The following is a 57,671-nucleotide window of genomic DNA, read 5'->3' as shown; positions in this document are numbered from 1 at the left end:
GGAAAATGGCTGCCGTCAGATTCAGTTTATCTTCCAGAAGATCCCATTTAGTTCCCAGTTCCATGGTGCGGACTTTTTCAGCTTTTAGATTTTCAATAGCTGCGCTAATACTTTCAGAGCCATCACCACCATCGATACCGACCGGATTCGAGGAAGTGGCATAGCTGATATAAATACTGCCATTTTCTCTTGGCTTAAAGACCAGACCCGCCTGATAATTAAAAAAGTCTTCTTCATTTTCGAGGGTCAGCTGATCACCTGGAACGGCGGTAATCGGTGTATTGTTTGCACCTGTCACCGCATTATTGAATCGTCCATAGGTCAAGGTTTGCTGAGTTTTGTAATCATCCCAACGTATACCCAGATCCAGAATCCATTGCGGATGCAATTCGATACTGTCCAGTAAGTAGATCGATTTTGATTTGGTCTCGATATCATAACGGTCCGCACCATCTGTATTAAGTGTCCCCGTCCACGCACCCCGGTCTGGATTGTCTACAGAAGTACACCAGCCTAAGGCCACATTGGCAGGAGTACCACAGGCCGCAAAAGAGCTTCCAGTAGCATTCAGACCATTAATAATATATTGGGTACGTTCGGTATCCTGATCTGAATATTCTGCACCCAGGTTAAAGCTGTGTTGAATAGCACCAGTATCAAATTTGCCTGTTAAAGCCAGTAGGTCAGTAAAGGTATCGGTATTTGCGATACGTGAATTGGCCCGTGCCCAGACATTGCCATTCAAAATGAAGTTCCCGCGTGAATCATCGGGGTTGGTCCAGAGGTAGTCATTTTTAGAGCGGTTAAAGACCGCCGTATTACTCAGGGTTAGATTGTCATTCAAATCATGTTCTAATTTTAAAGTACCAATCTGGTTTTCCTGTTTCTGGAAATCACGATCTTTCCAGCCATAGTATTGACCAGCTTTGACATCAATTGGTTTCCCATTACCATTTAAAGCGACATTGGCATTGGTGGCTCCAAATGGATTATTATAGGGAACGCCGGAGTCTGGAATATCATCAGTTTTCAAATAGTAATAACTTAAAGTTCCACGCGTTGCGCTGTCCAGGCCAAAACTGAAGCTGGGTGCAATACCAGCACGTTTATATTCAGGACCGTCATGTTGACCGGCTTTTTCATTCTGGTGGCCCATGACCGCGATACGAGCCGCCATGCCATTGCCGAAGTCCTTGTTAGCATCCAGAGTGATACGTGCATACATATCTGTACCACCCGCAACAGAGCCTTCCAGCGCATCTCCCTTTTTCGCCACTTTGGAGATCATATTAATACTGCCACCCGTAGTGCCCGCACCGCCCATGGCAGAAGCAGAACCTTTGGTAACTTCGACGTGCTCAATGGCAAACATTTCCCGGTTTTGTGAAGTCGAATTTCGCACGCCATCGACGTACATCGAACTTTCCGAGTTATAGCCTCGAATAAAAGGCCGGTCCCCATTCGGATTGCCGCCTTCACCTGCGCCTAAAGTAATACCTGGTACGGTACGCAAAGCATCAGCCAGCGTAGTGACCTGCGTATCTTCAATCAGTTGTTGGGGAATCACGACCACAGATTTTGGCGTGTCCAGGAGTGGCGCAACAAACTTGCTATTGGCTGACTGATCGACTTTTAGACCCGGCACGGGTTCAGCTTGTACTTCCTGATGAATGGTCTCAAGCTGCACCACATTTTCCTGTGCAATCGTGTGTGCAGATGCAAAAGAAAGGGAAGAAACGATGGCTGAAGAAACTATTTTTTTACGAGATTTTATATAGCTCATAATCATTCTTTTTTATTTTTAAGTTTGGATTCGCAAATAATAATTATTATTGTTATCGTTGCTATCCTTCTTGCATTGATATTGGCAATGAACAAAATTTAATCAATTTAAAAAATAGATAGACTAGAGTGCGAACTGAGAATTAAAACCATGTTTTTAATATAGATTGATTAAATATGGATCTTATTTGGTTTTTATTGATAATAGCTATTGATAGATAAAGCTATGTTGAATTGCCTTTAAAGACGCTTCAAGGAGTTAAGGGTAAGATATTTAACTAATTTATTTTTCATTTTTATTTTCAATTAAATCCTAATTAATCAATTCCCCTAAATAGACAGCTCGGTTGAATATCTGCCACGGTCGCTGTTCCCATTAAGGCCATGGTAATCTCAAATTCTTCTTTCAGGATTTTGATCACATGCGCTACGCCCAAAGCTCCGGCAGTCGCCAGACCATAAATATAAGGACGGCCAATCAGGACAGCAGAAGCACCTAGGGCAATTGCCTTGAATACATCCGATCCACGACGGATGCCGCCATCATAGAGCAGAGGAAAATCTGCTGGCACCACCTTTTTAATCAGCTGCAAGGCAATGAGAGGAGAAATGCAGGTATCCAGCACGCGACCGCCATGATTGGAAATGATCAGGCCTTTTACCCCATGCTGAATCGCCAGCTGGGCATCCTGAGGATGCACAATGCCTTTCAGAATCACAGGTAAGTGAGTCTGCTGTACCATCCAGGCAATATCTTCCCAAGTTGGGGCAATTTTCATTAGTCCGTTAAAGACAGGATGATCACCTTCCTTTAATTCTGGTAAGGGAATATGCGTAGGCGTATGCGGATGTTGCATGCCTTCCGGTAAATGAAAAAACGCACGACGTTCACGATCGCGGATGCCAGTATGTGGTGAATCTACCGTAATCACTAGCGCCGTATAATGGTGTGCCTCAGCCATTTTGACCAAAGCTAGAGATTTTTCCCGATTCCCTTGCCAGTAAAGCTGAAACCATTTGCGTGGATTGTCCTGTTTCAATGCGCGCATGTCAGTATTCGTAAAAGTACTGAGAATCATATTACTACCCATCACTTCTGCGGCGAGGGCAGAAGCGGCTTCGGCTTCAGGATGAAACTGCTGCTGATGTCCAATCGGTGCCAAAAAAATTGGATACGGAAATTTTTGTCCGAATATTTCGATTTCAGTGTTGCCTTGGGTCAGATCTTTCAGCATACGCGGCAGAAGCTGAATATCCTGAAACTGCTGTAAATTATCCCGGACACTGACTTCATTCATGGAACCGCCTTGCAGATAATCCCACACCATGCTGGAGAGATGTTTCTCGGCTTCGACCTCATAATCGGCGATGGTTTGTAGGTAGGCTGGGATTTGGGTCAGTGGCGCCATTGGTTCACGTGACATTACAAATCACCCCATTGACGAATCAGGTTGTGATAATGGTGGGTCAGTTGTAGGACTTCTTCGGTATCGCCAATTTGCTGGCGCAGCTTGATAATGGTCATGTCTAGATCAAACAGCATACTGCGTTTGGCATCTTCCCGAACCATACTTTGAATCCAGGTCACAGCCGCAATACGCCTGCCTTGGGTCACTGGTTCAACACGATGCAGGCTGGTCGATGGATAAACAATCACATCACCAGCGTCCAGTTTCACTTCATGGCAACCATACTGGTCTTCAACGACCAGCTCACCACCTTCATATTCATCGATTTCAGATAAGAATAAAGTCAGTGACACATCGGTACGAATGGCCTGTCCGAGTAGAGGAGAGTAATGAATGGCATTATCCACATGATTGCCATAGGTGCCTGAATCCTGATAGCAGTTAAACAGGGGCGGCAGGATATGTTTCGGCAGGGCAGCAGAGGTAATTAAATGATGACTTTTCAGTGCCTGTAAAATGATAGGGCTAATCTGCTGATACAGAACAGAAGAAGAATCCAGCTGCAGGTTCTTTTTGATTTTCTGTGCCTGACTCCCCGCACTGAGTTGCCCATTCATCCAGTGTTCTGAGCGATCCAATTGCTGTCTCAGTTCGGCAACTTGTGCTTTACTTAATACTGCCGGGATATGTAACATCATTTTAAAAGCATTCCTGCAATTGAAAATATCGTGCATTCAAGAGAATACACGATATTGATAGATAGAGATAAAAGCTGAATTAAAATTTATAGTTCAGGGTTAAAGCTGCTGAACGTGGTTGGCCCAAGATCACACGGCCACCTCCATTATTCAACGTGCTGATGTACTCTTTATCTGCCAGATTATAAACATTCAGGTTTAAAGAAGTCTGGTCATTAAAGGTATAACCGGCCATGGCATCAAATACCACATAGCTTGGAATGCTTGGCATATTCGCTGCTGCAGTACTGTCTGTAATCACACGTTTTTGCTCATCCACATAACGTGCGCCCAAGCCCAGTTTTAAACCAGCAATGTTATAGGTCGTCCATAAAGAAGCGGTCCATTCAGGTGACCAACGTACACTATTGGTCTGGGTCACTACACCCGTGTTGGAGTTGACACTGAACTGGTCTTTTTGCTCGGTTTTCATATGGGCAACACCTGCTGAAATATTCCAGGCATCAGTAATTTTACCGACAGCACCCAATTCGATTCCTTTAACTGTAGTTTTACCTTCCTGAACAGACTCGCGGGTAATTGGATCTTGGGTAAACTGGTTTTCATTTTCGGTGTAGTATGCCGCAGCATTTAAAGCCAGATCACCATCCAGCAGGTCCCATTTGGTGCCAATTTCATAATGATGAGTCTCTTGAGGGTCTGCTGCCGAGCTGTTTATTCCTGTAGTTGAAAGGCTAAAGTTGCTGCTACCCGGCGGTGTCAGGGATTTGGCATAAGATGTATACACACTGCTGTAGGCGGTTGGCTTATATACACCACCGAGCTTCCAGCTGAATAAAGTGTCATGGGCTTTTAAATCTGTTTTGGTTTCAGTCACTGCTAGTGTCGTACTATCGGTTGAGTAACCTAGTGCATCGTAATTGGTATCGTAATAATCGACACGGACGCCACCATTAAGTTGAAAACGTTCGCCAAACTTGAGCGTATCGAAAAGATAAGCAGCCGCCGTCTGGGTTTCACCATCCGAATAAGCGCCCGTATACACAGGATCAGGCAGATTCTGGTGACGGTCAGGATGGTATAGATTCGCGGGTGGTGTACTGTTAGTAGGCTGCCCTGGCATTTGTGTAGCCAGTGTTCTGGAATGTTGCTGCTCTTTTAATAGCTCTACGCCAGCGACCAGATCATGCTCTACTGAACCGGTTTTGACATTCCAGTTCACCGTGCTCTGATTGGCCAGAATTTTATTTTCCTGATCAACACCCTGGCGTGAACGGCTTACTGTCCAGTCTTGAGGATTGGTAGAGTCATTTCTTGAAAGGCTATTAATCCCCGTCAAAGTACGCTGCATCTGGGTATTGCCCAGACGGGTAATATTGGTAAATTTCAGATTTTCAGCCCAGTCACTTTCGATTTTGGCTGTATACATATCAGCATCAACATCTTCATGGTCATCTACATGGCCATAATAATTTTCACGGTCTACTTTAGGTGCGCTGGCGATTAGCGGATCTGCATTCCAGAATCCTTTCATGCCAATCGTTGGAATACCGCCATCCGGAATGTTACGTTGGCGGATATGCTGGGAATAAAGATACAGTCGAGTATCACTATCCAGACCAAAGGCGATAGAAGGGGCAACAGCCCAGCCTTGATTCTCGATATAGTCGCGGCCTTCTACACCGCCATCTTGACCCATTGCATTTAAACGGACAGCAACGCTGTCATTGATCGCCTGATTAATGTCAGTGGCAAGACGCGTATGTTCAGCCGTATTGTAGGTGGCAGAGACTTCACGACTGTTTTCCAAATGAGGCAATTTGCTGACCAGATTCACATAACCAGACGCCGTACCACGTCCACCTTCGGCACCCGCAGGGCCTTTTACGACTTCCACCTGTTCCAGGTTAAATACATCACGACTCACAGCGCCGAGGTCACGAATACCATCCAGATAGGTGGAGCTTTGAGTTGAAAAGCCGCGCATCTGGAAGGCATCGCCAGCACTGGTATTCCCATTCTCACCGAGTTGCAGGGTAATTCCTGGCGTATTACGTAAGGCTTCAACCAGGGTGGTTGCACCTTGTTCTTTTAATAAGTTCTTGTTGATAATCGAAACGGTTTGAGGCGTATCTACTAAAGCTTGGCTAGATTTAGCAGAACTCAATTGATCTACTTTATATTCATTTGCAGTTTTATTCTTAACTGTAATTTCTGGAAGCTGAATAACGCCTTCATTGGTGATGTTATCTGCATGAGTGATCAGTGGCAAAGTTGCAGCAAGTGCGACCAATGAAGTCTTGTAATGATGTTTTCGGCTTTTGATATGCGCCATGTGACAGAATTCCTGAATTGAATAATATTTCCCTTACCACCTTGATATGCTCGAGTTCATCAAATAGCAGCAATTATGGAGTTATTGTTATGGCCTTTAACAATTTTGCGAATTGTAGTGATAATAATTATCATTAACAATATTTAATTAAATCATTCTTATGAATTTATGGATGAAATTACTGTTTAATATTCAAACTTTAATCTGGGATTTCTATGAAGAAAAATTTCAAAATAAACTTATTTTTCAGTTTTTTACCTAAGATTAAAAAATGTAATTATTTTCTATTTAAAGCTTTTTATCAAAAGGTGTGTAAATAGAACTAAATCTAGATTTAAAGTTTTATATCTTTCAGAAAATAAAAATAGCCTCACGAATGAGGCTATTTTTTGAGGAGGGAAGAAGCTAAAACTTAGTATTTAAAGTTCAGAGAAAGAACTGCGTTACGGCCTTCTGCTTCAGTTGCATAGTGAGATGCATAAGCTTTAGTGAAATAACGTTCATCCGATAGGTTATTTACATTTAACTGCAGGTCAACATTTTGATTTACGTTATAACGTGCCATGGCATCATAGCGTACATAACCTGGAACATATTTAGTATTCGCTAGGTCACCATACACTTTGTCCATCGCAACTGCACCAGCACCGATTGTTAACGCAGGGGTTAGATCATAAGTCGTCCAAAGTGTGGCTGAGTTTTTCGCAACGTTAGGCATTTTATTTCCATTGTATGGACTATCTTCATTTGTACATACAGTTGGTCGACCGCTACATTTTTTTCCATTATCAACAGCTTCACTGTCTAGGTATGTATAGCCCGCAGAGACTGCCCATTTATCAGTAAGATTACCGTTTAAACCAAGCTCAAAGCCATCTACCTTACTTTCACCAACGTTAGCATAAGTAGTCGGTGTTAACTGAACTCGAGCATTCTGTTTTTCAGTACGGAAAATTGCAGCAGTCAAATTCAATTTGTCATTAAATAGATCCCATTTCGTACCAATTTCAAATGTGCGGCTTTCTTCAGGATCGAGATTGCTATAATTTTCTGCAATACCTTCTGAACCATCACCTGAGTCAACACCTACAGGGTTGGCTGAAGTAGCGAAGCTTGTGTAAATAGATCCATTTTCACGCGGTTTAAAAGTAAGACCTGCCTGGTAAGTGAAGAAATCAGCGTCACTTGAAATGGTTTCACCTGAAGCATTGGTTTTTTGCTTGGTATCAAAGTCATCCCAACGCAATCCTAAGTCCAATAACCATTGCGGATTGAGTTCAATGTTATCCAGTAAATAAATAGAAGCTGTTTCTGTGGTAGTGGTCGTGGTAGCTCTGTTGGCTGTACGAGCACCTAACCATTGATCACGTGAGTTTGGATTGGTTAAAGAAGTACACCATGCATCATTATTTGCACAATCACTGTTAAATCCACCTGTCGTGCTATCAGGGTAGCCAGGGTAGGTGGTTGAATAGTTACCTTTATCAGATTCTTGTTTAGAGTATTCAACACCTGTATTAAAGCTATGCTTTAGAGCACCGGTATTAAACTTACCTGCTAAAGAAAGTTGATCGCTAAAGGTTTCTGTATCTGTAATCCGTGAGTTAATACGACGCCATACTTTATCATTGAGTACGTTACCTTTTGAGTCATCAGGCTGCGTCCATAGATAATCATTTTTTGACTTGCTATAAATAGCAGTATTACTCAAAGTCAAATCATCAGTCAGATCATGTTCTAATTTAAGTGTACCAATCTGATTTTCTTGTTTCTGGAAATCACGATTTAATAAACCATAGTAGATGCCTTGTTTAACATCGATAGGTTTACCGACAGTCGCTTTTTTATCTTTGTCATAATTATATGGAACACCAGCATCAGGCGTATCATCAGATTTTAAGTAGTAATAGCTTAAAGTCCCACGAGTAGGAGTATCCAGGCCAAAACTGATACTTGGTGCAATACCTACACGTTTATATTCAGCGCCGTCTTTCTGACCTGCTTTTTCATTTTGATGACCCATCATAGCAATACGCGCTGCAATGCCATTACCGAAATCTTTGTTGCCATCTAAAGTGATGCGCTGGTAATTATCGGTACCTTGTGCAATGGAACCTTCTAAAGAATCACCAGCTTTAGCAACCTTAGAGATCATGTTGATGCTACCGCCAGTCGTACCGGCACCGCCCATTGCAGAAGAAGAGCCTTTGGTCACTTCAACCTGTTCGACCGCAAACATTTCACGGTTTTGTGAAGTCGCGCTACGAACTCCATCTACATACATTGAGCTTTCAGAGTTATAACCACGAATAAATGGACGATCGCCATTCGGGTTGCCACCTTCACCCGCACCCAAAGTAATACCAGGTACAGTACGTAAAGCATCAGAAAGTGTAGTGACTTGAGTGTCTTCAATCAGTTGCTTAGAAATGACTGATACAGATTTAGGTGTATCCAGTAAAGGTGCAACAAATTTCTTATTTGCGGAATTATCTACTTTTAAACTTGGTGTCTGTTCAGCTTTAACTTCTTGATGAATAGTTTCGAGCTTGACCACATTTTCATCAGCCACAGCATTTACGGTTACAATCGAGAGGGAAGAGGCAATCGCCGATGAAACGAGTTTTTTACGTGATTTGATAAACGACATGTGGGAACCCGAAAAAAAGCTTAAAATTTATGTATGCGAATAATAATAATTCTTATTTAAATTAAGAATTACTTGCCGATAGGAAATGACGATTTTAAGGATTGTATTAATTGGTTTGATCAATGTGATAGTGTATCAAAATGTTTCTAAGTTAATGTATTTAAAATAGATCTGATTAATAGATTATTATCGTTACTTTTATTGAGATTATTAGAGTTTAAAAATTTTGAAGAAAAGATAAAGAAAAGTTTACTAAAAGTCCTATAAAAATCCATAAATGCCGATGAATGAGATGATCTGTCCAGTTTGAGTAATCAATATATCTACTCTTATTTGAGGGAAGGGATATTTAATCAAAGAAAAATGAATTTGACTGAATAAATTTGATTATTACAGCATCAATAAAGACGATTCAAGTATTGTGTTTTGTATATCTGCAAATGTTGTCATATAATGTGGCACATTTTTATAAACCTGTTATTACCAAATATATAGAGGAAGCCATGCAAGTAACTTCTGAAGCGGTTTCGGGCGTTGCCCGTCGTTTAAATGTTTCTGTACCGACGAGCCGTATTAATGAGCAATTTGAAGCTCGTTTAAAACGCACTGCTAAAACTGCGAAGATCAACGGCTTCCGTCCAGGTAAAGTACCTGTAAACGTAGTTCGTCGTGAATACGGCGCTGGTATCTACCAAGAAGTTGTCAACGACATCATTCGTGACACAGTTTTCGAAGCAATCCAACAAGAAAAAATCAACGCTGTTGGTATGCCAAACATCGAAAAAACTGAAATGAAAGATGATGCTTTAGTTTATGAAGCGACTGTTGAAGTTTATCCAGAAGTTGAAGTGAAATTCGAAGGTCTGGAAGTTGAACGTAAAGCGTCTGAAGTAAATGATAAAGACGTTGAGAAGATGATTGAAAATCTTCAAAAACAACGCGCTTCTTGGGCTGAAACTAAAGGCATGGCTAAAAAAGACATGCAAGTAACTTTCGACTTCGAAGGTACTGTTGATGGCGAAAAATTTGAAGGCGGCGCTGCGCAAGACTTTAAACTTGTTTTAGGTTCTGGCCGTATGATCCCTGGCTTCGAAGATGGCATCATCGGTATGAAGAAAGGCGAAGAGAAAGTGATCGATGTTACTTTCCCTGAAGATTACCAAGCTGAAAACCTTGCTGGTAAACAAGCTCAATTCAAAATCAATGTGAAACTTGTTGAAAAACAAAAACTTCCAGAAATTGATGCTGAATTCCTGAAAATTTTCGGTATTTCTGAAGAAGATGGCGTTGAAAAACTGAAAGCTGACGTTCGTAAAAACATGGAACGTGAAGTGAAAAACGGCCTTCGTAACCAGGTTAAAGGCGCAACTTTCGATGCACTTGTAGCTGCAAACGAAGTTGAACTTCCATCTGCAATGGTTGCTCAGGAAATTGACCGTCAACGTCAACAAATGATCCAGCAGTTCACTCAACAGTTCGGTGCTCAAGGCGCGAAAGCATTTGATTCAAGCATGCTTCCAGATGACCTGTTCAAAGAACAAGCTGAGAAATCAGTTAAACTTGGCGTATTGGTAAGCCGTATTCTTGCTGATGCGAAAATCGAAGTAGATCAAGCGCGCGTTGAAGCTTATATCGAAGACATGGCTTCTTCTTACGAAGATCCAAACGAAGTGATCGAATACTTCAAGAATGACAAGCAACAACGTGCTCAAATCGAAGCAGTTGTACTTGAAGACCAAGTTGTTGATCACATTCTGTCATCTGCTAAAGTGACTGATGCGACTGTAAGCTATGAAGACTTATTGAAAGAGCAACAAGCTCGTCAACAAGGCTAATTCAAGCTTTCCATAAAAAGGCGCTTCGTGCGCCTTTTTTCATATTAGTAATTTCTTGACATATCTGATTTTCACAAAACTAATGCAAAAAATATGATGGAATTATTCGCGATTATTTTGCAATTTCATTGATTATCCCTCATATTGTGATTATGGATTAAGTCACAAAAATTTAGGAATAAATAAACCTATGTATGTTCCAACGATTGAAAACGCTTTAGTGCCAATGGTGGTAGAACAATCCTCTCGTGGTGAGCGTTCTTTTGATATTTATTCACGCCTTTTACGTGAGCGGGTAATTTTTCTGACAGGTGAAGTTGAAGACAATATGGCCAACCTGATCGTTGCGCAAATGTTGTTTTTAGAAGCTGAGAACCCAGATAAAGATATTCATCTATATATCAACTCACCGGGTGGTTCGGTGACTGCTGGCATGGCGATCTACGATACCATGCAGTTTATTAAACCGGATGTTGTGACTTACTGTATGGGTCAGGCAGCATCAATGGGCGCATTCCTGCTCAATGCAGGGACTAAAGGCAAACGTTACTGCCTTGAAAATGCACGTGTCATGATTCACCAGCCTTTGGGTGGTTTCAAAGGCCAGGCATCAGATATTGAAATTCACGCACGTGAAATTCTGTTCATTAAAGAACGTTTAAACCGTTTAATGGCTGAACATAGCGGTCAGGACTATGAAAAAGTGGCACGTGATACAGACCGTGACAACTTCATGACTGCTCAGCAAGCGAAAGAATACGGTCTTGTGGATGAAGTTCTAACGAAACGTCCATAAGTTTTAGAGATTGAGATATTGGAGTAAATATGTCCGAACATCCTCAAGGACAAAAGCATTGTTCATTTTGCGGTAAAACGCAGTCTGAAGTCGGAAAGCTGATTGCAGGCGAGGACGCATACATTTGTAATGAATGTGTGGACGTATGCTTAGATTTGGTTCAAACCAGTCAACAGGTCGAAACCAATGACTGGGCGAACCGTCCTTTACCGAAACCGCATGAAATCCGTGCGGCGCTCGATCAATATGTGATTGGTCAGGACCTAGCGAAAAAGACATTATCTGTGGCCGTATACAACCATTACAAACGTCTGAAAGTACAGACCAATGGTAAGAAAGCAGATGATTCCGTTGAAATTGCCAAAAGTAATATCCTGCTGGTCGGTCCGACAGGTTCAGGTAAAACTTTGCTGGCACAAACCCTTGCCCGTCTTTTGGACGTTCCATTTGCCATGGCAGATGCAACAACCCTGACTGAAGCGGGTTATGTGGGTGAAGATGTTGAAAACATTGTACAAAAGCTTTTGCAAAAAGCTGATTACGATGTCGAAAAAGCGCAAAAGGGCATTATCTATATCGATGAAATCGACAAGATTACCCGTAAATCTGAAAACCCATCCATTACTCGTGATGTATCAGGTGAAGGTGTACAGCAAGCCTTGCTGAAAATGATCGAAGGTACGGTTGCTTCAATTCCACCACAAGGTGGCCGTAAGCATCCGCAGCAGGAATTCATCCAGATTGATACCTCGAATATCCTGTTCATCTGTGGCGGTGCTTTCTCAGGTCTTGAGAAAATCGTACAGCAGCGTCAGGAGAAAGGTGGTATTGGCTTTACTGCAGAAGTCCGTAATAAAGACGAAAGCAAAAAGCTGTCTGAATTGTTCCGTCAGGTCGAAGCGACTGACTTGGTGAAATTTGGTCTGATTCCAGAATTCATTGGTCGTTTACCCGTGATTGCGACTCTGGATGAGCTCGATGAAGAAGCTTTAATGCAGATTCTGACTGAGCCGAAGAATGCATTAACCCGTCAATATAAACATCTGTTTGAGATGGAAAATGTGGACTTGGTCTTTGAAGATTCAGCACTACGTGCGGTTGCGAAAAAAGCACTGGAACGTAATACTGGTGCGCGTGGCCTGCGTTCAATTCTGGAAAATTCATTGCTAGAAACCATGTATGACCTGCCGAGTCGTAGCGATGTAGGCACTGTGGTAGTCAATGAAGCAGTCATTAATGGTGAAGCTGCACCAGAATTTCGTGCTGAACGTCAACCACATGATGAGCCAGAAACAGCGTCGAAAGTTGATTTAAAGGTGGTGAATAGCAAATCTGCTTGATTGCTATTCGTCAGAAACGTGCGAAAACCCCGTGTTTTCGCACGTTTTTTATTTCCAAAAGATAAAAGCAGATGCTAATCTCAACATCTAGGCGTGGACGCCGAAAGCTATAAAAATATATCGCAAAGCACTTGCATACAAGAATAAAGACGCAGTGAGGGATAAGCATGCGTGGAGTCGCAATGGTGCTCATCGGCAGTTTGGCGCTGATGGGTTGTCACGGTAAAAAAGCCGTAGTTGAGCCTACACAGCCACTCAGCACTTTAAAAAATATTGATCTTGAAAAAAAACCGGGCTTTGTCGAACAGCATCGGGTGGGGATGTTTACGATTGGTGGCTGGGTCAACCAGAAACAGGGCAATCATTTTCAGGCAGTTAAACCTCAGCATGAGGACGCTGCAATTGTTTATTTATACCGCCCGGATTCCAAGTGGAACCGTCAGGAAATTGTCGCTGCCAGCCTATTTATCAATCAGCATCGTATTCCGAGTTTATTGCATAATCATCATTACTGGATTGAGCTACCTGCAGGCACTTATCGCTTGAGTACCAGTCGTCCTTTAGGTGCGTTGCATTTCCAGAAACCTAAGTATCTGGACTTTACGGTAGAAGCGGGTCAATCCTATTTTATTAAATATGATGAAGAAAATCTTAGCACCCGTCGTAGTGTTCCGGGACCTCTGATGCTGATGCCGAGCAGTGTGGGCCTTAATGAAATTGCTTTTACCCAGTTAAAATCGGACAGTTTTAACTTTTTTGCACAGGATCAGGAAACTGGGAAAATCCGCAAGAAAGCCCAGAAAATTAAGGCAACTGAATACGATCCATCTACAGATGTACAGTTAACCACACCGTTTAAACTCTGGGATCCAAGAACCTGGTAATTAATTTTAAAACTCCAATAAAAAAGCACCCATCTGGGTGCTTTTTTATCTAGCTTAAATTAGCCTGCAGCAGCGTCAACTACTGGAATCTTGCCAATCTTCGCTTGCCAGATTTTTGGAGCAGTCGCGTGTACAGATGTACCATTTACGTCAACTGCAACAGAAACAGGCATATCTTTCACTACAAACTTGTAGATCGCTTCCATACCCAGATCAGCAAATGCAACTACTTCAGCTTCACGGATTGCTTTAGATACGAGGTATGCAGCACCACCTACAGCCATGAGGTAAGTCGCTTTGTTGTCTTTAATTGCTTCAACAGCAGCAGGACCACGGTCCGCTTTACCAATCATGCCATAAAGACCAGTTGCTTCTAATACTTGGCGAGTGAATTTATCCATACGAGTTGCAGTTGTTGGACCTGCAGGACCTACAACTTCGTCACCTACTGGATCAACAGGACCTACGTAGTAGATAAATTTGCCTTTCAGATCAACAGGAAGTTCTTCACCGTTGTTCAGCATGTCTACCATACGTTTGTGTGCAGCATCACGACCAGTATAGATTGTACCGTTTAGAAGCAGCGTATCACCTGGTTTCCAAGAGTTCATTTCTTCTTGAGTAATGTTATCTAGGTCAACACGTTTAGAAGATGAAGAATCCCAAGTAACTGATGGATAGTCTTCAAGGCTTGGTGCTTGAATATGCGCAACGCCTGAACCATCAAGTGTGAAGTGTGCGTGACGGGTTGCAGCACAGTTCGGGATCATGCCGACTGGTTTACCCGCAGCGTGACAAGGGTAATCTTTGATCTTGATGTCTAGAACAGTGGTTAAACCGCCAAGACCTTGAGCACCAATGCCCAATGCGTTTACTTTCTCGAAGATTTCGATACGAAGTTCTTCAAGTTTGTTTTGTGGGCCACGACGAAGCAATTCGTCCATGTTGATCTCTTCCATCAATGCTTCTTTTGCAAGCATCATGGCTTTTTCAGCAGTACCACCAATACCGATACCCAGCATACCAGGAGGACACCAGCCTGCACCCATAGTTGGAACAGTTTTTAATACCCAGTCCACGATTGAGTCAGACGGGTTCAACATTGCCAGTTTAGATTTGTTTTCTGAACCGCCACCCTTAGCAGCAACAGTGATGTCTACTTTGTTACCTGGAACAAGTTTGTGATAGATCACAGCAGGCGTGTTGTCTTTGGTGTTCTTACGGCCAAAAGCAGGGTCAGCCAGTACAGATGCACGAAGTACGTTAGAGTTTTCAAGATAACCTTGACGTACACCTTCGTTGATCGCATCGTCCAGGCTCATGGTTAAATCAAATTTAACGTCCATGCCCACTTCAACAAATACGTTGACGATACCAGTATCCTGGCAGATAGGGCGGTGGCCTTCTGCACACATGCGTGAGTTAATTAAGATTTGCGCGATCGCATCTTTCGCAGCTTTGTTCTCTTCACGGTCGTACGCACGGCTCATCGCTTGGATGAAGTCTTGTGGATGATAGTAAGAAATGAACTGAAGCGCATCTTTAACCGATGTGATCAAGTCATCTTGCTTGATAATAGTTGTCATACAAATATCTCTTGAGCGGGCTGTTAGCTAGCGGGCTAAATTATAAGACAAATGAATCCGGTTGTGGGCGTTTTGCAGGGACATTGGCCAAAAGTTTATAGTTTAAGCAATAAGGAAAATTACTTTGGCTGAAAGATTGGTTAAAAATGACAGGTTTTTGTCATATTTACTGTCATATTTCAGCTTAAAATTTATTGGAATATAATTAAATATATTCTAAATATATGATTTTTATTAATTAATTAAAATTATGAAAATTTCATCATTGTCATATAACTGTCATAAAACTTTTACATAATGCGCTTATCAAATGAATGATGAGTTTTCTTTATGACCCTGACTAGTGTATTGATGGTAATTGCTTTTAGTCTTTATATCGCTGCTACTTGGTTCTACGGCCAGAAAGAAGATCAAGCTTAAGCTTTATCTTCTTTTTTACATTTTAAGAGCTAAAAAATTAGCCTATCTTCAAATCTTCAAATCTTCAAATCTTCAAATCTTCAAATCTTCAAATCTTCAAATCTTCAAATCTTCAAATCTTCAAATTACCTTAATAAAAAAACAATATTTCAATCATCTTGGCCTTGCCACAACACGCCTGTGACACAGTTATTTTTCTTCATTACATTATTAACCCAGAAAAACCCAAAGCCTGAAAACCCTTACACACAGCCAATTTTTTAGGGCTTAGACTGAGGTCTCTCAACTTCTATAAATAGGGCAATTGGAATGAGTAACTTTAATACAAATGACATCAAAGAACATGCTTCAGTAATTGCTTCAGATGGTACTCAAGTTGGTAAAGTGGATCATTTAGAAGGTCAGGACAAGATTAAATTGACAAGAAGTGATGACGAGAATAATGAGCATCATCTGATTCCGGTCAGCTGGGTAAGCGAAGTGAAAGATGACAGCGTGATCTTGAATAAAACAGCAGAAGATGTGCACAAAGAATGGACCACGGTATAAGCATGATCGTTGCCTGACTTGTTCTGGTTTGGCTTAAATAGTCAAACTGGATGCAAGCTTAAATAGGCACTCTGATCTGTTAAAGTGGTAAATGCCAGCCTGTTCGGCTGGCATTTATTTTGTATCATCAATCTTTTTATTTTAGTTTTATTTACTCATAGCGCGGATTACGAACCTGCATAATTTTTTGAGCTAGACGATCTGTAGATGATAGAACGCCTAATGATTACTGAGAAAACTTATAAATAGATCAATAAAAAAACCACCCGATCTTTTGACCGGATGGTTGTGGAGTAAGTAAAGAAAATTAACTAGCTTGCTGATCTGCCTGAATCGCAGTTAAGGCTATAGTAAATACAATGTCATCGACCAGCGCACCACGTGACAGGTCATTCACCGGCTTGTTCAAGCCTTGCAGCATCGGACCGACACTCACGACATTTGCCGCACGTTGTACCGCTTTATAAGTGGTGTTACCAGTATTTAGATCAGGGAAGATAAACACATTGGCACGACCAGCGACTTGTGAATCTGGTGCTTTCTGACGCCCTACACTTTCAACTGAAGCGGCATCGTATTGCAGTGGACCATCAATCAACAGATCAGGACGACGCTGTTTCGCAATCTCAGTCGCTTTCGCCACTTTTTCTACGTCTGCACCTGTGCCTGAAGTCCCGGTAGAGTAAGAAATCATGGCAATACGTGGATCAATGCCAAAGGCTTTTGCAGAGTCAGCAGACTGAATTGCAATTTCAGCCAGTTGTTCAGCATCCGGATCTGGATTAATCGCACAGTCACCATAAACATAGACCTCATCTGGCAGCAGCATAAAGAACACAGAAGAAACCAGTGAATATTCAGGCGCTGTCTTGATCAACTGGAAAGCAGGACGAACGGTATTGGCAGTCGTATGTACTGCACCAGAAACCAGACCATCCACCTGATCAAGTGCCAGCATCATGGTACCGAGTACGACAGTATCCTGTAGCTGTTCACGCGCCTGCAATTCATTGATTTTGCCTTTACGCAGTTCAACCATTTTTTCCACATAATTCTCGCGAATCAGGTCTGGATCAATAATTTCAAGATCGTGCGGTAATTCAATATTGCGTGCTTTAGCAACTTCAACCACTTCTTCCGGTTTTGCCAGCAAGATACAGTGCGCAATCCCACGAGATTGACAGATCGCAGCCGCCTGAATGGTACGTGGCTCATCACCTTCCGGAAGCACAATACGTTTTTTCGCAGTAATCGATTTTTGTACCAGTTCATGACGGAATGCAGAAGGAGACAGACGTGGCTTATAAGAACCATTGATTAGCTGTGCAATCCATTCTTCATTTAAATGACTGGACACAAAACGAGTGACCTGTTCAGCACGTTCAGTATCATCACATGGAATTTCATTGCTTAAATTGGCCAGACTTTGGGCAGTTTCAAAAGTGCTAAGTGGCGTATGCAGAATAGGCAGACCATGTTTAATCGCTGTCTGGCAGAACTCCAGTACAGCCGAATTTGGCTCATAATGTTCAGTCAGTACCAGACCTGCCAATGGAATGCCATTGCTGCTCGCTAAGCTACTTGCCAGCAAGACATCAATACGGTCTGATGCACTAATAATCAGTTCGCCAGCTACAAATTTATGCAATTCATGTTCAATGTTGGACGCAATTAAACTGCTGTGTAAGACACGGCGCTGTTTTGCTTCACCCAAGTTCACCCAGTCTGCTGAAATATGCGCTGCCAGGTCAGAAATACGTGGCACACTTAAAGTATTACTGAATGGAACCAGACCAATGACTGGAAGCTTTTCAGACCCAATATGGGCATGAGTTTTCTGAATAGCTGCTATAAATTTGTTGGTATCACTAATCAGACGTAAACTAGGATCAATGGTCACCGGGATCTGTGCAGAATCTTCCGGTAAGCCTTTGGTGCGCATAAACAATACGCCAGCCATACGAGTAGAAGAGGACCCACCCAAATAACGTAATTGGCTTTCAACTTTTTCAGCTGCCACTTCAGGCTGGTTGATATCAGCATTGCTGACAATGATGACTTTGGCATCGAGTGCCTGCGCCAAGGCTGCATTAAAGCTTGGCGCGAAGGTATCACGGCTATTGGGTACCAAACCTTCAACAATAATCAGGTCGTGATTTTTGGCAATCTCACGATGCAGGCGTACTGCATCTTCAAGCAATTCATCTGTTTCACCAAGATTAAAGCGCTGAATCAGACTTTCATAAGCAATCGGTTCAACGGTTTCACTTTGGGATAAATGACGATAGAGTGCTGTAGTGCGATCTGTATCCTGACTTTTTTCCTGTGAAAAAGGTTTCACAAAGCCTGCCTTTACCCCTTGGCATTCTAAAGCATATACCAAACCTAAACAGGCTGAAGTTAAGCCAACGCCTTCCCCGGTCGGCACCAATAAAATCGTTTTCATAAGTAATATCAGTCGCGCAATAATAGAAATTAGGTAAAAGGGAACCGGGCTTGCTTATGCAAGCGCAGCTTCAGGTTCAGACTTTTTTGCAGTGGCTTGCTCCACTTCATTCTCTACCACAGAATGAGTTTCTTTCGCGATTCGGCCTTCTTCATCAGTCGGAACTACCCAGATTTGTGGGCCTGTACCATTATCGATCCGGCCTTCAGTACCGCGCTTCAAACTGCTATTAGCGTCTTTATCCAGGTTGAAACCGAAATGTGGTAAATAAGCCATAGTTTTTTCACGGATATAAGCCGAGTTTTCACCAATACCACCGGTAAAGAACAGACCATCAATACGTGGCAGACCACAGCTTAAAGCAGCTAAAGATTTCGCCAGACGGTAGCAGAATACTTCAATCGCAAGAGTCGCATCTTCATTGCCTTGTTCTGAGGCTTCAATTAGAGTACGCATGTCATTAGACAGGTTGTCAGATAAACCAAGCAAGCCACTTTCTTTGTTGAGCATCTTGTCAATTTTATATACATCCCAGCCTAAGTTTGCAGCCAGGAAGCTATGCAAACTTGGATCAACATCACCACTACGAGTTCCCATCACCACACCTTCAAGTGGCGTCAGACCCATTGAGGTATCTACACTTTGGCCATTCCACACCGCACAGGTCGAACTACCATTACCGAGATGCGCTGTTAACCAGCCACCTTGCTTAAAGCTGCCCGCAAGTTCAGAACCGCGATCGGACACATAAGCATGGCTGGTGCCATGGAAACCATAACGACGTACGCCATATTCGGTATAAAGGAATTTAGGCAGGGCATAACGGTAAGCATATGCCGGCATGGTTTGATGGAAAGCAGTGTCGAATACTGCGACTTGTGGCAAGTCTGGGAATAAACGTTTAGTCGCTTCGATCCCGATCAGGTGAGCCGGGTTGTGCAAAGGCGCAAGTGGAGTTGCTTCGCGAATTTTTTCAATAATCTCGTCAGTAATTAGTTCAGCTTTGGTCAGGCTGCCGCCATGTACCACACGGTGACCAATCGCATCCGGCTTGTAGTTCGCCAGACGCTCTAAACCTACTTCTAACGCTTTTTTATGATCTGCAAAAGGAATATGAATATCGACTGGTTCATTGCCGACAGTCACACCTTTAATACGGGCATTTTCTGTGCCTAAGTTCTCAGCTAAGCCGTGAATACGGAAATTCTTTTCTTCAAGCAATAGGGCAAACTTGATTGAAGAAGAGCCACAATTAATAACTAATACTGATTTAGACACGATTGTTTACCCGATTCTAATTAAAATTCTCATCCATTTCGTTGACCTGTCTGCTGGCAAAAGCGACACAAGATAGGTCTGTGATCATGTTTTAACATGGGTTTTTTTACTGTCCTAGATAGACTTTAGCCGATTAGACTTAAGCATTATCGACCACAGCGACAATAATAATTAAAATTTATCAGTTCATAGTTTTCATTTATAAATAAAATACTGCTAAAAAATGATCTATTAAACTGTAGCTTATATTTCTTAAAAATAATGTTTATTTATTCTATCTTTTAGGTATGGATATGAAGAAATTATATGCAATTTTATAAAGGCTGCATATTTACTTGAGCATGTCTTTTATTCATTCAATGCATAAAAAATCAGCCTTGCGAACAAGGCTGATTTTATTATCTATTTACTGGCGAATCTGACCATCACCGAAGACTACCCATTTCTGGGAAGTCAGGCCTTCTAGGCCAACCGGGCCGCGGGCATGAATCTTATCCGTCGAAATACCGATTTCCGCTCCTAGGCCATATTCGAAGCCGTCAGCAAAGCGGGTAGAGGCATTGATCATGACTGAACTCGAATCTACACCAGCTAAAAATTCACGAGCGATACTGTAATTTTCAGTGATGATTGAATCGGTATGATGCGAGCCATATTTATTGATATGTTCAATGGCTTCCTCAACACCCGATACGATTTTAACTGCCAGAATCGGACCTAGATACTCGGTGTACCAATCTTCTTCTGTTGCGGCAACTACCTGATTGCCCAAGATACGCTGGGTTTCACGACAACCACGAAGCTCTACCTGTTTTTCCTGATACAGCTCAGCAATTCGAGGCAGGAAATCTTCAGCAACTTTTTCATCAACCAGCAAAGTTTCCATGGCATTACATACGCCATAACGATGGGTTTTGGCATTCAAAGCAATGGGTAGGGCTTTGAGCAGATCAGCCTGTGCTTCGACATAGACATGACAATTCCCGTCCAGATGTTTAATCACAGGTACACGCGCTTCTTCAGTAATGCGTTCAATTAAGCCTTTACCACCACGCGGTACGATCACATCGACATATTCAGTCAGGGTAATCAGCTGGCCAACTGCAGCACGGTCAGTCGTATTAATCACCTGAACTGATGCTTCAGGTAAACCTGCCACTTTTAAGCCATGCTGGATGGCAGTTGCAATGGCCTGGTTAGATTCCAGAGCTTCTGAACCGCCACGCAGAATAATCGCATTTCCAGATTTTAATGCCAGTGAAGCAGCTTCCAGAGTTACATTCGGACGTGATTCATAAATCATGCCCACTACGCCCAAAGGCACACGCATCTTGCCAAGCTGAATCCCTGTAGGACGGTAAGCCATATCAGTGATTTCACCAATTGGATCTTTCAGGCTGATCACATCTTTCAGGCCCTGTAACATACCTTTAAAGCGTGCGGGGTTGAGTTCTAAGCGATCAAGCAGGGCACTATCCAGATTGTTCTGGTGAGCTTTATTCATATCAATCTGGTTAGCAGCCAGAATAGCAGCTTGACTGTTTTCTAAAGCGGTATAAATTGCTGACAATGCGCTGTTTTTAGTTTGGGTAGACGCACGAGCCAAAATGCGAGAAGCCTGGCGTGCCTGCTGTCCTACCGTTTGCATATATTGTTCAATAGACTCTTGCATAGCGGTTCAATCACTTAGAAATTTCACTTTGATATTAACAGTCTGATGCCGGACAATGAAGCCCAACACTTAAAAATCATAAGCTTTTCACTGTTTCTAAACATTTTGAAATTGTTTTATCTTTAAAAGCAGATAAGTGGTTGTCGAATCAGTTGCTTGTGAAAAGCCGCTCTGTATAGAATGAAATGTAGCGACATAGATGTCATTGATATAATTACTACAGCGCAGGATGCGTGTTCAGGATAATCGGAATAATCCTGAAGCATAAGATCTGTAAATAATGACTTGCACAATAAAAATAAGGCAAGGACGGAGGAAAGGAATATGAATTCCATTATCCAGATGGATGCCCAAGCATTGGACCAACATAGCCATTACGGTTTTTTTGATCTTTATGATAAGCACAGTTTCAAGCAACCAGCACGTACGACATGGATCGATGGCTGGAAAATCGAGTATATGGCCATTGCGCGTCCTGATACTTTGCATATGCGCCCAATGGTGATTATTGGGGGAGCTTTTCAGAACTTTAATTCTTACAAATATTGTGTAGAGCAGTTATTTGATGCGGGACCTATTATTTTAATTGATTTACCTTCCATGGGGGCCAACCAGCAAATTACTAACGTTGATACCGGCTTATCTGCAGGAACACTTGAACTGGAAGATCTGGCAGCGATGCTAGGCCAATGGCTGGAGCAGATGCAACTGCCTAAGGTGGCTATTCTGGGAATGTCTCTGGGTTCAGTGGTGGCTTCCTGTCTGGCAGATCAGCGTCCTGAACTGGTAGACCGTATGATTTTGATGGGTGTAATGCAGAAAACCCGCAAAAGCTGGCGCATGCTGCTGGAAGAATCTCTGCATTTAATGAAAGAACAGCGCATGGATGAGTTCGGCCAAGCAGTAATTCTTTATCTGGTTAATCATGCACGTTTAAAGGAAACCCGCATGTCGCCAACAGCAAAACGGCTGTTCTTTAAGCAGATGTCAGAATTTACAGCGACAGAACAGGACCGCTATGACATCAACTGTAACCGTCTTTTAAGACTGACCAATGTACCGATTCCTCAATGCAAAGTTTTGGTGGCTTGCGGGCAATATGACAGCTTTACCTTGCCACATGAGAATGCCAATTTTGCCCTGCAATGTCCAAATATGCAGTATGTGCAGATTGCTTCTGCAGATCATGTACCTCAGTTACAGCGCCGTAAAGAAACCATGCATCTATTTGCAACTTTCCTGCGTGATGAGCCGGTTGATCAACTCGAAGGTATTATCCCGTTCACCCGTGAACAGATGCAGCAGATCGAACGACGTGGGGAAGAGCGGATTACGGTTCAAGATCCACAGCGTTATTTAAGTCATCGTCATTCTGATCTGGTATTCAAGGCAGAAATTGTCGATATGAATTTCTTTGGGGTGTTGCTGGAATTGGAACCTGGATTAACCGATCAGGCAGCCGCATATCCACGTGATCTGGCTTTGCATCTGGAAGATGAAGAAGGTGAGTTCAAGATCGAATGTCTGATCTTCGAACATGATGACACTCAGTTACGTGCCTTGTTCAAGCATGGTAGTTTTGATGTAGCAGAGCGTTTATTACGCTTTGTCCAGAAAGAGAAAGCAATTCAACAGGCTGAAGTATTCGATGCAGTCATCTAAAACAATAGAATTCATAAAAAAACAGCGTAATTAAACGCTGTTTTTTTTCACCGCATGAATCATCCAGACTAAATCGCCCAAATGTTCATCCTGTTCATAATGAGGACTCTGCTGTCGAGGTTCTGCAAAATAACGTTGTGGCTGTTCGACCTCCACCCGCATAAACCCAGCTTGCTGAAAAAACTGCTGTAGTTCTTGGGGCGATTTAAAATGAAAGGTGAATGCACTGCGTGAGATAAATTTTAGCAGACGACTACAAGCCCAGATAAAGCTTGCCAGTCTGTTTTTGACCGGTTCAGGGTAAATATCACTGAGATAATGCACCTCACTGAAACCTTGACCATATTCGTTAATACCTTTGAGCAAGGTAAACAGCATTTTTTGATCAAAGTAATTGATCAGGCCTTCATTAATAATGACTAAAGGCTGCTGCGGGTCAAAGACTTTAAAAATATTCGCCAGTTCTGCACTAAAAATATCGCCGCTCAATACTTCCGGGGCATCCTGATCAATCTGCTGCAAAGCATTAGTTTTGATCTTGGCCATATCGGGCAGATCCAATTCCCGATAATTAATCCCGGGAAATTTCTGTCTAAAATTCCAGCTGCGTGGGGATAAGCCACTGGCAATTTCCAGTACCTGTAATTGAGGATATTCACTAATTAACTGACCTAAGTGTTCGTCAATCATTTGATGACGCTGTTTCAGGGTGGTGCGCATACTGCCACCTACATGACGCTCAGCCCATGACTCCAATGGATGAACCAGTTTGGCAAGGAATTTACCTTTAGAGGTGGCAAATACCGGATGTGAAATCCCCATTTTGTACCAGATATAGCCGGTATAATGTGCGGTAAAAGAAATATGGCGGTGTTGCGAAAGAGATTCTGTCATGTCGTCCTGACCTTATTGTTGTTTTAATTCAATGCTGCTCATCAATATAGCAGTCTTTTCAACATGATAATAAAAAAGGAACACCTTGTCGTGTTCCTTTGTCGTATTCAGGTCATTTAAAAATTACAGAACCTGATCTTTAAACTGACTGATTTCATCACGGATCTGGCACCACTCATCTCCAAGATCCAGTTCAGTGCCGATCTGAATCTCTGGAATTTTTCCGCGCATGCGTTCCAGACGCTGCTGATTTGGCAGCGGTAACTCCTGAATGCCTTCAAGTGCGATACACTGTGCTGCGCGATCATTGCAGACCAATCCCATATCACAACCTGCTTTCAATGCTGCCTGAATGCGGGCATCTGCACCGCCAGCCACACAGGCAGCCTGCATGCTTAAATCATCCGAGAACAGTACGCCGTCGAATCCAAGTTCTTGACGTAACACTTTCTGAATCCAGAATTCTGAAAAACCGGCTGGATTTGGATCAACCTGACTATAGATAACATGGGCAGGCATAAGCGCATCCAGTTGGGATTGTAACTGGATAAAAGTCTGCATATCCTTTTGCTGGATTTCTTCATAGCTGCGCATATCAATGGCAGCGGCCACATGCGAATCTGCTTTAACCGAACCATGTCCCGGGAAATGCTTACCAGTTGAAGCCATGCCAGCACGTTTCATACCTTTCAGGAAAGCACCAGCTAGTGGAATAATATCCTGAATATTTTTGGCGAAACTACGGTCACCAATCACATCACTAATATCATTCAAATCCAGCACAGGCGCAAAACTGAAGTCAATTCCAACTGCCAGTACTTCGGTGGCCATCAACCAGCCACATTTCTTGGCCAGTTCTAGCGCTTTTTCATGATCGGTCTGGTAAAGCTCACCAAACTTGCCCATGGCAGGCAGCAGGGTAAAGCCCTGTTTCAGGCGCTGTACACGGCCACCTTCCTGATCCGCCGCAATCAGAATATCTGGACGGACCTGACGCATATGATCAGTCAAAGCGCGGACTTGGGCAGGAGATTCAATATTGCGACCGAATAAAATCACACCACCGACTTGTGGTGCACCCAAGAGTTCAATATCTTCTTGAGTAAGGGTAGTGCCTGCGATGTCGAGCATCAATGCGCCAATCATATGCGGAATCCATTTTAGAATTTTCGGGGAAAACAATACCTGAATTCTGCAATGATTTGCTACACTTTGTCAGCACAGAATATGATAAAACTACACGACATAAACATATTAAGTTGTTTAAGATGCTGAATACTTTAAGTTCTGCTCGAAAAGCAACACGGTCAAATTGGTCTTGAGGCCAAGGAAGTACGAATTATTTATGAAATTTCAAACAATAGCTTGTGCAGTTGCGATTGCGACAGGCGGATTATTTTTTACCCATGTGGTGAATGATGCAATTGCAGCTGATGGTAAAGAAGTAGTCAGCAAAGCAGTGCTTCAACCTTCTCAAGAACAGGCATTGGTATCCCGACAACTGGCAACTCTCGTTGATCGCCAACATTATTTGAATATGCGTCTGGATGCTCAGACTTCACAGCGTATCTTTGATTTTTATATTGATAGTCTGGATGCAGATCACAGTCTTTTTCTGGCATCTGAAATAGAAGATTATAAAAAACGCTATGGCGCTACTTTCGGTGCCAATCTGAAAGCCGGCAATTTGTCTGGCCCTTATGAAATTCATGCGCAGTATCGTGAGCGTTTAGCCCAGTTCTATACCTTTATGCTGGAAGAACTGAAAAAACCGCAAAACCTGAATCAGAAGAATGTATATATTGAAACGGATCGCGAAAAGGCGCCGTTCTTTAAAACTCAGGCTGAACAACGTGCTCACTGGTCAAAAATGCTGGTCTCTCAGCTGATTAACCTGACGATCAGTAAGGAAGAAGAGCAGGCCAAGCAAAATGCACTTAAAGCCAATCCTGAACTGGCGAATGGTCAGGACCTAACTGGGCCGGAAGATTTAACGCCTGCTCAAACCCTGACTAAGCGTTATACCCGTCAGTTAGAGCGTCTCAGCCGGATCAAGAGTGATGATGTGCTGGACAAAACCCTGAATGCGATGATGCTGACTTATGATCCGCACAGTAATTATTTCCCGCCTGTAGATGCGATGGAGCTGAACCGTCAGACTACATTGCAGCTGGAAGGGATTGGAGTGTCGATTCGCCCAGAACGTGGTAATGAAGATTACACCAAGATTGAAACCATTGTAGAAGGTGGGCCTGCCAGCAAATCAGGACAGGTAAAATCAGGTGACCGTATTGTTGGCGTTGCTCAAGACGGCGAACAGATGGTTGATGTAATCGGCTGGCCGAGCAATGAAATTGTTGGCCTGATTCGTGGTAAGCGCGGCACCAAAGTAACACTGAAGTTACTAGGCCCGGGTGCGACCATGGGACAGGCGCGTAATGTCAGTCTGGTACGTGATGTGATTCAGGAAGAAGATGCCGGGGTTAGAACCCGTACCGTGGAAATCCAGCGTGATGGTAAAAAATATCAATATGGTGTGATTGAAATTCCATCTTTCTATCTGAACTATCGTGCCCGTCGTGCGGGTACCGACTACCGTTCCGTATCAGAAGATACCAATAAGGCCCTGAAAGAGCTGGCTGCGAAGAATGTTGCCGGTATTATTGTAGACTTGCGCAATAACCCGGGTGGTTCACTTGAAGAAGTGGCACGTATGCTGGGACAGGTGATCAAGTCAGGTCCTGTGGTTCAGATTCGTGATGGTAACGGTAATGTTAGCGTCTTTGAAGATGATGATGGTGGTGCACAAACCTATGCCGGTCCATTGGCAGTAATGGTGAACCTGGCTTCTGCATCTGCAAGTGAAATTTATTCAGCAGCAATTCAGGATTATGAACGTGGCATCGTGATTGGTAGTACCACAACAGGTAAAGGAACTGCGCAGGTTCAGCTGGATAGCTTGGCACATGGTCAGGCAACACTGACTCAGCGTAAGTTCTACCGTGTGACGGGGGGTAGTACCCAAAACAAGGGCGTGATTCCGGATATCAAGCTGGTCGATATCTATAACGAAGAGTTTGGTGAACGTAAGGCTAAAAATGCCCTAGAGTGGGATACGATTCCAACTGCGCCATTTAAACGTGAAGGTGTGGTACAAAAATATGTACCGGAACTGGCCAAGTTATCTCAACAGCGTGTCGCTCAGAACCCTCAATTCAAGTATCTGGAACAGCGTACAGCGGCCATGAAAAAAGTCGAAGACCAAAAACGTGTAGTTCTGGATCTGGAACAGCGTAAAGCTGAGTTGCTGGATATCGAGCGTAAAGCTTTAGAAGCTGAAAATGCCCGCCGTGCTGCAACCGGCTTAAAACCTTATCCAAACTGGGAAAGTTATCAGGCATCTCTGGATGCCATGGTTGAAGCCCGGGCGAAAATGAAAGCCAAAGAGCGTCCGGCATTACCGGAAGAAGAAGCTTTTGTGCTGGAAGCCGCACATGTCTTGGCTGACTATGCTCAAGTACAGTCAAAACAGTAACTTTAACATAAAGTAATATAAGTTCTAAAAACAGCCTATTTCGATAGGCTGTTTTTTTGTGCAAATAAAATGCAATATCAATTAAATACAAAGTGCTATGTAACTAAATAAAAAAGAAAAATTTGTGATTTATGTCGAATAAAAAAGCTGGAATATTAAAGTTAATCAATTGATAAAATCTCAAAGACTTCTAATATATAAGCTGAATTTTTTATTTTATCGATTCAGGGCAATTTTAAACTCCACTCCAGCTACTGAAGAGATAAAAATATTGCAATAAATTTTGTATATAGCTTCAAGTTTGAAGCAGTCGGGATGAACTCTGAAAAGAGTATTTTATTTTTTATAGGGCGTAAATTTAGCGGGGAATCGTGCGAATACAGCTGCGCAATAAAATAAAAATGATCGCCCAGATGGAACATTTTATATGATTCATGCTCATCATGATGTCAGTCTGCTCATTGGATCGATGGCTGTGGCATTTATTGCCTGCTATTTGACGCTTACGCTTGAGCAGATGCTATTTCGTAATGTATCGCTAAGGTTGAAAACCCTTATTTTACTGTTCAGCGGTGGCTTGCTGGGGCTAGCAATCTGGGGAATGCATTATGTCGGCATGACGGCAGCTCATTTTCCTGATGCTTATGATATAGATACTGCACTCACCTTAAGTTCTTATGTGATTGGCTTTGTGGGAGCAACCTTTGCCATCTGGCTCACCACCCGTAAAACTTTGCCTTGTGCCCGTCTGATTCTAGGGGCTGTCCTGATGGGGCTGGGTATGTCAGGAATGCACTATGTGGGCATGCTGGGCCTGAATGTTAAAAATCATGTGACTGCCTATCACCCTTTATTAATGATCTGTTCGATTCTGATTGCGACAAGTGGGGCGGGACTCAGTTTCTGGGTGGCATTCAAATATCGACAGGCAGTGCAAAGTACGATCCGGATGAAGCTCGTGGTCGCAAGTATGCTCACGTTGACCATTGTCGGGATGCATTATACGGGAATGGCGGCACTCAGTTTTTATGAAAATGCCCATCCATTGAGCCAGATCAGTCATTCCCACTATGACTTGCTATTTTCAGTCATCCTGATTAGTTGTCTGGTACTGGTGACTGCATTTGGCGTAGCCATGCTGGAGTTACGCTTTGAATCACGTAACCGTCAGCTGATGCTGGCCAATAAAGAGCTGGCGAATCAGGCGATTCAGGATAATCTCACCAAACTGCCAAACCGTTTATATCTGGTCAAATATGCACAATTGCTGTTTTCTGGCCGGCAGCAAGATGCTCAGCATGAAATCGCTTTTTTATATATTGATTTGGATCGCTTTAAAGCCGTGAATGATGTGTTTGGCCATCACGTTGGGGATCAGCTACTGATTCAGCTGGCTTATCGTATTCATCAAATTCTGGGAGATGATTCCAAACTGCTGCGTATCGGTGGCGATGAATTTCTGCTGGTGCTGGAAAATACTACAGTAGAGCAGGCCTCGAAAATATCAGAAAAGATTCTGGAACTGATTCAGGAAAGTTTCCAGATCAGTGGCAAGACCATCAATATCTCGGGCAGTATCGGGATCGCCATGTATCCGAAGCATGGCCAGAATCTGCAGGATCTGCTGATCAATGCAGATGCCGCCATGTTGACTTCCAAGTATCAGGGACGGAATACCTATTCTGTTTTTAATTTCTCGACCGATCAGCATGAAAGCAAAAGCCAGAGTAAACTGATCAATGATCTGTATAAGGCAGTAGAAGAGCAGCAATTTATCTTGGTTTATCAGCCAAAATTTACCCATGATGAGCAGATCTGTGGTGTAGAAGCGCTAATCCGCTGGAAGCACCCATTGCATGGTTTGCTGGGTCCGAATATGTTTATTCCCGGAGCAGAAAAAACCGGTTTGATTATTCCGATGGGCTACTGGGCTCTAGAGCAGGCCTGCAAACAGATTCAGCTCTGGGAAGCTGATCATGCTGATTTTTTCCCAATCGGCGTCAATTTATCTGCGGTTCAGTTTGAGCATAAGCATCTGATCAGCACACTGGAACAACTTCTGAATCAATATAAAATTGATCCTCAACATTTGATGATCGAGATTACCGAATCGACTGCCATGCATCATATTGATTCGAGTATCCGGACTTTGCAGCAGTTGCGTCAAATGGGCATCCAGTTGGCGATTGATGATTTTGGTACCGGGCATTCTAGCTTCCTGTATTTAAAAAACCTGCCTGTCGATGAGCTGAAAATTGACAAGGAATTTATTCAGGGTCTGAGTGCAGGTTCCAAGGAAGAAATGATTCTTGAAAGTATTATTCAGCTGGCCATTAAACTCGGTTTAAAAGTGACAGCTGAAGGAATTGAAACTGTGCAGCAGGCAGAAATTTTAACCCGTTTGGGCTGTCAGCAGATGCAGGGCTATCTGCTGGGTAAACCGATGGATGTCGAGCAACTTGAAGCTAGGGCCTTTGTTTCTTGAACCCGGTAAATCACTATTTAGAATTTTTTATTATTAAACGAATCAATTGTAAATTATAAAATTTATGTGGTTATCGATTTATAATTTCTAGATTGGGTAGTGAATTAAATCCGTTAAATCGACGAGCCAAAAAAATATCAGTTCAACCAGAAAAGAGAATGGGAAACTGCGATTTCTCCAGTTTATAGGGCTGCTTATTGGCTCTAGAAATCTGCTACAATATCGTCAATTTTTCATATTGATCGTATTTGATCTTGAGCACTGCGGTTCTGCAGTAGGTATTTTCCATGAGTTTTAAAGATGAGTTAGCGGCACAGGTCGCTCAGCGACGTACATTCGCCATTATTTCCCACCCCGATGCCGGTAAAACCACCATGACAGAAAAACTGCTGTTATGGGGTCAGGCCATTCAGGTTGCAGGTATGGTGAAAAGCCGTAAATCGGATCGTGCAGCCACTTCTGACTGGATGGAAATGGAAAAAGAGCGTGGGATTTCGATCACCACGTCCGTCATGCAGTTCCCGTTCAAGGACAAGATGATTAACCTGCTGGATACCCCGGGACATGAAGATTTCTCGGAAGATACTTACCGTACCCTAACCGCGGTAGACTCGGCGCTGATGGTGATTGACGGTGCAAAAGGTGTCGAGGAACGTACCATTAAATTGATGGAAGTGTGTCGTATGCGTGACACCCCCATCATTTCTTTCGTCAACAAAATGGACCGTGAAATCCGTGAGCCTTTAGAGTTGCTGGATGAGATCGAAAATGTCCTGAAAATTAAATGTGTGCCGATTACCTGGCCACTCGGTACAGGACGTGACTTTGCAGGTGTCTATAACCTGCTCGAAGAAAAGTTCTATGTCTATAAAGCCGGTTTTGGTTCAGTGATTACTGATATCGAAGTTCGTGATGGCTATGATCATGCAGACTTACGTGAAAAAGTCGGAGAGCTGGCTTGGGCTGCGTTTGAAGAATCGTTGGAACTGGTACAAATGGCGAATGAGCCATTAGATCGTGAAGAATTCCTGGCAGGCCGTCAAACTCCAGTGCTGTTCGGTACTGCTTTGGGTAACTTCGGTGTCGACCATGTTCTGGATACATTTAGCGAATATGCACCGCCTCCAAAAGCGCATCCAACTCAAGACCGTAAAGTAGAGGCGGATGAAGAAGGTTTCACAGGCTTTATCTTCAAGATTCAGGCCAATATGGACCCGAAACACCGTGACCGTATTGCTTTCATGCGAATCTGTTCAGGTAAGTATGAAAAAGGCATGAAAATGAAGCATGTGCGTATCGATAAAGATATCCGCATTAGTGATGCCTTGACCTTCCTGGCTGGTGACCGTCAGCATCTGGAAGAAGCATGGCCGGGCGATATTATTGGTCTGCATAACCACGGTACCATCCAGATCGGTGATACCTTCACTTCAGGTGAAAAACTGCAATTTACTGGTATTCCGCACTTTGCACCAGAAATGTTCCGCCGTGTCCGTCTCAAAGATCCGTTGAAGTCAAAACAGCTACAAAAAGGTCTGAAAGAGCTGTCTGAAGAAGGTGCAACTCAGGTCTTCATGCCACAAAACAGCAATGACCTGATTGTAGGTGCTGTGGGTGTGCTGCAGTTCGAAGTGGTAGCGTATCGTCTGAAAGAAGAGTACAAGGTGGACTGTATTTATGAGCCAGTGAGCATCAATACAGTACGTTGGGTGTCTTGTGCAGATGAGAAGAAATTCAACGAATTCAAGAAAAAAGCCCATGACCAGTTATCTGTAGATGGTGGTGGTCACTTGACTTATCTTGCACCAAGCCGGGTGAATTTACAGCTGATGCAAGAACGTTATCCAGATATCGTATTCCGTAATACACGCGAACACTAAGCCTTCAGGCTTGGAAAATGTTAAACAGCTTCTCCGGAAGCTGTTTTATTTTGTGCTACATTTAAACCACTCATTACTTATATCTCTAAAAAATCATGAAGTTTAGTAAGGAAATCCTGCTCGGTTCAGTCATGGGCTGTAGTTTGTTACTTGGAGCATGTGATAAAAATGAAAAAAAACAGCCAGCGACAGAACAAAAAAAATCTGCAGCAGTCACCCCTGAAGAAAAAGCCAAATTTTTGCCTTACCTGAATATTCAGGAGAAATCGGCCGATATTGCCTTGCCATTTTGTGAGACCAAAAACTGTATTAATCTGGATATTCAGACCTTAAAGACAGCCGATGCCTGGCTAAACCAGTCTATTGAAAAGCAGCAGGCGAAAGTGATTCAGGATCAAATTGGCCTAAAGCAGGATATGAGCCTGCAGCAGGCGGTTAATGCCTATGTAAAAAAATCCGATGCCTGGCAAGCCCAGCTCAAACTGAATAAGGCCTACGAATTATCTCTTTATACCCGTATTCCTTATCAGCGCAATCAATTTGTGTTAATGCAAATTGGGGTAGACAGCACTCAGGAAAATATCCGTGTCAATGAACGCTATTATTTCTTTGTGGCTGATCGTGTGCAGCAAAAAATACTCAGTCCTCTGGATATTATCAATCCTGAACAGCAGTTGCAGATGGACCAAATTGTGCAGCAGGCTTACCAAAAATGGTTAAAGGACAATAATGCAGAAGTCCAGCAGAAAGCTCCAAAAAAACTGTATTGGGGGCAGGCGGACTGGTTCTTTGATCAGGAAGGAATTGGTCTACATTATCGGAGTCAGGAAATTAGCAAAGATGCCAAACAACTGGACATCTATTTAACCAAAGAACAAACACAACAAGTCTTGAAAGTGGATATTTATCAGAATATGTTCTAACAGGTAGGTCCTGCAAGGATAAATGATGATGTTGAACAAAGGTTAATGCATGTCAAATTATAAGAATGTTTTATGTGTGTCAGTATTGGCATCAGCAGTTTTGCTGAGTGCCTGCCAGCCTAAGGAAAGAGAGCCGAAAGAACCTGCTGCACCTGAAGTGGTACAGGCTCAGCCTGAAGTGCTGAAGCTGAGTGGTGATACTGAGAAGCTGAAACTGGCCTTGCCTGAATGTGAAGGGAAAAACTGTCCTGAGATTTCTATTGAGCGATTGAAAAGCAATCAGCCATTTATTGATGAATGGATAGATCAGCAGATTCTGCAGCAGCTACAGGGTATTTTGTCTATTGATGCGATCGAACCGGCGAAAGCATCGGCTGCCAGTGAAGCTGAAGCCGCTGCTTCCGAACCGCAAACCGCATTAGCCAATGTCAAAACTCCAAAACAGCAGCTTGAACAGCAGATTCAGCCGCATATGCAGACTTTCCTGAATCTGGATAAGGAACTGAAAGCACTCAGTGCCAGTCATAGTATTAGCCTGATGATCAAACCGAGAATTCTACAGTCTGGTGATCCACTCGCGACTGTGGTCTTAAACAGTACTCATTATCTCGGTGGTGCGCATGGCGCTTCTGCTCAAACCTACTACAATTTTGATCTTGAGCAGAAAAAGCTGTTTAAGCTGGACGATATCATTCTGCCTAAACAAAAGGCTCAGCTCGAAGCCAAAGCTTATGAGGCTTTTAAAACCTGGGTGATGGAATCTAAACTGGCCAATGATGTAGCCGAATATGAACAGGCCTGGAAATTCAAACTGACGGATAATTTCTATCTGTCTAAACAGGGACTGGCGCTGCAATATGCTGAATATGAAATTGGTCCTTATGTGGTCGGTTTGCCACGTCTGGTCATTCCTTATGAACAGTTGAATGGCATTTTGAAACCTGAATATCTGCCTCAAACAGAGAACGCTGCTTCAGAAGCCCAGCCTGCAACTCCTGCCAAAGCACGCTGATGGTTTCGCTGTTTGATACTCATACCCATTTTGACGTTCCCGATTTTGATCATGATCGGGAACAGCTGGCTTATGCATCCAAAGCAGCAGGGGTGGAGCATCTGGTCTTAATTGGTTTTTTACAGAGCCGGTTTAAGGATTTATTGCAGACGCATCATTTTATTAATCAGTTAGACAATGCGCCTCAAAGTCATCTGGCACCCGGCCTGCATCCATTTTATATTGAGCAGCATCAACCTGAGCATTTACAGGATCTGGAGCAGTTATTAAGCACAGAGCCTTGTATTGCCATTGGTGAAATTGGTCTGGATACTTTCGATAAACGGCATAAACAGCCGGAACTTTTCCAGAAACAGAAAGATTTTTTTGCTGCACAGCTGGAACTGGCGCAGCAGTTTGATAAACCTGTGTTACTGCATATCCGTAAATCTCATGCCGATGTTTTACAGATTCTAAAACAGCATCAGTTTAAACAAGGTGGTATTGCCCATGCTTTTGGTGGCGGGATTGAAGAAGCCAAAGCCTTTATTAAACTGGGCTTTAAGCTTGGGATAACAGGGCAAATCACCAATCCGAATGCCAAAAAACTGCACCAAGTCGTACAGCAGGTAGGACCGGAACATCTGGTGCTTGAAACCGACTGTCCGGACATGACGCCCTTATGTTGCCAGCATTCTACTGAGCAGCGAACTCGCAATACGCCTGCCAATCTGCCTTATGTCCTGCAAGGCCTGGCCAAGAGTCTGCATATGGATCAGGATGAACTGGCACAGCAGCTCTGGAAAAATACTCATCAGGCTTTACATCTGGCGATCTAAGATAAAACTCTACACCGGTCGGAAACTGGATTCCAATTTATGATCCAGTGAAAAAAGGCGCATTATGCAATTTCTAAAATGCTTTAGACTTGGCATCATGCATATAAATTATTTTGAGTGAGATTCACATGGCACAAGGACTATTGGCGGGTAAGCGCTTCTTGATCGCAGGTATTGCAAGTAAATTATCAATTGCTTTTGGTATTGCTCAGGCATTACATCGTGAAGGTGCAGAACTCGCTTTTACTTATCCAAATGAAAAGCTGAAAAAACGTGTAGATGATTTTGCTGCACAATTCGGTTCGGAATTGGTTTTTCCTTGTGATGTGGCCGTAGATGCAGAAATTGACAATGCATTTGCAGAACTGGCAAAACACTGGGATGGTCTGGATGGTGTCGTACATTCAATCGGTTTTGCACCAGCACATACCCTAGATGGTGATTTTACTGATGTGACTGACCGTGAAGGTTTCAAGATTGCCCATGATATCAGTGCTTACAGCTTTATCGCGATGGCACGCGCTGCGAAGCCATTATTAGCAGCACGTCAAGGCTGTCTATTGACCCTGACTTATCAAGGTTCTGAGCGTGTAATGCCAAACTACAATGTGATGGGTCTGGCGAAAGCCTCTTTGGAAGCAGGTGTACGTTACCTGGCATCTAGCCTGGGCGCAGAAGGTATCCGTGTGAATGCGATCTCAGCAGGTCCAATTCGTACATTGGCGGCGTCTGGCATTAAATCATTCCGTAAAATGCTGGACCTAAATGAAAAAGTGGCACCACTAAAACGCAATGTGACCATTGAAGATGTCGGTAATGCAGCATTGTTCCTGTGCTCACCATGGGCAAACGGGATCACTGGTGAAATCATGTATGTCGATGCGGGTTATAACACAGTAGGCATGAGCGCTGAACTGATGCTGGATGCAGAATAAGTCTCTTTAAAAGATTAATTCTCAGCAGAGAAAAACCCTCAAGTTTTTGAGGGTTTTTTATTTTTAACTCTAATTGTTAATGATGTAAGTTTGATGACAAGGGATACAAGAATTTGGATCAAAATATTTATCTTTCAGGACTTTCCCACTAAGATGCTTAATATAAAAACAATACAGGACAATTAAGGATGTTTAAAAAAATTTTAATCAGCATGATTTTTGTGATGGGAACTGTGGGGATCACCACGTCGGGCATGGCAGCAGACAATCACTATCATGACAATATGCATGAACTCGACCATCATTTAAAAAATTTCAAATCTGCCAAAGATAGCAAAGAGGCGCGGGCAGCATTGCAGAGCATGCAAAAATCTGTGGAAGTTTGCCAGAAAAATTTACCATCAGGTCTGCAAAAGCTAAAATCCAAAGATGCAAAAGTTACGGCTTATCAGGGATTGTTAACTGACTTATTGAAAGAGATTAAACAAGCTGAACAGCTTGTTGCAGCCAATCAGCTAGCCAAAGCACAAACATTGACAGAGAAAATGGATCAGATTAAAAAGCAGGGGCATCAAGCCTTTAAATAAGCCATAAAAAAGACCGCAATTGCGGTCTTTTTTAACTTCAAGATCAAGTGATTAAGCTTGACCTTCAACAGCAGCAGCTTGCGCACGTTGCATGTTCGCTTCAAATTCAGCATCGAAGTTGATTGGTGTAAGCAGCAATTGCGGGAAGCTACCTTTAGTGACCATATCATTCACCGCTTCACGAAGGAATGGGAACAGAATATTCGGGCAGTAAGCACCAAGAATGTATGGCAGACGCTCTTCTTCCACGCCATCAATCAGGAAAATCCCTGCTTGAGTCACGTCAACGATAAACGCTGTATCACCTTCATTGGTTGCTTGAACCACAACTTTTAAAGCCACTTCAAAATGAGTCGGATCAATTTTTTCTGCAGAAGAAGAAAGGTTGATGTTTAACTCAGGTTGCCATTGCTTGGTAAAAACTTGTGCCCCAGGAACTTCAAAAGAAATATCTTTAGTGTAAATACGCTCTAATGCCAATTGTGGTTGAGCTTGTTGTTCTTCACTCATTCTTTAATCCTTGATATGAGGTAGGTTTTAGTAAATTAAGCCAATAATTCGTCTAGTTTGCCTTCACGCTCTAGGGCATAAAGTTGATCAAAACCGCCGATAAATTGTTCATTAATAAAAATCTGTGGCACGGTACGATGATTGGTGCGTTGCATCAATTCAAGACGCACTTCAGGGGCTTCATTCGACAAATTAATTTCTTTGAATGCAACACCTTTGCGCTCAAGGAGCTGTTTTGCACGGATACAATACGGACATACTGTCGTCGAATAGATAGTAACTTCAGCCATGATCAATCTCCTGTTCGCAGATTATTTGCTTTTCACCAAAGGTAAACCTTGAGCTTTCCAGTTTGTAATGCCGCCATCCAGACGGTAGGCATCTGCATGACCTACCTGTTGAAGCGCAGAACCTGCAACTTGCCCAAGATTACAAATGAACACCAACGGGCGATCAGATGCTTTTAACTCATCAACGTGTTTTGTAATTTGGCTATATGGAATGTTACGGCTACCACTGATGTGACCTTCACGGAAGTCTTTGGCATCACGTAAATCAATCAGCATGGCATTTTTTGCTTTAACTAAAATTCCCAGCGATTGCGGAGAGATTTTGCGACCATTACGTTGACCTTCGATGATGAAGAAGACAACCACGAGTACCGCGAGTGTTCCAAACAAGAAGGGGTGATTCCCCATAAACTCGAACCAACGTTCCACAATTCACCTAATTACAATTTTAAAATTGCCAAGAGTATAGCTCATAAATATGGTGATCAAAATCACCGCTTCAAGGGCTAAGCCTTAAGAAAATTAATTTTTTTGCTGCGCTTCGTTAATTTCGTCGATTAAACGTAAATAGCTGTCCAGCCGGCGCGGCAAAATTTCCCCTGTTGATGCTGCCTGACGTAAGGCACACTGCTTTTCATGCTTATGTGTGCAGTTACGGAACTGGCAGTGACCGAGCAAGTTTTCAATTTCCGGAAAACCACTTTGAACTTTGTCCAAGGTCAGATGCCAGAGACCAAATTCACGAATCCCTGGTGAGTCGATGAGAGCAGCGCCATCGCCAAAGGAAATTAGACGTGTGGAGGTCGTCGTATGCTGACCCAGTGCCGAGTTTTCGGAAATGACATTGGTTTTCTGTGCAGCATCCGGGACGATCGCATTAATCAGCGTGCTTTTACCTACACCAGACTGACCGACAAACGCTACAGTTTCCTCATTCAGACGAGCGGATAGTTCTGTCAGATCACCATCGGACTGGGTTTGCATCACTTCATAACCCAAATCTTTATATTCTTTAAGCAGATCCAGAATTGGATCATTTTCCTTAAGCAAATCTGATTTATTCAGAACTAAAAGTGCTGGAATCTCTGCATCTGCGCAAGCCACCAGATAACGGTCAATCAAACCCGGTGCTGGTTCAGGCAATGGCGCGAACACAATCACAATCAGGGAAATATTGGCGGCAACCGGTTTAACCTTGTGGTAACGGTCAGGACGGGTCAGCAAAGAAGTGCGCGGATGAATCGCTGTAATAATGCCGAGTCCGGTATTGGGATCAGCCTGCCATTTGACCCGGTCACCTGTTACCAGCAATTCCAGGTTAGTTCGGGTATGGCAGCGCCAGACACTCCCTAGTTCAATCGGCTTCCAGAATGGCTCAGGTTCACCTTCAGCCACGACCGGTTTTTCAGGATGCTGTTCAGGTACAGACAAGGCCTGGACTTCAAGCTGGCGGCCATAATGCTGCACGACCAGTCCTTCCAAGTCTTGAGAGGTATCGATCTCTTCCTGACGCGTTTTGTGCTGTTTTTGAATACGACGTTGTTGTTGTTCAGTTAAACGACGTTTACGTATTAAAGCCATTCAAATCCTAAAAAACCATGGGAGCGAGATGGCAAAAATAGCATGAAGCGGGGTGTGAGTTACAGCATCGACGTAATAAATTTGCTACTATAAATGTTTTATAGCCTAATAAGATTGCACATTTATGAGCAGCACCCCGGATAGCCGCCTGATTTGGATTGACCTGGAAATGACAGGTCTGGATACAGATAATGACCAGATTATTGAAGTTGCCACGATTGTAACGGACGATAACCTAAATATTCTTGCCGAAGGGCCCGTGCTAGCTGTGCATCAATCTGACCGTATCCTGAATGCGATGGACGAGTGGAATACTCGCCAGCATGGTCAGTCTGGCCTGATTGAGCGTGTACGCCGCAGTAAATTGACTGCTCAGGATGCAGAACGTGAAACGATTGAATTCCTGAAAAAATGGGTCAATCCAAAAGTATCGCCGATGTGTGGTAACTCGATCTGTCAGGACCGTCGCTTTCTGCACCGTTTAATGCCTGAACTGGAACAGTATTTCCATTACCGTAATCTAGACGTATCTTCAGTAAAAGAGCTGGCAAAACGCTGGCGCCCTGAAATCATGAGTGGTCTGAAGAAAAATGCTTCGCATCTAGCGATGGATGATATCCGTGATTCGATTGCTGAACTGAAATATTATCGTGAATATTTCTTCATTATGAATAAATAATCCGAGCAAATAAAAAAGAGGCGAAAGCTTCTTTTTTATTGCTTGGCAGAAAGTTTCTTGTGATAAAAGTTTTCACTGCTTTCAAACAGTACCCAGGTCAGAAGCACCAGAGCAAGATGGGTCTGGGTTTCATATTGATCCAAGATAATCAAAGCAAATAATCCTAAAGTCAGGATACGGATCATGATACTGAGATAATAATTTTTCTGCTTTTTAAAGGTTAAACCGTAAAGATAGAGCAGGAACAGGAAAACCATCAGGGCAAAAAGGGCGTTAAATAGCATGCTGATCTGGCTCCCTTTAGGACAATAATAATTGAAATATTTTGAAGATTATTATGATGGTAATTTGATCAATTTTACGTGTTTTAGCGATGGCACAAGAATGCTTTTTTAACTGATTTTGTATCTGGATTTTAGTGGCAGTAAAGTGTCCATGATTTTGCTAAAATGCTCTGGTGTTTTTCTTGCTATTGATGACCTATGACTGATCTGCTTCAAGATGATGAGTATGACCGCCGTTTTGCGGGTGTAGCCAAAATTTATGGTGACGATAGCTTTCATCATTATGAAAACAGTCACGTGATGGTGATCGGAATTGGCGGTGTTGGTTCATGGGCAGTCGAAGCATTGGCACGTACCGGGATTGGTGAGCTCACACTGGTCGATATGGATGTGGTCGCAGCATCGAATATTAACCGTCAGTTACCAGCTATGACGGCGACACTAGGATGTGAAAAAATCGAAATCATGGCAGAACGCTGCCGTTCGATTAATCCACGCATCAAGATCAATCTGATTGACGATTATCTGACGCCAGAAAATGTGAAAGAAATTCTGTCAGGAAATCCTGACATCATTCTGGACTGTATCGATGACGTCAAAGCGAAATTTGCCTTGATGCTGCATTGCCGTTTTAACAAGGTTCCATTGATTGTATCCGGTGGAGCAGGCGGTAAACTGGATCCCTTAAAAATCCGTGTTGCCGATTTATCCAGAACCGAACAGGATCCAATGCTGGCAAAATTACGTGCGCAATTACGTGCTAAAGGCATCTGTAAAAAGCCAAAAGAAAAATTTGGCATCACTTGTGTCTACTCTATCGATAACCCATTCTCGAGTGCAGATGTTTGTGCAAGCGCAGGCTTACGCTGTGGTGGTTATGGGTCTGCAGTGGTAGTGACATCTAGCTTCGCCATGGTTGCGGTATCGGAAGTATTGAAAAAGCTCGATAGTAAAAGACTTAAAGCCTGATTGAGTCAAAAAAAAGCACACGATCTGTGCTTTTTTTTATGCTAAGTTTAAAATGAATTTTTATACATATAACAAAAACAATCTTTTGGTTTTGGAGCAGCTATGTGGTTTTTGCTAGTGCTGGTTTTGGGGATTGGGGCTTTAGCAATCTGGATGTGGAAACGTCCTGATCCGGTGAAACGTGATCAGGCCAAAGCCGTGCATCATGATCTATGGATTGAACAGATTGATGCTCAATTGAAGTATGCAACCCGTCTAAGTACGGATCCGCATCACCCGGACTATGGACGTGCCTATCAAATTTATCAGGGGCTGGCCCAGCAGCAGGAATTGCCGCAGGCTTATGTGGGCATGGCCCTAATGCACTTAAACGGACAGGGCTGTGAGCAGAGCACAGAAAAAGCGATTAGTTTTCTTGAAAAAGCTTATAGTTTAGGTGGTGAGGATGCGGCCTATCATTTAGGCCAGATCTATGATGGTCATCAATACCAATTAAATGATCCTGAAAAAGCCTTGTACTGGTATCGGCATGCGGTCGTGCGTGGTCATCTGGATGCGCAGTATCGCATCACTGAGCTGGCTGAATCTGACCATGACACTGCAGAACAGCAACGTCTGCAACTGTTAATTCAAAATGCCGAGCAGGGACATGCCAATTCACAGTATCAGTTAGCCCAATATTATTTGGCGGATGGTGCAGCGCAAGATTTAAGTCTGGGTATTCACTATCTGTTTCTGGCAGCACAGCAGGACCACTTGGCGGCCAATCAGGATATTGCCGAAGCCTATGCAAATGGCAAAATCTTGCCCAAAGATCAACAGCAGGCTTTGAGTTTCATTAAACGCTGTATTCATCTCGGTGATCAGAGTGGTTTATATGATTACTATGCCGGCGTGTTACTCGGTACTATTGATCCTGATCAACGTCAACGGGTGTTTAAGCATCTATTACAGCAGTCCAAAGAACATAAAGATGCACAGGCCAAAACCCTGATCGGTCTGGCTTATTTTCATGGCTGGTATGTGCAAAAAAATGAAACCATGGCATTTCGTTACTGGTCTGAAGCAGCACAAACCCAGCATTCTCAGGCCTTGAGTCTGATTGCTGCACTATATTTTGAATCCTATCTGGTCGAACATGAACCGGAGAAAGCATTTGAACTCTATCAACATGCTTTGCAAAATGATCCTGATCATGGCTTCAGTCAGATGGGCCTGGCACTCTGTTATTTAAACGGAGTAGGTATAGCCAAAGATACGGCTAAAGCTACCCAAATGATTCAGGCAATTGCACAGCAAGAGCAACTTGTAGCACAGTCTGAAGCTGATCTGATTTATATAGTGGGACGTTTTTATGGCTTGCCTGAATATCCGCTGCCGACCCGAGAAAAGGCAATTCAATATTTGAATCAGGCGGTGGCGAAAGGATCAAGTAAGGCTGCCTGGTATCTGTATCAAGCATATTCTGGTTTTTATCCAGTCTTTGAATTGAATGAGGAACAGGACAAACGTTATCTGCATCAGGCAGCTCAATTGGGCAATGCACAAGCCCAGACCGAATTAGGCTTAATGTATTTAAAGGGCAAAAAGGTGGAGCAGGATACGGCTTTAGGACTGAAATATCTGGAACAGGCTGCGAGCCAGCATAATGGTCTCGCACTAAATGCTTTAGGTGAGGCTTTGGAACAAGGAATTGGCATTGAAGCCAATTTGGATCAGGCAATCCAGTGCTATCGTAAAGCGGCTGCGCAGGTGAATGCTGATGCTTATAGTCATCTGGGGCGCTTATATACCAAAGGCATTGGTGTAGAACGTGATATTGCAATTGCCCGTCAATGGCTAGAAAAAGGCAGTCTGTTAGGACATGAGCCTTCTATTGAACAGCTCAACAATGTAAATGCTTATCTGCATATGTAAACTTCAATAAAAAAACCGCTGACTAACAGCGGTCTTTTTTGAGTCAAATATATTGCTTAAGGTAGTTGTTTGATCGGGCTACCACCCAAAGCTTGCATCAGGGTCACATAAGCATTGTATTGGCTTTGTCGGGTTTGCACCAAAGATAGACGGGCATTCCGCGTAGTTTCCTGTGCATCCAGCAGATTTTTCAATGCTACTGCACCATTACGATAACGCACTTCGGTCAAACGTTCAGTACGTTCAGCCAGTTCAACGTTACGCTGTTGTAACGCAACCTGTTTGGTGAGTTCAGTACGATTAGACAAGGCATTCTCTACATCGGCAAAAGCTTCATACATGGTCTGACGATACTGGATAATCGCTTTTTCATATTCCAGTTCATTCACCTGCAAATCACGCTTCATGTCATTCCATTGCAGGAATGGCAGGCTGAGTCCAGCACCTAAGGTCGCCACCGGATTTTTAAGTGCATCTGACAATGATGAACTGGTGCCCACGCCGGTACTTAGGCTGCCAGTCAGACTGATCGAAGGATAATAACTGGCTTTATTGGCATCCTTGTTGGCCAAGGCTTTACGCAAACGCAGTTCAGTGGCTCTCAAGTCAGGACGACGGGAGAGAAGGCTAGCAGGTAAGCCGGCTTCAATCGACGGTAAAGTAATATTCGGTAAACGTTTAGGTTCCTGAATCGAAAGCTGTTGCACAGGCATATTCATGAGTACTGCCAGCGCCGTACGCGTTTCCACACGTTGCTGTTCAATCTGACTTAAGGTCGCTTGCTGGCTTTGGATCGCCTGTTCAGCTTGAGTCAGATCGAGACCAGATACTGCCCCGGCGCGATACTGGACATTGACCAGATCATAGGTACGCTGTGCAGTCGCTAGGTTTTGTTGAACTACGCTATAACGTTCATTTAGATAACCCAGTTGCCAGTACAGTTGAGCAGTCGTACCAATCAGACTTTGTGCAGTCGCCTGCAAGTCCTCTTCAGATGCCAAAGCCTCCCAACGCGCTGCTTCAGTCTGATTGGCCAGTTTACCGAACAGATCCAGTTCATAGCTTAAGCCAGGGAAATTGACACCAAAACCGGATGAACTGCTGCCATCTTCCAGATCAAAGCTTCTACGCGTGGTTAACCCCGCATCACTGATGCGTACACCTTGCTGGCTTTGTGTCTGTTTGGCCTGAATACGGGCTTGCTGCAAATTGATCCCGGCAACGGCCAGATTACTATTGGCTGCCAGCACGTCATTCACCAGACTATTCAATTGGGGATCTTTAAATAGAGTCCACCATTGGTCTGCCAAAACATTAGCATGAATTTGCTGGCTTACAGCTTTACTGTTTTGAAAGTTGTTAGGTACCTGTACAGCAGGTTGTTCATACGGCGTTTTCACTACGGCCGCACAGCCGACCAGTGAACTCCCTAGAATTAGGGCACTGGCAAGTTTGGTAAGAGTATGCATATCAGATTCCTTATTCTCGAGAAAGTGCATCGACTGGATTCAAACGGGCTGCATTACGTGCCGGGATAAAGCCGAACACAATACCAATCAGACTTGAGCAGACAAAGGCCGCGACAATCGATGTGGTCGAGTATGCCATCTGGAAGGTCCCTCCAGCAAAATGCGTAATCAGCTGACCGATACCGAGTGACAGCAATACGCCTAAAATACCACCCAGAATACAAACCAGAACAGCTTCAATCAGGAACTGCTGCAGAATGTCACTTTGGCGCGCACCGACCGCCATCCGTACTCCGATTTCCTGAGTACGTTCAGTCACGGAAACCAGCATAATATTCATTACGCCGATACCACCGACGACCAGAGAAATCACCGCAATCGCAGAGATCAGCAAGGTCATGGTTTGAGTCGTTTGCTGAATCGTTTCACGGATACTGTCTGCATTTTGCGTAAACACATCCTGCGCACCGTGACGTTGGACCAGTAAATTCAAAATGGCATTTTCCGCGGCTGCGCTTGGATATTCATCCTTAATACGCACAATGATCTGACGCACATTCGGTTGACCCAGCATACGGCTCATGACGGTAGAATAGGGCAGATAGACATTCAGGCTATCATTGTTTCCCATCATGCCTTTTTGCGCATCAATGACGCCAATCACCCGGCTTGGTACACTGCCTAAAAGCAGTACCTGACCGACAGGATTGGTGCCATCTGCAAAGAAAGTATTTTGGGTGTTGGTATCAATCACCACATCCTGCGCCTGCTCAGTAATACTTTCTTTATCAAATGGCTGACCTGATTTAAAGGTCATACCTTTGACATAGAAGAAGTCTTCACTGACGCCGTTGACGGTAGTTGATGCTTCAATCTCTTTGAAGCGTCCAGTGACACTGCTGTTGACCGATGGGCTGACCCCATCCACATAAGGCTGTTCTGCCAGTGCATCGGCATCAGCGGGAATTAGCGTCTTGGATTGGGAGGAACGTGAATTATCCCCGAAGCCCCGGCCCTGGAACACGGTAATGGTATTGGTCCCGAGACTGCTGATATTTTCCAGAATCTGCTTTTGTGAACCGTTACCCAGCGCAACGACCGAAACCACCGATGCGATCCCGATAATAATCCCGAGCATGGTCAGGAAGGTCCGCATCCGGTGCGCATTCATGGCCAATAAGGCCATACGGAAAGCTTCACCGAGACGGTCTACTGCAGAACGCCAGCTCGAGATTTTCTTCTGTTCATTTCGGACCAGATTTTCTTTCTCGAAACCATCATCAACTTCAGGCATATTCGGTTTATCTGAAATGATATTCCCGTCTGAAATCTCGATAATACGCGTCGCATTTTTTGCCACGTTATGATCATGTGTGACCAGAATAATGGTATGACCTTTGGCATTCAGCTCACGCAGAATCCGCATCACTTCAATACCGCTATTCTTATCCAGTGCACCGGTTGGTTCGTCGGCAAGAATCACGTCACCGCCATTCATCAGGGCACGGGCAATCGAAACACGCTGCTGCTGACCACCAGACAATTGACTCGGACGGTTCTGGGTTTTTTCACCCAAGCCCAAATCAGTCAGTAATTTGACAGCACGTTCGTGACGGGTATCTGAATCTGCACCGGCATAAATTGCAGGAACTTCGACGTTACCTGCCGCACTTAAATCACTGAGCAGATGATAACGCTGGAAAATAAAGCCGAAATATTCACGACGTAACTGTGCCAGTTCATCGGCTTCAAGTTCGCGGGTTTCACGGCCTTTAACTTTATAGCTGCCCTTGGTCGGCTTATCCAGACAGCCCAGAATATTCATCAGGGTGGATTTACCCGAACCGGACTGACCGACAATGGCGACCAGTTCGCCCGGATAAATCTCCAGATTGACCCCTTTTAAAATCTGGACCGTGCTTTCACCCGCAGGGAATTCACGAACCAGATTCTTGACCTCGAGTAGAGGTTGCTGTTGTTGATTCATGCTTACATTCTCATTGGGCCGGCGCCACCAGGACCACGGCCACTGCCGCCACGTTTAGCACCGTCATTAGAAGTATCAGAGCCATCTGCAATCACAACCTGATCACCACGTTTCAAGCCTTTGATCACTTGTGCGGTTACACGGTTATTCAGACCAATCAGGACAGGGGTTGGTTTTGCTGTTCCATCTGCCTGCAATACACGAACCATGGCACGCTGAGCTTTACCTTGTTCAACCAGGGCACGTTCAGCATCAGAAAGTTCTAAGCGAGGAGGGCGGTCACCTGCCGGACGTTTACTATCGCCACGGGCTTGATCCTGACCTTCACCACGTGCAGATGGGTCAACGGCACCGCGAGAGCCTTCACCACGATTTGGACGTTGTGGACGGTTTGAACCTTGAATGGCAGCCGCCGGAACAGTCAGTACATTTCGTGCTTCATCAAGAACGATATAGACTTGCGCCGTCATATCAATACGCAGCTTGCCATCTTCATTCGGTACATCAAACAGGGCGTTGTAATACACTGCAGAGCCTGAAGTTGAGCTTGAAGTATTGGTTTCAGTATTAATTGAATTTGGTGCAGGTTCAACCTGACGAAGTTTGGCGTAAATTTTCTTATCAGTATTACCCAAAGTAGTGAAGTACACTGTTTGGCCTTCCTGAACTTTCATGACATCGGCTTCGGAAATCTCAGCCTTAATCGTCATGGTATCCAGTTGTGCCAGTTTCACAATCGTTGGTGCGCTTTGATTGGCGTTTACAGTCTGACCTTCTTCAGTCACGATCGCTACGATGGTTCCGTCCATTGGCGCCACGATTTGGGTATAACCGAGATCTTCTTTCGCGGTTGCCAAGGTTAAACGTGACTGCTCAATCTGTGCATTAATCGCAGTGATATCTGCCTGAGCGGTTTTGTAGCTGGCTAATGCAGATTCCAGTTCTGAACGCGAGGTTGCATCTTGGGCATACATGGCTTGCTGACGCTTATACTCGGCTTCCACCTTGGCAAGGTTGGCCTGTTTCACGGCAAGCTGTGCCATCTGGTTTTTAATGCTGGCTTCAGCAGTCTTTAAATCATTTTCCTGACGAACAGAGTCAATTCGGGCAATCAGTTGGCCTTGTTTGACCTGATCGCCGAGTTGCACATACATTTTTTTAACCTGACCCGAAACCTGGGCACCGACACTGACCATTTTGGTGGCTTCAAGTACACCAGTTGCCAGTACCGAATTTTCAATATCCCCTTGGGTCACTTCAGCTGTAATGTATTGTGGCTGCTGCTCTTTTGGTTTCAGAAAATACCAGGCAGTGACTGCCATCAGGATGGCAATTACAATCGCCATAATGAGTTTCGTAGGTTTTATTTTTGGCATATGGATTCAGATTCGGGTCGTAGGATAACAGTTGATTATAAAAGCGAAATTAGGATAAAACGTGAATTTTTTTTATTTAAAATGAGAACTATTTTCCACTGCCTGGTTTAAAAAAGCATATAAGATAAAACCTGATTTTATATAAAGGATTCATTGACCTACTCATATTGGAATCATCTTTTTAGGTGAAATTTTATACGATTTAGCTATCCAAAAAATATTGATCATATGATGAATCAATTAAATCTTCATGGGAGTATAAAGTACTTCTCAGATATACTGCATGCAAAAACCTGGCCACTAAATTGCTGATAAAAATACGCCATAGTGCTGCTCAATATCATGGAAGTTTTTAATGATATTTGTTGTAAAAATAATTCTGCGCTAAAGCCAACCTCTTTTATTTTTTAATCTAATTTTTCGAATGATATGTTCTATTAAAATTTAAAAAATCTATGTTTTACATATAGATTTAAGCAAATAAAGTTTGTAATATTTAATTCCATAAAAAAAATATGGGTTTATTTATTAAGAGAATATGCTCATTTAATGAGCGGAAAAATAATACGACTTTACTAAGAAAATTGATGAGGTTCATAGATGGAATGGAATGAAAGTTACAATATTGGAATTGAGGTGATTGATCATCAACATCGCCAGATTCTGGACTATATAAATGCTTTAGAGCAGGTCAAAAGTACCGGAGATCGCGATAAAATCCGGGAGGTTTTAGATGATTTGATCGACTATACTCAGTCACATTTCAGCTTTGAAGAAAACCTGCTGGAACAGGTGAGTTATCAATATTTGCCTTCACATCGCGGCATACATGAATTATTTGTCAAAAAATTAAATGATTATCGTCTGAAGTTTGAGCAAGGTCAGTCCATTGAAAAAGATTTATATCGTCTTCTGTCCAAATGGCTCATCAACCATATTCAGCACGATGATCAGGATTATGTAGAAGCAGTACGGGACAATATGCTGAGCTACCTGCGAACGCAGGAGAAGAAAAAAGGCAAAGGCTGGTTTGCGCGTTTCTTTAGTTAGGCACTCGGAGATGCAAACAAGCTTTGACCGCACATTTCAGCAATGGCCTGCAAGATCAGATGTTCAGGGTTCTCTCTGGACATCCCTTTGATTGCAGCATCGATCCGGATCAAAAGCTGAGGCCAGCTTAAAAAGCGCTGTGGACTTAAACGACGCAAGGCTTGCTGATATAAGCTCACTTTAGTCTTCCAGATACCGATTTGTAAGGCATTTTGTGGCTGTTCAAATAATTGCATCAATAGACGCATTTCTTTGCTGATACTCCACAAAATCAGGCTCATCGGTTCACCTGAGGCAATCAGATACTGAAAGATCTTAATTGATTGTGCCAAATTCCCATTGAGCAAGGCATCACTCAGATCATAGGTGCTGTAACGGGACTGATCCTGCAAGCAGGCATATAGATGGTCAATCTGGATAATATCTACTTCAGCAAAGGTATCTGCTACGCGCATCAGGCTATTTTTGGCTGCCAGCAAATTGTGCTCATGATGCTGCTCTAGCCATTGCCAGGCGTCATTGGCCAGCTTAATTCCCAGTTTTTCCGCTTCAATTCCGAGGATCTGTTGACGATCTTTTGGGTAGTTCGCTACCAGTGATACATTTACGCCATTGGCATCAATGGTCTGGAAAAAACTGGATTTCAGGCTGCTGGCATCCTGTTTCGGCATGACCACCAAGAGCAGATTATCACTGTCCTGTTGGAGATAGCTTTTTAACAGTTTGAGACCGCTGGCATCCGGTTTGATATTGCCATGCACTTCAATTGCCAGTTGGCTAGAAAATAATGACAGGCTGTTTAAAGCATTGAAGACATTTTTCCAGTCAGAGGCAGAGCTAATATCATAACGCTGGCGTTCAACTTCACGGCTTTGCCAGCTGCTACGAAAGGCATCTACCAGATTCTGTTCCAGCAAAGGCTCCTGACCATGTAACACCCAGGCACCGCGAGCTTCATTGACACGTTTTAATGCCTGGAGGTAGTCAAGTTTCATTGGGTCATCTTATTGGGCTGGTTGAGTCGAAGTTTCTGATCTTGCCAATGGCAAACGATTCGAAGAAATTTGACGGGCAATCTGCTGGGCCACATCATCAATTAAGACCTGATTTAAGAATTTTTGTTCCTGGTCATCCGTATTCACGGTTTCAATATCATATTGATAGGTACGGGTCGCGATTACCGTACGGGGTTCAGTCACCGGATTGCCTTGTGCATCTTCGATTCGGAACGTCACATTCAGGCGCAATAAGGTTTCCACCAGTTTGCCATTCAATTCTAAACGGCGAGGGGTGTAATCTAGGACACGTAAGACATAAGCATCAGGTGCATTACTCAGCTGTACTCCAGCAGCACCCAGGTAAACAGCCAGTTTTTCCTGAAGATCTTCAGTATTGTCAGGGAGGGCCAAACTCATGACTGAGTAAGCTACAGGTGCGGAACTCGGATTGGTTCCTTTTAAATGAAAGCCACAGCCGACGAGGCCTGCACTGAGACCACAAGTTAAAACAATTGCTGCTAAACGTTTGCCCAAATGCATGCGCTGTCCTCTGTTTTCCATCGGGAAATAATTTGAAATCCTGAATCGGATTGTAAAGTCAAAGCCCGTTGACTGGCAACGGGCTTTGTTTGGAATTGTTTTACTTGCTAAATTTAATCCCCCTAAATCCCCCTTTTTCAAAGGGGGACTTTCCATAATGTGTAGCGCTTCTAGGAAGCGCAGCTCCTCCCTTTATTAAAGGGAGGGTGGGAGGGATTTCTCTAAATTTATTTAAACAACAAGGTTTACAAGTTTATTCGGCACCACAATTTCTTTCTTGGTTGGACCAGTCAAGAATTGCTGAACTTCTGGTAATGCTTTGGCTTGAGCAAGAATGTCATCTTTCGATGCATCCACAGACACTTCGAGTTTGCCACGAAGTTTACCGTTCACCTGAACCACGATGGTTTGTGTATTACGAGTCAATGCAGATTCATCCACTTGTGGGAATTGCGCTTGAGTTAACTCGATTCCAAACTGAGCCAATAAAGTCTGGCTTAAGTGTGGTGCAAATGGTGCAAGCAAAGTTAAAAGCGTAGTGATCGATTCACGAGCTACAGCAACGTCATTGTCATCTTTCGCTTCAAATTTGTTGTTCGCATTTAACAGTTCCATCATTGCTGCAATCGCAGTGTTGAATGCGTGACGACGTTCGATGTCATCACCCACTTTCTGGATGGTTTCGTGAGTCTTACGGCGTAAGTCTTGCGCAGCTGTAGAAAGAGCGGCTTTATCGAATTCAGTCGCAGCATTGCCTTTTTCAAGGAAACCGGTTGCCAAACGCCATACACGTTTCAGGAAGCGGTTTGCACCTTCAACACCGGCATCAGACCATTCAAGTGATTGATCAGGTGGGGCTGCGAACATCATGAACACACGTGCAGTGTCTGCGCCGTATTGGTCAATAATCGCTTGCGGGTCGATACCGTTGTTTTTCGATTTCGACATTTTTTCCTGACCGCCAACGATGACATCTTGACCATCACCTTTGTATTTCGCAGAAGTGATGCGACCTTTCTCATCACGCTCAAGTTCGATGTCGGCAGGGTTGAACCAGGTTTTCTTGCCTGATTCAGATTCGCGGTAATAGGTATCCGCAAGCACCATACCTTGAGTGAGCAAGTTAGTGAACGGCTCGTTACCTTGTACCACGCCTTCGTCACGCATCAATTTGTGAAAGAAACGTGCATAGAGCAAGTGCAGAATCGCGTGTTCAACACCACCGATGTATTGGTTTACAGGAAGCCAAGTTTGACCTGCTTCAGGTTTTACCATGCCATCAGTAAAGTCTGGAGATGCATAACGTGCATAGTACCAAGATGATTCTACGAATGTGTCTAGCGTATCTGTTTCACGACGCGCGTCACCACCACAGCATGGACATTTGGTTTCATAAAATTCAGGCATTTTGTTCAGCGGGTTACCTGAACCATCTGGAACCACGTCAGTTGGAAGTACCACAGGAAGTTGATCTTCAGGCACTGGCACTTGACCACATTTGTCACAGTTGATCATTGGAATTGGACAACCCCAATAACGCTGACGAGATACACCCCAGTCACGTAGACGGAATTGAACTTTTACATTCGCAAGACCTTGTGGTTCAAGTTTCGCCAAGAATGCATCAAATGCGCCTTGGAAGTCTAAACCGTCAAATTCGCCTGAATTAACCAGTTTACCGTCTTTAGAGCCGTACCATTCTTGCCATTGAGTTGCGTCAAAGTCTGTATCTTCTGCACCTTTGGCATCAATCACTTGCTTGATGGTTAAGCCATATTTATTGGCAAATTCGAAGTCACGTTCATCATGTGAAGGCACTGCCATCACCGCACCTGAACCGTAAGACATCAGTACGTAGTTTGCGATCCAGACAGGAACTTCTTCACCTGTGACAGGGTGTTTCACAGAAAGACCTGTTGCCATGCCTTTCTTCTCGGCAGTCGCAAGATCCGCTTCTGCCACAGAACCCATACGGCATTCTTCGATGAATGCTTGAAGCTCAGGATTATTTTCCGCAGCTTTTAACGCCATTGGGTGTTCTGCTGCCACTGCAACATAAGTTACACCCATCAATGTGTCGGCACGCGTGGTAAATACAGTTAAACCGTCTGCATACACGTCTGGATTCGCTGAAGGGAAGGTGATTTCCATACCTTGTGAGCGACCAATCCAGTTGCGTTGCATGGTCAGGACTTGTTGTGGCCAGCCGTCTTTCAGTGTTTCAAGATCGTCCAGTAATTCTTGCGCATAATCAGTGATGCGGAAGTAGTACATTGGAATATCACGTTTTTCAACCAATGCACCTGAACGCCAGCCGCGACCATTTTCAACCTGTTCATTGGCAAGAACGGTCTGGTCGACTGGATCCCAGTTTACGGTTGAAAGTTTACGGTAGATCAGGCCTTTTTTATAAAGCTGAACGAATAGCCATTGTTCCCAGCGATAGTATTCTGGTGTGCAGGTTGCGAATTCACGATCCCAATCTACAGACAGGCCAAGTTTCTTCAACTGATTACGCATGTAATCAATATTTTCGAAAGTCCATTTTGCAGGAGCGACCTGGTGTGCAATTGCAGCGTTTTCCGCAGGAAGACCGAAAGCATCCCAACCCATGGGTTGTAATACAGTTTCGCCTTTTAGACGGTGAAAGCGGCTGATCACGTCACCAATGGTATAGTTACGCACATGACCCATATGCAGTTTGCCACTTGGGTAAGGGAACATCGAGAGGATATAACGACGTGGACCTTCTACAGTGTCGGCAACTTTAAAGGCTTTGCGAGATTCCCAGTCCTGTTGGACTTGAGACTCAATCGCACTGGCTTGATATTCTGAGTCAATGTGAGTAGTCATATACGTAATACAAGAGAACGGTTAAAAAAATATAAGGCACAGCATAGCGCAAAATGCACCTAAAAGTGAATTTTGCGGATGGTATTCTGCAGGAAAAATCTAAATTGGCAGACGAGTATGATTAGAAGGCTACACGCTCAGACTGACCACGTTGTAAAGCTTCATTGGCTTCACGCTGTTGCTGCTCATTTTCAGAAACGACAGGCACAGCTGCAGATGAGTTTGAGTTACCCGTTTCGGTCTGGTTCTCATTTTCGGTTGTTCTTGCTGGGGTAGGCGCGGAATTGTTCCAGCCATAGGTTTCTACTTTGCTTTTGTGCTTGGCATTTTTAGGAGGCGGGGTTTTGGTATAGTGAGTCACGCCTTTGGCATCGACCCATTTATAATATTCAATCGCTAAAGCAGAGCTGCTTGCTACACCTAAAACAAACGTAGTGGCAAAACTTAATGCGGTCAGGAAAGATCTTTTCATGAGTAAAAGTCCTGAAAATTTCAAGCGGTTAAATAGGGTTGTTATTGTAGAGAATTTTTTGCCATAAGATGATTTTTAATTCAATTAATTTTGTGATCAGTAGTGATCTTAATGTTTTGAGCTGATACCTAAAAAGAGTAATTTTATATAAAAAAAATTTATTTATAAACAGTTGCATTGAATTTCTTAAAAATTCATTCAATTTTTTTATATAAGACATATTAAAAATTTATAAAATTAAAGTTTTAAGTATATGAAATTTATTAATTTAAATTAGAATTTTAAAGCTAAAAACCAGAGTTAAAGTCGAAATTGCCTGTAAAAGCAGCAAATTTTAGACGTATAAACAATAATAGCCTGTTTTTTAAACTTGACTTTAAAGGCTGAAAACACAAGAATGCAGCAATAGTTTTATATGCCTTAGATCGATCACCCTTCGAATAAGTGTCATGTCATGCAATGGGCAATTTTTCTAGCCGAAAAATTGAACAAAGCGAACAAAATATGTTTACCCCAACATGTTTTAGATCTTGTATTGCTCGAACAGCAGGTAGATCGGATTTTTTATTCCTATTGCTTTGAAAACTATGAAATTTGTGTGCTATAACAGTGCAGACAGTTAATGAATGAACACTGCAAATGCCTCCCATTTGTGCAGTGAATAATATAGGGTGAATCACGTTGGAACTTCTATCTGGTGGTGAAATGCTCGTTCGCGCATTAGCGGATGAAGGCGTTGAACATGTTTTTGGATATCCAGGCGGCGCAGTACTGCATATTTATGATGCGCTATTTCAACAAGACAAAATTAATCATTACCTCGTACGTCACGAACAAGCTGCCGGTCACATGGCGGATGCTTACTCACGCGTAACAGGTAAAACTGGTGTTGTGCTGGTCACTTCTGGTCCAGGCGCGACTAATACCGTTACTCCAATTGCAACGGCTTATATGGACTCCATTCCAATGGTGATCCTGTCTGGTCAGGTTGCAAGCCATTTGATCGGTGAGGATGCGTTCCAAGAAACTGATATGGTCGGTATTTCTCGCCCAATCGTGAAGCACAGCTTCCAGGTTCGCCATGCCAGCGAAATTCCTTCAATTATCAAAAAAGCATTCTATATCGCGTCATCTGGCCGTCCAGGTCCAGTTGTAGTTGATATTCCTAAAGATGCAACCAACCCAGCAGAGAAATTTGCTTACGAATATCCTGAAAAAGTGAAGATGCGTTCGTATCAACCACCATATCGTGGTCACTCAGGTCAAATCCGTAAAGCGATTGATGAACTGATTCATGCGAAACGCCCAGTCATTTACTCAGGCGGTGGTGTGGTTCAGGGCAATGCTTCAGCACAATTAACTGAGCTTGCACATCTATTGGGTTACCCGGTTACCAATACCCTGATGGGCCTTGGCGCATTCCCGGGCGATGATCCACAGTTCATCGGCATGTTGGGTATGCACGGTACTTACGAAGCAAACATGACCATGCACAATGCAGACGTGATTCTGTGTGTAGGCGCGCGTTTCGATGACCGTGTAACCAATAACCCTGCGAAATTCTGCCCGAATGCCAAAGTCATTCACATTGACATCGATCCGGCGACCATTTCTAAAACCATCATGGCGCACATTCCAATCGTGGGTGCAGTAGAACCTGTACTGAACGAAATGCTGAACCAGTTGAAGCAAATGAATGTGTCCAAGCCAAATCCTGAAGCGATTGCGGCATGGTGGAAACAGATTGATGAATGGCGTCAGGTTCATGGCTTGAAGTTCGATGTACCGACTGATGGTTCTATGAAGCCACAGCAAGTGGTTCGTGCCCTAGACAAAGTCACCAATGGCGAAGCGATCATCACGTCTGACGTTGGTCAGCACCAGATGTTCGGCGCGTTGCACTATCGCTATAAGCGTCCTCGTCAATGGATCAACTCTGGTGGTCTAGGTACGATGGGTGTTGGTCTGCCATATGCAATGGCGGCTAAGCTTGCATTCCCGGATCAGCAAGTAGTTTGTATTACTGGTGAAGCATCGATTCAGATGTGTATCCAGGAACTTTCTACCTGTAAGCAATATGGCTTGAACGTGAAAATCCTGTGCCTGAACAACCGTGCCTTGGGTATGGTGAAACAGTGGCAGGACATGAACTACGAAGGCCGTCACTCTAGCTCTTATGTAGAGTCTTTACCTGACTTTGCAAAATTGATGGAAGCTTATGGTCATGTAGGTATTCAGATTGACCATGCGGACGACCTTGAGTCTAAGCTTGAAGAAGCGATGGCAATCAATGATAAGTGCGTATTTATTAACGTAATGGTTGACCGTACAGAACACGTATATCCAATGCTGGTTGCGGGTCAATCGATGCAGGATATGTGGTTAGCAAAAGGGGAGCGCACGAAATGAGACATATTATCTCTGTACTCGTAGAAAACGAAGCAGGCGCGCTTTCTCGCTTGGTGGGTTTATTCTCACAACGTGGCTACAACATTGAAACATTGAACGTTGCGCCAACTGAAGACCCAACACTTTCACGTCTGACTTTGACGACTTATGGTGATGATCACAAGATCGAACAGATCACTAAACAGCTGAACAAGCTGGTAGAAGTGGTTAAAGTGGTGGATCTGTCTGAAGGTGCGCATATTGAACGTGAGTTGATGCTGATCAAAGTGAAAGCTTTAGGCGCAACCCGTGATGAAATCAAACGTACGACCGATATTTTCCGTGGTCAGGTGGTTGACGTAACGCCAACAACTTACACGATTCAAATCGCGGGTACGACTGAAAAAATCGACGGTTTTATTGACGCATTAGCAGAAAACACGATTTTGGAAGTGGTGCGTTCAGGCGTGTCAGGTATCGCACGCGGCGAAAAAGTACTAACCATCTAAATTTTTTAAATTATTTCCTCATTCTAATAAGAAGGGGGCTTCAGGCAATGTGATCAAGGATCATTGCCTGATGAAACGGACACACAAGCATTTAAGCGGAGACAGCAATGCAAATTTTTTACGATAAAGACTGCGACTTATCTATTATTCAATCTAAGAAAGTAGCAATCATTGGTTATGGTTCACAAGGTCACGCACACGCGCTTAACCTTAAAGATTCTGGCGTTGACGTAACTGTTGGTCTACGCGCGAATTCTACTTCTTGGAAAAAAGCTGAAAACGCTGGTCTTAAAGTTGCTGAAGTTCCTGCTGCTGTAGCTCAAGCTGACGTAGTAATGATCTTGACTCCAGATGAGTTCCAAGCTCAACTTTACCGCGACGTGATTGAGCCAAACATCAAAGAAGGCGCGACTCTAGCATTTGCTCACGGTTTCTCTGTTCTTTATAACCAAGTTGTTCCACGTAAAGACCTAGATGTAATCATGGTTGCGCCTAAAGCTCCTGGTCACACAGTACGTTCTGAATATCAACGTGGTTCAGGTGTTCCTGACTTAATCGCGATCCACCAAGATGCTTCTGGTAATGCACGTAACGTTGCGCTTTCTTACGCTTCAGGCGTAGGTGGTGGCCGTACTGGTATCATCGAAACTTCTTTCCGTGAAGAAACTGAAACTGACTTGTTCGGTGAGCAAGCGGTTCTTTGTGGTGGTGCTGTTGAACTGGTTAAAATGGGCTTCGAAACTCTGGTTGAAGCTGGTTATGCGCCTGAAATGGCTTACTTCGAATGTCTACACGAACTTAAATTGATCGTTGACTTGATGTTCGAAGGCGGTATCGCTGACATGAACTACTCAGTATCTAACAATGCTGAATACGGCGAATACGTAACTGGCGTTGAAGTCATCAACGAACAGTCTCGTGAAGCAATGCGTAATGCACTTAAACGTATCCAATCTGGTGAATATGCGAAGATGTTCATCCAAGAAGGTGCGTTGAACTACCCATCTATGACTGCTCGTCGTCGTCAAAATGCTGCACACGGTATCGAACAAACTGGTGCAAAACTGCGTGCGATGATGCCTTGGATTCAAGCAAACAAAATCGTTGATAAAGAGAAAAACTAATTTCTTGAATCATTTGATTTGAATGCGAAAACCCACTCACTAGAGTGGGTTTTTTATATAATGGAATAATAATTTAAATAAATATAAAAAGATAAGATGAAAGATCGAACTGAATTTTTAATATAGAAAATCATATTTAACCCGAATCCTGCTTAAGCCGATGACTTCATAATTTGAATTGTTGGCTTATTTTTATGGATCAGTTGATATGCACACAAGGACGCGTAAATCCCTCCTAGAAATCCATGAACACTACGTGCTTTG

At 43.4% G+C, this 57,671-nt stretch carries 44 protein-coding genes and 1 pseudogene (1 of these 45 running past the window's edge); 21 read left to right on the top strand and 24 right to left on the bottom strand.

What is annotated here, in order from left to right:
• From FTU46_RS05945 to FTU46_RS05925, 5 genes are all read right to left on the bottom strand, one after another.
• Nucleotides 1–1,783, bottom strand: the 5' portion of a protein-coding gene (locus FTU46_RS05945; protein WP_180104547.1) for a TonB-dependent siderophore receptor. 536 nt of this gene lie to the left of the window's left edge; only the first 1,783 of its 2,319 coding nucleotides appear in the window; it begins with the start codon at nt 1,781–1,783; its stop codon lies beyond the left edge, outside the window.
• Between the two features lie 316 nt (nt 1,784–2,099).
• Nucleotides 2,100–3,206, bottom strand: coding sequence for an alpha-hydroxy acid oxidase (locus FTU46_RS05940; protein WP_180104546.1), 1,107 nt, complete (start codon nt 3,204–3,206; stop codon nt 2,100–2,102).
• Nucleotides 3,206–3,889 carry a Fe2+-dependent dioxygenase gene (locus FTU46_RS05935; protein WP_180104545.1) on the bottom strand — a complete coding sequence of 228 codons (684 nt, stop codon included), beginning with the start codon at nt 3,887–3,889 and terminating at the stop codon, nt 3,206–3,208. The genes FTU46_RS05940 and FTU46_RS05935 overlap by 1 nt, the downstream gene beginning before the upstream one ends.
• 79 nt (nt 3,890–3,968) lie before the next feature.
• Nucleotides 3,969–6,224: a catecholate siderophore receptor Fiu gene (locus FTU46_RS05930; protein ID WP_180104544.1), complete on the bottom strand. Its 2,256-nt coding sequence runs from the start codon at nt 6,222–6,224 to the stop codon at nt 3,969–3,971.
• A 412-nt stretch (nt 6,225–6,636) separates the two neighbouring features.
• Complete coding sequence (locus FTU46_RS05925; RefSeq protein ID WP_180104543.1) at nt 6,637–8,874, bottom strand: TonB-dependent siderophore receptor; 2,238 nt, start codon at nt 8,872–8,874, stop codon at nt 6,637–6,639.
• 503 nt (nt 8,875–9,377) lie between these two features.
• Here FTU46_RS05925 and tig point away from each other — a divergent pair.
• From tig to FTU46_RS05905, 4 genes are all read left to right on the top strand, one after another.
• Nucleotides 9,378–10,709: a trigger factor gene (gene tig, locus FTU46_RS05920; protein WP_004781984.1), complete on the top strand. Its 1,332-nt coding sequence runs from the start codon at nt 9,378–9,380 to the stop codon at nt 10,707–10,709.
• 190 nt (nt 10,710–10,899) lie between these two features.
• Nucleotides 10,900–11,505: an ATP-dependent Clp endopeptidase proteolytic subunit ClpP gene (gene clpP / locus FTU46_RS05915; protein WP_004781985.1), complete on the top strand. Its 606-nt coding sequence runs from the start codon at nt 10,900–10,902 to the stop codon at nt 11,503–11,505.
• Between the two features lie 29 nt (nt 11,506–11,534).
• Entirely contained in the window at nt 11,535–12,845 is a 1,311-nt protein-coding gene (gene clpX / locus FTU46_RS05910; RefSeq protein WP_180104542.1) for an ATP-dependent protease ATP-binding subunit ClpX, read from the top strand.
• 167 nt (nt 12,846–13,012) lie between these two features.
• Entirely contained in the window at nt 13,013–13,729 is a 717-nt protein-coding gene (locus FTU46_RS05905; RefSeq protein WP_004781989.1) for a DUF2846 domain-containing protein, read from the top strand.
• Between the two features lie 59 nt (nt 13,730–13,788).
• Here the strand turns inward: FTU46_RS05905 and FTU46_RS05900 are convergent, their stop codons facing one another.
• A complete protein-coding gene (locus FTU46_RS05900) occupies nt 13,789–15,315 on the bottom strand; it encodes a fumarate hydratase (RefSeq protein ID WP_005232211.1) in 1,527 nt (508 codons plus the stop codon).
• Nucleotides 15,316–16,044: 729 nt separating this feature from the next.
• On the opposite strand from FTU46_RS05900, the gene FTU46_RS05895 reads away from it, so the two are divergent.
• The gene (locus FTU46_RS05895) at nt 16,045–16,284 is read left to right on the top strand and encodes a DUF2171 domain-containing protein (RefSeq protein ID WP_166136309.1); all 240 of its coding nucleotides are present in this window, start codon (nt 16,045–16,047) and stop codon (nt 16,282–16,284) included.
• A gap of 307 nt (nt 16,285–16,591) precedes the next feature.
• Here FTU46_RS05895 and pta read toward each other — a convergent pair whose 3' ends face one another.
• The 3 genes from pta to FTU46_RS05880 all read right to left on the bottom strand — a co-directional run bounded on the left by pta (nt 16,592) and on the right by FTU46_RS05880 (nt 21,680).
• A complete protein-coding gene (gene pta, locus FTU46_RS05890; protein WP_180104541.1) occupies nt 16,592–18,730 on the bottom strand; it encodes a phosphate acetyltransferase in 2,139 nt (712 codons plus the stop codon).
• A 54-nt stretch (nt 18,731–18,784) separates the two neighbouring features.
• The gene (locus FTU46_RS05885; protein WP_180017229.1) at nt 18,785–20,008 is read right to left on the bottom strand and encodes an acetate kinase; all 1,224 of its coding nucleotides are present in this window, start codon (nt 20,006–20,008) and stop codon (nt 18,785–18,787) included.
• Between the two features lie 406 nt (nt 20,009–20,414).
• Complete coding sequence (locus FTU46_RS05880; RefSeq protein WP_034703231.1) at nt 20,415–21,680, bottom strand: glutamate-5-semialdehyde dehydrogenase; 1,266 nt, start codon at nt 21,678–21,680, stop codon at nt 20,415–20,417.
• A 324-nt stretch (nt 21,681–22,004) separates the two neighbouring features.
• On the opposite strand from FTU46_RS05880, the gene FTU46_RS05875 reads away from it, so the two are divergent.
• Nucleotides 22,005–23,342 (top strand): alpha/beta fold hydrolase, encoded by a 1,338-nt coding sequence (locus tag FTU46_RS05875; RefSeq protein ID WP_179992394.1) that lies wholly within the window; start codon nt 22,005–22,007, stop codon nt 23,340–23,342.
• A gap of 30 nt (nt 23,343–23,372) precedes the next feature.
• Here the strand turns inward: FTU46_RS05875 and FTU46_RS05870 are convergent, their stop codons facing one another.
• Together FTU46_RS05870 and nagZ are read right to left on the bottom strand one after the other, a co-directional pair.
• Complete coding sequence (locus FTU46_RS05870) at nt 23,373–24,236, bottom strand: class I SAM-dependent methyltransferase (protein ID WP_180010887.1); 864 nt, start codon at nt 24,234–24,236, stop codon at nt 23,373–23,375.
• Between the two features lie 123 nt (nt 24,237–24,359).
• Nucleotides 24,360–25,382, bottom strand: a complete 1,023-nt coding sequence (nagZ, locus tag FTU46_RS05865; RefSeq protein WP_180104540.1) for a beta-N-acetylhexosaminidase — start codon at nt 25,380–25,382, stop codon at nt 24,360–24,362.
• Between the two features lie 199 nt (nt 25,383–25,581).
• Between nagZ and FTU46_RS05860 the strand changes: the two genes are divergently transcribed.
• From FTU46_RS05860 to FTU46_RS05825, 8 genes are all read left to right on the top strand, one after another.
• On the top strand, nt 25,582–27,771 hold the full coding sequence (locus tag FTU46_RS05860) for a carboxy terminal-processing peptidase (protein WP_166136328.1): 2,190 nt from the start codon (nt 25,582–25,584) through the stop codon (nt 27,769–27,771).
• 427 nt (nt 27,772–28,198) lie between these two features.
• A complete protein-coding gene (locus FTU46_RS05855; RefSeq protein WP_159124225.1) occupies nt 28,199–30,256 on the top strand; it encodes an EAL domain-containing protein in 2,058 nt (685 codons plus the stop codon).
• Nucleotides 30,257–30,543: 287 nt separating this feature from the next.
• Nucleotides 30,544–32,136, top strand: a complete 1,593-nt coding sequence (locus FTU46_RS05850) for a peptide chain release factor 3 (RefSeq protein WP_180010879.1) — start codon at nt 30,544–30,546, stop codon at nt 32,134–32,136.
• Nucleotides 32,137–32,231: 95 nt separating this feature from the next.
• Nucleotides 32,232–33,059 carry a hypothetical protein gene (locus FTU46_RS05845; protein ID WP_180104539.1) on the top strand — a complete coding sequence of 276 codons (828 nt, stop codon included), beginning with the start codon at nt 32,232–32,234 and terminating at the stop codon, nt 33,057–33,059.
• A 49-nt stretch (nt 33,060–33,108) separates the two neighbouring features.
• A complete protein-coding gene (locus tag FTU46_RS05840; RefSeq protein ID WP_180104538.1) occupies nt 33,109–34,071 on the top strand; it encodes an RsiV family protein in 963 nt (320 codons plus the stop codon).
• Complete coding sequence (locus FTU46_RS05835; protein WP_171505610.1) at nt 34,068–34,889, top strand: TatD family hydrolase; 822 nt, start codon at nt 34,068–34,070, stop codon at nt 34,887–34,889. Before FTU46_RS05840 ends, FTU46_RS05835 begins: the two co-directional genes overlap by 4 nt.
• A 128-nt stretch (nt 34,890–35,017) precedes the next feature.
• On the top strand, nt 35,018–35,824 hold the full coding sequence (locus FTU46_RS05830) for an enoyl-ACP reductase (protein ID WP_004782067.1): 807 nt from the start codon (nt 35,018–35,020) through the stop codon (nt 35,822–35,824).
• A gap of 188 nt (nt 35,825–36,012) precedes the next feature.
• On the top strand, nt 36,013–36,411 hold the full coding sequence (locus FTU46_RS05825) for a cytochrome b562 (RefSeq protein WP_180104537.1): 399 nt from the start codon (nt 36,013–36,015) through the stop codon (nt 36,409–36,411).
• Between the two features lie 51 nt (nt 36,412–36,462).
• On the opposite strand, the gene secB is transcribed toward FTU46_RS05825, so the two are convergent.
• The 4 genes from secB to rsgA form a co-directional block, all read right to left on the bottom strand.
• Nucleotides 36,463–36,921 (bottom strand): protein-export chaperone SecB, encoded by a 459-nt coding sequence (gene secB / locus FTU46_RS05820; RefSeq protein ID WP_004782070.1) that lies wholly within the window; start codon nt 36,919–36,921, stop codon nt 36,463–36,465.
• A 35-nt stretch (nt 36,922–36,956) separates the two neighbouring features.
• Entirely contained in the window at nt 36,957–37,211 is a 255-nt protein-coding gene (grxC, locus tag FTU46_RS05815; RefSeq protein ID WP_004782071.1) for a glutaredoxin 3, read from the bottom strand.
• Nucleotides 37,212–37,232: 21 nt separating this feature from the next.
• Nucleotides 37,233–37,640, bottom strand: coding sequence for a rhodanese-like domain-containing protein (locus tag FTU46_RS05810; RefSeq protein ID WP_005232169.1), 408 nt, complete (start codon nt 37,638–37,640; stop codon nt 37,233–37,235).
• 93 nt (nt 37,641–37,733) lie between these two features.
• Entirely contained in the window at nt 37,734–38,792 is a 1,059-nt protein-coding gene (gene rsgA, locus FTU46_RS05805) for a small ribosomal subunit biogenesis GTPase RsgA (protein WP_180057723.1), read from the bottom strand.
• Between the two features lie 124 nt (nt 38,793–38,916).
• On the opposite strand from rsgA, the gene orn reads away from it, so the two are divergent.
• Nucleotides 38,917–39,471, top strand: a complete 555-nt coding sequence (gene orn / locus FTU46_RS05800; RefSeq protein ID WP_004782074.1) for an oligoribonuclease — start codon at nt 38,917–38,919, stop codon at nt 39,469–39,471.
• Between the two features lie 35 nt (nt 39,472–39,506).
• Here orn and FTU46_RS05795 read toward each other — a convergent pair whose 3' ends face one another.
• Entirely contained in the window at nt 39,507–39,755 is a 249-nt protein-coding gene (locus tag FTU46_RS05795; protein WP_159124233.1) for a hypothetical protein, read from the bottom strand.
• Between the two features lie 198 nt (nt 39,756–39,953).
• On the opposite strand from FTU46_RS05795, the gene FTU46_RS05790 reads away from it, so the two are divergent.
• On the top strand, nt 39,954–40,724 hold the full coding sequence (locus FTU46_RS05790) for a ThiF family adenylyltransferase (RefSeq protein WP_004782076.1): 771 nt from the start codon (nt 39,954–39,956) through the stop codon (nt 40,722–40,724).
• 102 nt (nt 40,725–40,826) lie between these two features.
• The gene (locus tag FTU46_RS05785; protein ID WP_180104536.1) at nt 40,827–42,641 is read left to right on the top strand and encodes a tetratricopeptide repeat protein; all 1,815 of its coding nucleotides are present in this window, start codon (nt 40,827–40,829) and stop codon (nt 42,639–42,641) included.
• 56 nt (nt 42,642–42,697) lie between these two features.
• On the opposite strand, the gene FTU46_RS05780 is transcribed toward FTU46_RS05785, so the two are convergent.
• From FTU46_RS05780 to FTU46_RS05770, 3 genes are read right to left on the bottom strand one after another with little or no spacing between them, the layout of a single operon-like run.
• Entirely contained in the window at nt 42,698–44,110 is a 1,413-nt protein-coding gene (locus tag FTU46_RS05780; protein WP_180104535.1) for an efflux transporter outer membrane subunit, read from the bottom strand.
• 10 nt (nt 44,111–44,120) lie between these two features.
• A complete protein-coding gene (locus tag FTU46_RS05775; protein ID WP_179992381.1) occupies nt 44,121–46,097 on the bottom strand; it encodes a MacB family efflux pump subunit in 1,977 nt (658 codons plus the stop codon).
• 2 nt (nt 46,098–46,099) lie between these two features.
• Nucleotides 46,100–47,473 (bottom strand): MacA family efflux pump subunit, encoded by a 1,374-nt coding sequence (locus tag FTU46_RS05770; RefSeq protein WP_180031508.1) that lies wholly within the window; start codon nt 47,471–47,473, stop codon nt 46,100–46,102.
• 600 nt (nt 47,474–48,073) lie between these two features.
• Here FTU46_RS05770 and FTU46_RS05765 point away from each other — a divergent pair.
• Nucleotides 48,074–48,523, top strand: a complete 450-nt coding sequence (locus tag FTU46_RS05765; RefSeq protein ID WP_166136355.1) for a bacteriohemerythrin — start codon at nt 48,074–48,076, stop codon at nt 48,521–48,523.
• Here FTU46_RS05765 and holA read toward each other — a convergent pair.
• The 4 genes from holA to FTU46_RS05745 all read right to left on the bottom strand — a co-directional run bounded on the left by holA (nt 48,520) and on the right by FTU46_RS05745 (nt 53,386).
• On the bottom strand, nt 48,520–49,518 hold the full coding sequence (gene holA, locus FTU46_RS05760) for a DNA polymerase III subunit delta (protein ID WP_179992379.1): 999 nt from the start codon (nt 49,516–49,518) through the stop codon (nt 48,520–48,522). The genes FTU46_RS05765 and holA overlap by 4 nt on opposite strands.
• 9 nt (nt 49,519–49,527) lie before the next feature.
• Nucleotides 49,528–50,061 carry a hypothetical protein gene (locus FTU46_RS05755; protein ID WP_180033794.1) on the bottom strand — a complete coding sequence of 178 codons (534 nt, stop codon included), beginning with the start codon at nt 50,059–50,061 and terminating at the stop codon, nt 49,528–49,530.
• Nucleotides 50,062–50,292: 231 nt separating this feature from the next.
• The gene (leuS, locus tag FTU46_RS05750) at nt 50,293–52,914 is read right to left on the bottom strand and encodes a leucine--tRNA ligase (RefSeq protein WP_180104534.1); all 2,622 of its coding nucleotides are present in this window, start codon (nt 52,912–52,914) and stop codon (nt 50,293–50,295) included.
• A 121-nt stretch (nt 52,915–53,035) separates the two neighbouring features.
• The gene (locus FTU46_RS05745; protein ID WP_004782087.1) at nt 53,036–53,386 is read right to left on the bottom strand and encodes a DUF4124 domain-containing protein; all 351 of its coding nucleotides are present in this window, start codon (nt 53,384–53,386) and stop codon (nt 53,036–53,038) included.
• 681 nt (nt 53,387–54,067) lie between these two features.
• Between FTU46_RS05745 and FTU46_RS05740 the strand changes: the two genes are divergently transcribed.
• From FTU46_RS05740 to ilvC, 3 genes are all read left to right on the top strand, one after another.
• Nucleotides 54,068–55,795 carry an acetolactate synthase 3 large subunit gene (locus FTU46_RS05740; protein ID WP_180104533.1) on the top strand — a complete coding sequence of 576 codons (1,728 nt, stop codon included), beginning with the start codon at nt 54,068–54,070 and terminating at the stop codon, nt 55,793–55,795.
• Entirely contained in the window at nt 55,792–56,283 is a 492-nt protein-coding gene (gene ilvN / locus FTU46_RS05735; protein WP_004782091.1) for an acetolactate synthase small subunit, read from the top strand. The genes FTU46_RS05740 and ilvN overlap by 4 nt, the downstream gene beginning before the upstream one ends.
• 107 nt (nt 56,284–56,390) lie before the next feature.
• Nucleotides 56,391–57,407, top strand: a complete 1,017-nt coding sequence (gene ilvC / locus FTU46_RS05730; protein ID WP_005232140.1) for a ketol-acid reductoisomerase — start codon at nt 56,391–56,393, stop codon at nt 57,405–57,407.
• 152 nt (nt 57,408–57,559) lie between these two features.
• Here the strand turns inward: ilvC and FTU46_RS05725 are convergent.
• A pseudogene (locus FTU46_RS05725) lies at nt 57,560–57,671 on the bottom strand (IS982 family transposase); the annotation flags it as partial.

It is taken from the genome of Acinetobacter sp. YH12108 (genome assembly GCF_013419055.1).
Lineage (GTDB): Bacteria > Pseudomonadota > Gammaproteobacteria > Pseudomonadales > Moraxellaceae > Acinetobacter.
Note: the sequence above shows the minus strand (reverse complement) of the source record. Positions and strands in the feature narration are given on the sequence as shown.

Coding starts and splice junctions, on each gene's coding strand:
- FTU46_RS05895 (WP_166136309.1), top strand. CDS start 16,045: ATGAGTAACTTTAATACAAATGACATCAAAGAACATGCTTCAGTAATT.
- orn (WP_004782074.1), top strand. CDS start 38,917: ATGAGCAGCACCCCGGATAGCCGCCTGATTTGGATTGACCTGGAAATG.
- clpP (WP_004781985.1), top strand. CDS start 10,900: ATGTATGTTCCAACGATTGAAAACGCTTTAGTGCCAATGGTGGTAGAA.
- FTU46_RS05780 (WP_180104535.1), bottom strand. CDS start 44,110: ATGCATACTCTTACCAAACTTGCCAGTGCCCTAATTCTAGGGAGTTCA.
- FTU46_RS05755 (WP_180033794.1), bottom strand. CDS start 50,061: ATGCATTTGGGCAAACGTTTAGCAGCAATTGTTTTAACTTGTGGTCTC.
- FTU46_RS05855 (WP_159124225.1), top strand. CDS start 28,199: ATGATTCATGCTCATCATGATGTCAGTCTGCTCATTGGATCGATGGCT.
- FTU46_RS05925 (WP_180104543.1), bottom strand. CDS start 8,874: ATGTCGTTTATCAAATCACGTAAAAAACTCGTTTCATCGGCGATTGCC.
- FTU46_RS05900 (WP_005232211.1), bottom strand. CDS start 15,315: ATGACAACTATTATCAAGCAAGATGACTTGATCACATCGGTTAAAGAT.
- FTU46_RS05880 (WP_034703231.1), bottom strand. CDS start 21,680: ATGCAAGAGTCTATTGAACAATATATGCAAACGGTAGGACAGCAGGCA.
- grxC (WP_004782071.1), bottom strand. CDS start 37,211: ATGGCTGAAGTTACTATCTATTCGACGACAGTATGTCCGTATTGTATC.
- rsgA (WP_180057723.1), bottom strand. CDS start 38,792: ATGGCTTTAATACGTAAACGTCGTTTAACTGAACAACAACAACGTCGT.
- nagZ (WP_180104540.1), bottom strand. CDS start 25,382: ATGATTGGCGCATTGATGCTCGACATCGCAGGCACTACCCTTACTCAA.
- FTU46_RS05845 (WP_180104539.1), top strand. CDS start 32,232: ATGAAGTTTAGTAAGGAAATCCTGCTCGGTTCAGTCATGGGCTGTAGT.
- FTU46_RS05795 (WP_159124233.1), bottom strand. CDS start 39,755: ATGCTATTTAACGCCCTTTTTGCCCTGATGGTTTTCCTGTTCCTGCTC.
- FTU46_RS05860 (WP_166136328.1), top strand. CDS start 25,582: ATGAAATTTCAAACAATAGCTTGTGCAGTTGCGATTGCGACAGGCGGA.
- clpX (WP_180104542.1), top strand. CDS start 11,535: ATGTCCGAACATCCTCAAGGACAAAAGCATTGTTCATTTTGCGGTAAA.
- ilvC (WP_005232140.1), top strand. CDS start 56,391: ATGCAAATTTTTTACGATAAAGACTGCGACTTATCTATTATTCAATCT.
- FTU46_RS05930 (WP_180104544.1), bottom strand. CDS start 6,224: ATGGCGCATATCAAAAGCCGAAAACATCATTACAAGACTTCATTGGTC.
- tig (WP_004781984.1), top strand. CDS start 9,378: ATGCAAGTAACTTCTGAAGCGGTTTCGGGCGTTGCCCGTCGTTTAAAT.
- FTU46_RS05775 (WP_179992381.1), bottom strand. CDS start 46,097: ATGAATCAACAACAGCAACCTCTACTCGAGGTCAAGAATCTGGTTCGT.
- ilvN (WP_004782091.1), top strand. CDS start 55,792: ATGAGACATATTATCTCTGTACTCGTAGAAAACGAAGCAGGCGCGCTT.
- FTU46_RS05765 (WP_166136355.1), top strand. CDS start 48,074: ATGGAATGGAATGAAAGTTACAATATTGGAATTGAGGTGATTGATCAT.
- leuS (WP_180104534.1), bottom strand. CDS start 52,914: ATGACTACTCACATTGACTCAGAATATCAAGCCAGTGCGATTGAGTCT.
- FTU46_RS05840 (WP_180104538.1), top strand. CDS start 33,109: ATGTCAAATTATAAGAATGTTTTATGTGTGTCAGTATTGGCATCAGCA.
- FTU46_RS05875 (WP_179992394.1), top strand. CDS start 22,005: ATGAATTCCATTATCCAGATGGATGCCCAAGCATTGGACCAACATAGC.
- FTU46_RS05905 (WP_004781989.1), top strand. CDS start 13,013: ATGCGTGGAGTCGCAATGGTGCTCATCGGCAGTTTGGCGCTGATGGGT.
- FTU46_RS05940 (WP_180104546.1), bottom strand. CDS start 3,206: ATGTCACGTGAACCAATGGCGCCACTGACCCAAATCCCAGCCTACCTA.
- holA (WP_179992379.1), bottom strand. CDS start 49,518: ATGAAACTTGACTACCTCCAGGCATTAAAACGTGTCAATGAAGCTCGC.
- pta (WP_180104541.1), bottom strand. CDS start 18,730: ATGAAAACGATTTTATTGGTGCCGACCGGGGAAGGCGTTGGCTTAACT.
- FTU46_RS05935 (WP_180104545.1), bottom strand. CDS start 3,889: ATGATGTTACATATCCCGGCAGTATTAAGTAAAGCACAAGTTGCCGAA.
- FTU46_RS05850 (WP_180010879.1), top strand. CDS start 30,544: ATGAGTTTTAAAGATGAGTTAGCGGCACAGGTCGCTCAGCGACGTACA.
- FTU46_RS05790 (WP_004782076.1), top strand. CDS start 39,954: ATGACTGATCTGCTTCAAGATGATGAGTATGACCGCCGTTTTGCGGGT.
- FTU46_RS05825 (WP_180104537.1), top strand. CDS start 36,013: ATGTTTAAAAAAATTTTAATCAGCATGATTTTTGTGATGGGAACTGTG.
- secB (WP_004782070.1), bottom strand. CDS start 36,921: ATGAGTGAAGAACAACAAGCTCAACCACAATTGGCATTAGAGCGTATT.
- FTU46_RS05770 (WP_180031508.1), bottom strand. CDS start 47,473: ATGCCAAAAATAAAACCTACGAAACTCATTATGGCGATTGTAATTGCC.
- FTU46_RS05745 (WP_004782087.1), bottom strand. CDS start 53,386: ATGAAAAGATCTTTCCTGACCGCATTAAGTTTTGCCACTACGTTTGTT.
- FTU46_RS05870 (WP_180010887.1), bottom strand. CDS start 24,236: ATGACAGAATCTCTTTCGCAACACCGCCATATTTCTTTTACCGCACAT.
- FTU46_RS05830 (WP_004782067.1), top strand. CDS start 35,018: ATGGCACAAGGACTATTGGCGGGTAAGCGCTTCTTGATCGCAGGTATT.
- FTU46_RS05785 (WP_180104536.1), top strand. CDS start 40,827: ATGTGGTTTTTGCTAGTGCTGGTTTTGGGGATTGGGGCTTTAGCAATC.